The organism is Acrocarpospora sp. B8E8 (genome assembly GCF_039871605.1).
Taxonomy (GTDB): Bacteria; Actinomycetota; Actinomycetes; order Streptosporangiales; family Streptosporangiaceae; genus Acrocarpospora; species Acrocarpospora macrocephala.
In genome coordinates this window covers 114471-170497 of sequence record NZ_JBDPLV010000008.1, presented here as the reverse complement: position 1 = coordinate 170497, position 56027 = coordinate 114471, and the positions used below count along the sequence as shown (strand labels likewise).

Annotated in this window: 56 protein-coding genes and 2 pseudogenes (2 of these 58 cut by a window edge); 21 read left to right on the top strand and 37 right to left on the bottom strand. The window is 68.9% G+C overall.

Annotated features, from left to right (window positions below; all coding sequences use genetic code 11):
• The 3 genes from ABGB08_RS10280 to nucS form a co-directional block, all read right to left on the bottom strand.
• Nucleotides 1-514, bottom strand: the 5' portion of a protein-coding gene (locus ABGB08_RS10280) for a CHAP domain-containing protein (protein WP_347588774.1). The gene continues 206 nt to the left of window position 1, outside the view; 514 of the gene's 720 nt are visible here — the first part of the coding sequence; its start codon is at nt 512-514; its stop codon lies off the left edge, out of view.
• A complete protein-coding gene (locus ABGB08_RS10275) occupies nt 511-678 on the bottom strand; it encodes a hypothetical protein (RefSeq protein ID WP_347588772.1) in 168 nt (55 codons plus the stop codon). Before ABGB08_RS10275 ends, ABGB08_RS10280 begins: the two co-directional genes overlap by 4 nt.
• Nucleotides 679-1196: 518 nt before the next feature.
• Nucleotides 1197-1859 (bottom strand): endonuclease NucS, encoded by a 663-nt coding sequence (nucS, locus tag ABGB08_RS10270; protein WP_347588770.1) that lies wholly within the window; start codon nt 1857-1859, stop codon nt 1197-1199.
• Nucleotides 1860-1939: 80 nt separating this feature from the next.
• On the opposite strand from nucS, the gene ABGB08_RS10265 reads away from it, so the two are divergent.
• The 10 genes from ABGB08_RS10265 (at nt 1940) to ABGB08_RS10220 (ending at nt 11189) form a co-directional block, all read left to right on the top strand.
• On the top strand, nt 1940-3406 hold the full coding sequence (locus ABGB08_RS10265; RefSeq protein ID WP_347588768.1) for a 3-hydroxyacyl-CoA dehydrogenase NAD-binding domain-containing protein: 1467 nt from the start codon (nt 1940-1942) through the stop codon (nt 3404-3406).
• 34 nt (nt 3407-3440) lie between these two features.
• Entirely contained in the window at nt 3441-3731 is a 291-nt protein-coding gene (locus tag ABGB08_RS10260; protein ID WP_347588766.1) for an ATP/GTP-binding protein, read from the top strand.
• A 9-nt stretch (nt 3732-3740) separates the two neighbouring features.
• Nucleotides 3741-4442, top strand: a complete 702-nt coding sequence (locus tag ABGB08_RS10255; RefSeq protein ID WP_347588764.1) for an alpha/beta hydrolase — start codon at nt 3741-3743, stop codon at nt 4440-4442.
• Nucleotides 4443-5198, top strand: a complete 756-nt coding sequence (locus tag ABGB08_RS10250) for an SDR family NAD(P)-dependent oxidoreductase (protein WP_347588762.1) — start codon at nt 4443-4445, stop codon at nt 5196-5198. It abuts the gene before it with no gap.
• Nucleotides 5199-5275: 77 nt separating this feature from the next.
• Nucleotides 5276-6106: an ABC transporter ATP-binding protein gene (locus tag ABGB08_RS10245; RefSeq protein ID WP_347588760.1), complete on the top strand. Its 831-nt coding sequence runs from the start codon at nt 5276-5278 to the stop codon at nt 6104-6106.
• Entirely contained in the window at nt 6103-6942 is an 840-nt protein-coding gene (locus ABGB08_RS10240) for an ABC transporter permease (protein ID WP_347588758.1), read from the top strand. Before ABGB08_RS10245 ends, ABGB08_RS10240 begins: the two co-directional genes overlap by 4 nt.
• A complete protein-coding gene (locus ABGB08_RS10235; protein WP_347588756.1) occupies nt 6900-8141 on the top strand; it encodes a sensor histidine kinase in 1242 nt (413 codons plus the stop codon). Before ABGB08_RS10240 ends, ABGB08_RS10235 begins: the two co-directional genes overlap by 43 nt.
• Complete coding sequence (locus ABGB08_RS10230; RefSeq protein WP_347588754.1) at nt 8141-8752, top strand: response regulator transcription factor; 612 nt, start codon at nt 8141-8143, stop codon at nt 8750-8752. The genes ABGB08_RS10235 and ABGB08_RS10230 overlap by 1 nt, the downstream gene beginning before the upstream one ends.
• 269 nt (nt 8753-9021) lie before the next feature.
• Nucleotides 9022-10503 carry an aldehyde dehydrogenase family protein gene (locus tag ABGB08_RS10225; RefSeq protein WP_347588752.1) on the top strand — a complete coding sequence of 494 codons (1482 nt, stop codon included), beginning with the start codon at nt 9022-9024 and terminating at the stop codon, nt 10501-10503.
• Nucleotides 10504-10607: 104 nt separating this feature from the next.
• The gene (locus ABGB08_RS10220; protein ID WP_347588750.1) at nt 10608-11189 is read left to right on the top strand and encodes a TetR/AcrR family transcriptional regulator; all 582 of its coding nucleotides are present in this window, start codon (nt 10608-10610) and stop codon (nt 11187-11189) included.
• Between the two features lie 224 nt (nt 11190-11413).
• Here ABGB08_RS10220 and ABGB08_RS10215 read toward each other — a convergent pair whose 3' ends face one another.
• The 4 genes from ABGB08_RS10215 to ABGB08_RS10200 are packed head-to-tail and all read right to left on the bottom strand — an operon-like array spanning nt 11414 to nt 15174.
• Nucleotides 11414-12007 carry a response regulator transcription factor gene (locus ABGB08_RS10215; RefSeq protein WP_155355456.1) on the bottom strand — a complete coding sequence of 198 codons (594 nt, stop codon included), beginning with the start codon at nt 12005-12007 and terminating at the stop codon, nt 11414-11416.
• On the bottom strand, nt 12004-13128 hold the full coding sequence (locus ABGB08_RS10210) for a histidine kinase (protein ID WP_347588748.1): 1125 nt from the start codon (nt 13126-13128) through the stop codon (nt 12004-12006). The genes ABGB08_RS10215 and ABGB08_RS10210 overlap by 4 nt, the downstream gene beginning before the upstream one ends.
• A 55-nt stretch (nt 13129-13183) precedes the next feature.
• On the bottom strand, nt 13184-14302 hold the full coding sequence (locus ABGB08_RS10205) for an ABC transporter permease (RefSeq protein ID WP_347588746.1): 1119 nt from the start codon (nt 14300-14302) through the stop codon (nt 13184-13186).
• Complete coding sequence (locus ABGB08_RS10200) at nt 14299-15174, bottom strand: ATP-binding cassette domain-containing protein (RefSeq protein WP_347588743.1); 876 nt, start codon at nt 15172-15174, stop codon at nt 14299-14301. Before ABGB08_RS10200 ends, ABGB08_RS10205 begins: the two co-directional genes overlap by 4 nt.
• Before the next feature lie 113 nt (nt 15175-15287).
• On the opposite strand from ABGB08_RS10200, the gene ABGB08_RS10195 reads away from it, so the two are divergent.
• Nucleotides 15288-15950, top strand: coding sequence for a cob(I)yrinic acid a,c-diamide adenosyltransferase (locus ABGB08_RS10195; RefSeq protein ID WP_347588741.1), 663 nt, complete (start codon nt 15288-15290; stop codon nt 15948-15950).
• Between the two features lie 64 nt (nt 15951-16014).
• Here the strand turns inward: ABGB08_RS10195 and ABGB08_RS10190 are convergent, their stop codons facing one another.
• The 23 genes and pseudogenes from ABGB08_RS10190 to rpmE form a co-directional block, all read right to left on the bottom strand.
• Nucleotides 16015-16392 carry a DUF2550 domain-containing protein gene (locus ABGB08_RS10190; RefSeq protein WP_347588739.1) on the bottom strand — a complete coding sequence of 126 codons (378 nt, stop codon included), beginning with the start codon at nt 16390-16392 and terminating at the stop codon, nt 16015-16017.
• A gap of 24 nt (nt 16393-16416) precedes the next feature.
• Nucleotides 16417-16818: a F0F1 ATP synthase subunit epsilon gene (locus tag ABGB08_RS10185; RefSeq protein ID WP_155347325.1), complete on the bottom strand. Its 402-nt coding sequence runs from the start codon at nt 16816-16818 to the stop codon at nt 16417-16419.
• A gap of 148 nt (nt 16819-16966) precedes the next feature.
• Nucleotides 16967-18406 (bottom strand): F0F1 ATP synthase subunit beta, encoded by a 1440-nt coding sequence (gene atpD / locus ABGB08_RS10180; protein WP_155355462.1) that lies wholly within the window; start codon nt 18404-18406, stop codon nt 16967-16969.
• A 1-nt stretch (nt 18407) separates the two neighbouring features.
• The gene (locus ABGB08_RS10175) at nt 18408-19307 is read right to left on the bottom strand and encodes a F0F1 ATP synthase subunit gamma (protein WP_347588736.1); all 900 of its coding nucleotides are present in this window, start codon (nt 19305-19307) and stop codon (nt 18408-18410) included.
• A gap of 3 nt (nt 19308-19310) precedes the next feature.
• Nucleotides 19311-20960: a F0F1 ATP synthase subunit alpha gene (gene atpA, locus ABGB08_RS10170; RefSeq protein ID WP_347588734.1), complete on the bottom strand. Its 1650-nt coding sequence runs from the start codon at nt 20958-20960 to the stop codon at nt 19311-19313.
• A 23-nt stretch (nt 20961-20983) separates the two neighbouring features.
• Nucleotides 20984-21787 carry a F0F1 ATP synthase subunit delta gene (locus tag ABGB08_RS10165; RefSeq protein ID WP_347588732.1) on the bottom strand — a complete coding sequence of 268 codons (804 nt, stop codon included), beginning with the start codon at nt 21785-21787 and terminating at the stop codon, nt 20984-20986.
• Entirely contained in the window at nt 21787-22332 is a 546-nt protein-coding gene (locus ABGB08_RS10160; protein ID WP_347588730.1) for a F0F1 ATP synthase subunit B, read from the bottom strand. The genes ABGB08_RS10165 and ABGB08_RS10160 overlap by 1 nt, the downstream gene beginning before the upstream one ends.
• A gap of 30 nt (nt 22333-22362) precedes the next feature.
• Nucleotides 22363-22590, bottom strand: coding sequence for an ATP synthase F0 subunit C (gene atpE, locus ABGB08_RS10155; RefSeq protein ID WP_155347320.1), 228 nt, complete (start codon nt 22588-22590; stop codon nt 22363-22365).
• 76 nt (nt 22591-22666) lie between these two features.
• On the bottom strand, nt 22667-23476 hold the full coding sequence (gene atpB, locus ABGB08_RS10150; RefSeq protein ID WP_155347319.1) for a F0F1 ATP synthase subunit A: 810 nt from the start codon (nt 23474-23476) through the stop codon (nt 22667-22669).
• Nucleotides 23477-23540: 64 nt separating this feature from the next.
• Entirely contained in the window at nt 23541-23756 is a 216-nt protein-coding gene (locus ABGB08_RS10145) for an AtpZ/AtpI family protein (RefSeq protein WP_347588727.1), read from the bottom strand.
• Between the two features lie 50 nt (nt 23757-23806).
• On the bottom strand, nt 23807-24229 hold the full coding sequence (locus ABGB08_RS10140) for a hypothetical protein (RefSeq protein WP_347588725.1): 423 nt from the start codon (nt 24227-24229) through the stop codon (nt 23807-23809).
• A gap of 122 nt (nt 24230-24351) precedes the next feature.
• On the bottom strand, nt 24352-25578 hold the full coding sequence (locus tag ABGB08_RS10135; protein WP_347588723.1) for an MraY family glycosyltransferase: 1227 nt from the start codon (nt 25576-25578) through the stop codon (nt 24352-24354).
• A gap of 155 nt (nt 25579-25733) precedes the next feature.
• Nucleotides 25734-26378: an RNA-guided endonuclease TnpB family protein gene (locus ABGB08_RS10130; RefSeq protein ID WP_347588852.1), complete on the bottom strand. Its 645-nt coding sequence runs from the start codon at nt 26376-26378 to the stop codon at nt 25734-25736.
• Between the two features lie 113 nt (nt 26379-26491).
• Nucleotides 26492-27058 (bottom strand): annotated as a pseudogene (locus tag ABGB08_RS10125) (IS607 family element RNA-guided endonuclease TnpB); the annotation flags it as partial.
• Between the two features lie 363 nt (nt 27059-27421).
• Entirely contained in the window at nt 27422-27808 is a 387-nt protein-coding gene (locus tag ABGB08_RS10120) for a hypothetical protein (protein WP_155355468.1), read from the bottom strand.
• A 21-nt stretch (nt 27809-27829) separates the two neighbouring features.
• On the bottom strand, nt 27830-29986 hold the full coding sequence (locus ABGB08_RS10115) for a hypothetical protein (protein WP_347588721.1): 2157 nt from the start codon (nt 29984-29986) through the stop codon (nt 27830-27832).
• A 175-nt stretch (nt 29987-30161) separates the two neighbouring features.
• Nucleotides 30162-30269 (bottom strand): zinc ribbon domain-containing protein, encoded by a 108-nt coding sequence (locus tag ABGB08_RS10110; protein WP_347588719.1) that lies wholly within the window; start codon nt 30267-30269, stop codon nt 30162-30164.
• A gap of 98 nt (nt 30270-30367) precedes the next feature.
• Nucleotides 30368-31189 (bottom strand): annotated as a pseudogene (locus ABGB08_RS10105) (transposase); the annotation flags it as partial.
• On the bottom strand, nt 31186-31341 hold the full coding sequence (locus ABGB08_RS10100; RefSeq protein ID WP_347588717.1) for a helix-turn-helix domain-containing protein: 156 nt from the start codon (nt 31339-31341) through the stop codon (nt 31186-31188). The gene ABGB08_RS10100 and the pseudogene ABGB08_RS10105, both read right to left, overlap by 4 nt.
• A gap of 289 nt (nt 31342-31630) precedes the next feature.
• A complete protein-coding gene (locus tag ABGB08_RS10095) occupies nt 31631-32275 on the bottom strand; it encodes an L-threonylcarbamoyladenylate synthase (protein ID WP_347588715.1) in 645 nt (214 codons plus the stop codon).
• Nucleotides 32276-32283: 8 nt separating this feature from the next.
• Nucleotides 32284-33138, bottom strand: a complete 855-nt coding sequence (gene prmC, locus ABGB08_RS10090; protein WP_155347312.1) for a peptide chain release factor N(5)-glutamine methyltransferase — start codon at nt 33136-33138, stop codon at nt 32284-32286.
• 26 nt (nt 33139-33164) lie between these two features.
• On the bottom strand, nt 33165-34211 hold the full coding sequence (gene prfA / locus ABGB08_RS10085; RefSeq protein WP_347588712.1) for a peptide chain release factor 1: 1047 nt from the start codon (nt 34209-34211) through the stop codon (nt 33165-33167).
• Nucleotides 34212-34321: 110 nt separating this feature from the next.
• Entirely contained in the window at nt 34322-34540 is a 219-nt protein-coding gene (rpmE, locus tag ABGB08_RS10080) for a 50S ribosomal protein L31 (RefSeq protein ID WP_347588710.1), read from the bottom strand.
• 260 nt (nt 34541-34800) lie between these two features.
• On the opposite strand from rpmE, the gene ABGB08_RS10075 reads away from it, so the two are divergent.
• The 5 genes from ABGB08_RS10075 to ABGB08_RS10055 all read left to right on the top strand — a co-directional run bounded on the left by ABGB08_RS10075 (nt 34801) and on the right by ABGB08_RS10055 (nt 40377).
• Nucleotides 34801-35910: a hypothetical protein gene (locus ABGB08_RS10075; RefSeq protein ID WP_347588708.1), complete on the top strand. Its 1110-nt coding sequence runs from the start codon at nt 34801-34803 to the stop codon at nt 35908-35910.
• A 156-nt stretch (nt 35911-36066) separates the two neighbouring features.
• Nucleotides 36067-37224: a hypothetical protein gene (locus ABGB08_RS10070; RefSeq protein WP_347588706.1), complete on the top strand. Its 1158-nt coding sequence runs from the start codon at nt 36067-36069 to the stop codon at nt 37222-37224.
• 120 nt (nt 37225-37344) lie between these two features.
• Nucleotides 37345-37746 (top strand): LuxR C-terminal-related transcriptional regulator, encoded by a 402-nt coding sequence (locus ABGB08_RS10065; protein ID WP_347588704.1) that lies wholly within the window; start codon nt 37345-37347, stop codon nt 37744-37746.
• Between the two features lie 155 nt (nt 37747-37901).
• Entirely contained in the window at nt 37902-38051 is a 150-nt protein-coding gene (locus ABGB08_RS10060) for a hypothetical protein (protein WP_347588702.1), read from the top strand.
• Nucleotides 38052-38946: 895 nt separating this feature from the next.
• Nucleotides 38947-40377: a DUF222 domain-containing protein gene (locus tag ABGB08_RS10055; RefSeq protein ID WP_347588699.1), complete on the top strand. Its 1431-nt coding sequence runs from the start codon at nt 38947-38949 to the stop codon at nt 40375-40377.
• Nucleotides 40378-40766: 389 nt separating this feature from the next.
• Here the strand turns inward: ABGB08_RS10055 and ABGB08_RS10050 are convergent, their stop codons facing one another.
• The 6 genes from ABGB08_RS10050 to thrC all read right to left on the bottom strand — a co-directional run bounded on the left by ABGB08_RS10050 (nt 40767) and on the right by thrC (nt 47812).
• Entirely contained in the window at nt 40767-40910 is a 144-nt protein-coding gene (locus ABGB08_RS10050; protein WP_347588697.1) for a hypothetical protein, read from the bottom strand.
• Nucleotides 40911-41005: 95 nt separating this feature from the next.
• Nucleotides 41006-41644 carry a response regulator transcription factor gene (locus ABGB08_RS10045; RefSeq protein ID WP_347588850.1) on the bottom strand — a complete coding sequence of 213 codons (639 nt, stop codon included), beginning with the start codon at nt 41642-41644 and terminating at the stop codon, nt 41006-41008.
• 17 nt (nt 41645-41661) lie between these two features.
• On the bottom strand, nt 41662-43053 hold the full coding sequence (locus tag ABGB08_RS10040; protein ID WP_347588695.1) for a sensor histidine kinase: 1392 nt from the start codon (nt 43051-43053) through the stop codon (nt 41662-41664).
• Nucleotides 43054-43413: 360 nt separating this feature from the next.
• The gene (rho, locus tag ABGB08_RS10035) at nt 43414-45444 is read right to left on the bottom strand and encodes a transcription termination factor Rho (protein WP_347588693.1); all 2031 of its coding nucleotides are present in this window, start codon (nt 45442-45444) and stop codon (nt 43414-43416) included.
• Between the two features lie 398 nt (nt 45445-45842).
• Entirely contained in the window at nt 45843-46736 is an 894-nt protein-coding gene (gene thrB / locus ABGB08_RS10030) for a homoserine kinase (RefSeq protein WP_347588690.1), read from the bottom strand.
• A 17-nt stretch (nt 46737-46753) separates the two neighbouring features.
• A complete protein-coding gene (gene thrC / locus ABGB08_RS10025; protein ID WP_347588688.1) occupies nt 46754-47812 on the bottom strand; it encodes a threonine synthase in 1059 nt (352 codons plus the stop codon).
• A 200-nt stretch (nt 47813-48012) separates the two neighbouring features.
• On the opposite strand from thrC, the gene ABGB08_RS10020 reads away from it, so the two are divergent.
• The 5 genes from ABGB08_RS10020 to ABGB08_RS10000 all read left to right on the top strand — a co-directional run bounded on the left by ABGB08_RS10020 (nt 48013) and on the right by ABGB08_RS10000 (nt 55238).
• Nucleotides 48013-49509, top strand: coding sequence for a glycosyltransferase (locus ABGB08_RS10020; protein ID WP_347588686.1), 1497 nt, complete (start codon nt 48013-48015; stop codon nt 49507-49509).
• 107 nt (nt 49510-49616) lie between these two features.
• A complete protein-coding gene (locus tag ABGB08_RS10015; RefSeq protein ID WP_347588684.1) occupies nt 49617-50096 on the top strand; it encodes a hypothetical protein in 480 nt (159 codons plus the stop codon).
• Nucleotides 50093-51988, top strand: coding sequence for a glycosyltransferase family 2 protein (locus ABGB08_RS10010; RefSeq protein WP_347588682.1), 1896 nt, complete (start codon nt 50093-50095; stop codon nt 51986-51988). Before ABGB08_RS10015 ends, ABGB08_RS10010 begins: the two co-directional genes overlap by 4 nt.
• Nucleotides 51985-53661, top strand: coding sequence for a glycosyltransferase (locus tag ABGB08_RS10005; RefSeq protein WP_347588680.1), 1677 nt, complete (start codon nt 51985-51987; stop codon nt 53659-53661). Before ABGB08_RS10010 ends, ABGB08_RS10005 begins: the two co-directional genes overlap by 4 nt.
• Complete coding sequence (locus tag ABGB08_RS10000) at nt 53658-55238, top strand: hypothetical protein (RefSeq protein WP_347588678.1); 1581 nt, start codon at nt 53658-53660, stop codon at nt 55236-55238. The genes ABGB08_RS10005 and ABGB08_RS10000 overlap by 4 nt, the downstream gene beginning before the upstream one ends.
• Here the strand turns inward: ABGB08_RS10000 and ABGB08_RS09995 are convergent.
• Nucleotides 55139-56027, bottom strand: partial view of a DUF6395 domain-containing protein gene (locus ABGB08_RS09995; RefSeq protein ID WP_347588676.1) — the 3' portion only. The gene runs 383 nt beyond the window's last position; the window shows 889 of its 1272 coding nt (coding positions 384-1272); its start codon lies off the right edge, out of view — the gene reads right to left on this strand; the stop codon is at nt 55139-55141. The two genes, ABGB08_RS10000 and ABGB08_RS09995, sit on opposite strands and share 100 nt — an antisense overlap.

Sequence of the window (56027 nt, the reverse complement as noted above, 5' to 3'; positions counted from 1 at the left end):
GTATCGGGAGCTCTCTCACGATGGCCTCCGTCCAGCTCTCGTTCTTCTCGTAGTCGGGGTTCCAGAACCCGGCGATCACTGACGCGTCACGTATGCGCCGTTTGCAGGCGTCATCGGTGTTGCCCTCGATCGTCTGCAGCCTGCCGTCGCCGAGATTCTTCTCGACCACGCCGATGTGGTCGATCCGACCGATGGAGTTGGTGCCGCCCCAGTCGAAGAACACCAGCGAACCGGGCCGCGCGTACTGCTTGATGTTGGCCACGGTCCCCGGATGCCAGCGGCCGAGTCCGTCGCCGTCCTGGGCGTGCCACACCGTGTAGGCGCGATCCCCGTTCGGCAGGACCGCGGCGGCGTTGTCGGAGTGCCGTGCCCAGTACGTGATGGCCATGTTGCACCACGGCTCTCGCAGGAACTCCGACCCGTTCCGTGCGGCATACCAGCGAGTGATGACGTTCGGCCGGCCCGACAGGCCGAGGTCGTCACTCGCCCGCGCTACCATCTTCTCGGCGGTCATGACGGCGTCCTCCTTCCGTTCGGCTCCTGCTCGTACACGCCGGTCTCCGGGTTGAGGACGTAGCCCAGAGAGACCAGGACCTGCTCCTCGTCCGGCTCGGTGGGACCCCAAGGGTGGGTGTCCACGCCTTCTGCCACGAGTTCTGCTTCCGGTCTCTTGCTCATAATCAGCCTTCCTGGTCGGGACGCGACGCCCCTGACGTCAGGCATGAGTGACGATCGGTGAACGTCACCCAAGGACGTCCTGAACGCCAGGACTTGATCGGCATGGAAAAGGCCGGCCAGTTTCGACACCGGCTCCAGCAGCCAGGCCATTCGCACAAGCGACACGCCGCGAAACAGCCCCGGCACGGATACGTGCCTTAATTTACGCCTGCCCCCCACCAGCCAGACATATCCCCTCGGGACGACCAAGTCATCATCAAATGGGCTTATTGGGACATATGACTGCCGGAGGGGCGCCAAACATCGCGTGGAGTGAGCCGGCCAGGTTCGTATGAATCGCCATAGACCGCGGCAGGTCGCACCCTCGCCACCGAGGCTGCAATGGCCCCAACCGAGCGCAGGCGGGCAGTACTGGAGGGCGATCGGCCAGCAAGCCCGGCAGCATGTGGGGTCGCAGTCCACACTGGGGTTGCATTGCCAATGAGTGGGAGGCCGAGAGCTAACCGAGCGTGCGGCGATCAGAACAGTGTGGGGTTCTCGGGTTCGATGCCGCGGAGGGCTGCGTAGTCGAGGGTGACGCAGTCGATGCCGCGGTCGGTGGCCAGGACGCGGGCCTGGGGTTTGATTTCCTGGGCGGCGAAGATGCCGCGGACCGGGGCCAGTAATGGGTCGCGGTTGAGGAGTTCCAGGTAGCGGGTGAGTTGTTCGACGCCGTCTATTTCGCCGCGGCGTTTGATTTCGATGGCGACGGCGGCGCCGGTGTGGTCGCGGCAGAGGATGTCGACCGGGCCGATGGCGGTCATGTACTCGCGGCGGACCAGGGTCCAGCCGGCGCCCAGGGTGGTGATGTGCTCGGCGAGTAATTCCTGCAGGTGGGCTTCGACGCCGTCTTTCTGGAGGCCGGGGTCGACGCCGAGTTCGTGGCTGGAGTCGTGCAGAATCTCGTCGATGGTGAGGATGAGTTTCTCGCCGGTCTTGCCCTGGGTGACCGTCCACTGGCCCTCTTCCTCGCGGACCTTGCAGGGCGGGTTCATCCAGTTCAGGGGCTTGAAGGCGCGGTCGTCGCAGTGGATCGACACGGAGCCGTCCGCCTTCATGAGGATCAGCCGGGGCGCCATCGGGAGATGGGCCGTCAGTCTTCCCGCGTAATCCACGCTGCATCGCGCGATGACCAGCCGCATGACCCGCAACCCTACCCGCGCGCGTGGCCGTACCAGGACACTCTGGGAGACTACTGAGGAGTAACCGAGGAGGGCGCGCGGTGGAGACTGTCGGGGTTGTCGGGCTGGGGATCATGGGCGCGGGGATCGCGGAAGTGTTCGCCCGGGCGGGGTTGCGGGTTATCGGTGTGGATATCGACGAGGGTGCGGTGAGCCGAGGGCGCGGGCATCTTGAATCGTCCACAGGAAAGGCGGTCGAGCGGGGGCGGCTCGGCGCTGAGGAGCGGGCGGCCATTCTGGGGCGGATCACGCTCACCGATAAGAGGGACGAGCTGGCGGACGCGGATCTGGTGATCGAGGCGGTTCCTGAGGTGATGGAGCTGAAGCGGGCGCTGTTCGCGGATCTGGATCGCATCTGCAAGCCGTCGGCCGTGCTGGCGACCAACACCTCGTCTCTGTCCGTGACGACGATCGCGGCGAACACCTCCCGGCCTGGGCGCGTCGTCGGGATGCACTTCTTCAATCCCGCGCCGGTCATGAAGCTGGTCGAAGTGGTCACTACTGTGCTGACCGAGGACGGGCTGGGCGGAGAGATCGCCGAGCTGGCCACCCGGCTGGGGAAGACACCGATCGTCGTCGGGGATCGGGCCGGGTTCGTGGCCAACCGGCTGCTGCTCGGTTATCTCAACCAGGCCTGCCGGATGCTGGAGGAGGGTGTCGCGTCCCGGGACGGCATCGACACCGCGATGCGGGTGGGCGCGGGGCTGCCGATGGGGCCGTTCCAGCTGCTCGACCTCATCGGTCTGGACACCTCGTACGAGATCTGCGAGGTGCTCTTCTACGAGACCAAGGATCGCCGCCACGCACCGTCCCCGCTCTTGCGGGAACTGGTCACCGCTGGAATGCACGGCCGCAAATCCGGTCAGGGCTTCCATCCCCGTACGGCCAAGCCGACCGCTCCTCCGTCCTCCGGGCCGAAAGTGACCGTGACCACGATCGGGGTCGTCGGTGACGGGGTGGACGCGGAGCTGCTCCGGGAGCGGCTGGACACGGCGGGCTTCAAGACCCTCGACGGGCACCGGGACGCCGACATAGTGCTCGCGGTGACCGCCCCGCCGGTGGTGGATGTCGCAGTACGGCTGCCGAATCCGGAACGTGTGGTGGGCATTCACCTGGTGGGAGCGGAGGTGGCCGAGGTGGTCCACACGGTGCTGACCGCGCCGGAGATCGCCACGGTCGCGCAGGATCTGGCCCGGGTGATGGGGCGAACCCCGGTGGCGTGCGCGGATCGGGCGGGGCTCGTGGTGAACGCGCTGCTCTTCCCGTACCTGAACGACGCCGTTCGGATGGTCGAGTCGGGTTACGCGTCCTTCGCGGACGTGGACACTGCGATGAAGCTGGGCTGTGGCTATCCGCAGGGGCCGTTCGAGATGCTCGAGGCGTTCGGGCTGGAGACCGTACGGGATGGGTTGCGTGCGCTTTATGCCGAATACCGGGAGCCGTCGTTCGCGCCCGCGCCACTGCTGGAGCGGCTGGTCGCGGCGGGGATGAAAGACGTTAAAGGGTGAAAAAAGGGAATACGCTCGATGATGTGGAGGAGACATGAGCCCGCGCCGGGCCAAACGGCGGGATCAGGATCTCGGATTCGCCGGGCGGTTCGGCATCGGCGAGGTCGAGGAGTGGCCGGACGGTGAGTGGCAGGTGCGGCGGATCGTCGGCGGCGCGGCCGATAAGGTCTACCGGTGCCCGGGCTGCGATCAGGAGATCCGGGTAGGTATGGCGCATCTGGTCAGCTGGCCCAACTGGTCCGGCGGCGAGGGCGAGCGGCGGCACTGGCACACGGCCTGCTGGCGAAACCGGATCAAACGAGGACCGGGCCGCAGCAGGTACTGAAAGGAACTCATGGAGATCAGGGCGTCCACGGTGCTTCCGGCGAAACGGGAGAACATCGAGCTGCAGACGGGCGACGGCCTGACTCTGGTGGGCGAGCTGGCGCTCCCCCACAACGACCCGGTCGCCACGCTGGTCTGCCTGCATCCGCTGCCCACGCACGGCGGCATGATGGACAGTCACGTCATGCGCAAGGCCTCCTACCGCCTGCCCGCGCTGGCCGACCTGGCCGTGCTCCGCTTCAACACCCGGGGCACGACCTCGGAGCGCGGCACCTCCGACGGCGTGTTCGAGGACGGCGTCGGCGAGCGCCTGGACGTGGCCGCCGCCCTGGAATATGCCGAATTTCATGATCTGCCGCATCCGTGGCTGCTGGGCTGGTCGTTCGGGACCGAACTGGCGCTCAGATGGGGCCGCGACCCCCTCGTCGAAGGCGCGATCCTGCTCTCTCCCCCGCTGAAGCGCGCCACCGACGAGGACCTGGACGCCTGGGCCACCTTCGGCCGCCCGCTGACCGCGCTGGTCCCCGAATTCGACGACTACCTGCGGCCGGATGAGGCCATCAAACGTTTCGCCCGGGTTCCCCAGGCCGAGGTTGTCGGCGTTGAGGGCGCGAAGCACCTGTGGGTCGGCGAGCCGTATGTCCGCATTGTGCTCACCGAGATCGTCAAGCGCGTCAATCCCGAAGCCCTTCCCCTTCCCACAGAGGTATAAATGACGGCATTTGATCTTTCCGGGCAAAAGGCGTTCGTCACCGGAGCCTCGCGCGGCATCGGGCGGGCCATCGCGCTCGCGTACGCGGAGGCGGGGGCCGACGTGGCGCTCGTCTCGCGCTCCGCGGAGACGCTCAGCGAGGTCGCCAAGGAGGTCGAGGCGTTCGGACGCCAGGCCGCGGTCATCCCGTGCGACGTCATGGACCGGGATTCCATCCCCGCCGCCGTACAAGCGGGCATCGACGCGCTCGGCCACCTCGACATCGTGGTCAACAACGCCGGGGGATCCAACTTCCTGGTCGAGTTCAAGGATCTGCGGCTGTCCGGCTGGGACAAGCTCATGCGGCTCAACCTCGACTCCGCCATGGCGGTCAGCCACGCGGTCGCCGGGCACCTGCTGGAGCGCGGCAGCGGCACGCTCATCAACGTCGCCTCGGTCGCCGCCAAGGGCGCGCCCTTCCTCGCCGCGTACGCCGCCGCCAAGGCCGGCGTGGTCGCGCTGACCAAGTCACTCGCCCTGGAATGGGCGTCTCGTGGCGTACGGGTGAACTGCCTGTGTCCCGGCTGGACGGCCACCGACCTCAACCGCACCCTCTGGCAGAACCCGAACGACACCACGACGGCGTCGGTTCCGATGGGCCGCTGGGGCACCCCCGAAGAGATCGCCGCCCCGGCGGTGTTCCTGGCGAGCCCCGCCGCCGTGTACATGACCGGCCAGGTCCTCTACGTGGACGGCGGCCTCACGACCACGGCTTAGGTGTCCTCCGGAAGGAGGACAATCGGGTCGGTCGGCCGATGGTGCCGCGGGAGGCGTACAGACCCGACGCTGGAGCCATGACAACAGCGATACATGTACGGGGGCTCACCAAACGCTACGGCGACGTGCAAGCCGTCGGAGGGCTGGACCTGGAGATCAAGAAGGGCGAGGTCTTCGCCATCCTCGGGCCGAACGGGGCCGGCAAGTCGACCACCGTCGAGATCTTGGAGGGCTACCGCAAGCGGGACTCGGGCGAGGTCCGCGTGCTCGGGATCGATCCGCAGAAGCCGACCCGGGAGTGGCGGGCCAAGCTCGGCATCGTCCTGCAGACCGCCAACGACGCGGCCGAGCTGACGGTACGCGAGACGATCCGCCACTTCGCGGCCTACTACCCGATGGCGCGCGACCCGGAGGAGGTCATCGCCAAGGTCGGGCTGACCGAGAAGGCCGACGTCCGGATCAGGAAGCTCTCCGGCGGCCAGCGGCGCCGGGTGGACGTGGCGCTCGGCGTGATCGGCAACCCGGAGCTGCTCTTCCTGGACGAGCCGACGACCGGCTTCGACCCGGAGGCGCGCCGCCAGTTCTGGGACCTGATCAAGGGCCTGGCCGCCGAGGGCACCACGATCGTGCTCACCACCCACTACCTGGACGAGGCCGAGGCGCTGGCCAAGCGGGTGGCCGTGATCGCGCGGGGGCGGATCGTGGCCGCGGGCGACCCGGCCACGCTCGGCGGCCGGGCCACCGCGAAGGCCAAGGTGACCTGGGCCGACGGACTGGTCGAGACCGACACGCCGACCCGGACGGTGCTGGAGCTGTCCCGCCGCTACGACGGCGAGGTCCCCGGCCTGGCCATCACCCGCCCCACCCTTGAGGACATCTACCTGACGCTGATCGAGGCCCCCGAATGACGACGACCGCCGCCGAGAAGGCGACCCACACCGCTCCCCTGCCCTCCGCGCTCGCCCTCGGCTTATCCCGGGCGGCGGTGGAGACTCGGATGTTCTTCCGCGAGAAGGACGCCGTCATCTTCACGTTCTCGTTCCCGATCATCCTGCTGGTGCTGTTCGGATCGATCTTCTCCGACCAGTTCAAAGGCACCGGCATCACCGTCTCCCAGGTCTACACGGCCGGTCTGATCGGCGCGGGCGTGATGGGCGCGGCCTTCCAGAACCTCGGCATCGGCATCGCCATCGACCGGGAGGACGGCACCCTCAAACGCCTGGCGGGCACGCCCATTCCGCGCAGCGCGTACTTCGTCGGCAAGATGCTCAGCTCGCTGGTGATCGCCCTGCTGGAAGTGCTGATCCTGCTGGCCATCGGCGTCTTCATGTACGAGCTGGAGCTCCCCACCGAAGTCTCCGCCTGGGTCACCCTGACCTGGGTGCTCGTGCTCGGCCTGGCCGGGGCGGCGCTGCTCGGCATCGCGGCCAGCAGCATCCCCCGCTCGGCCAAGAGCGCGGCGGCCGTGATCTCGATGCCGTTCGTGGTGCTGCAGTTCATCTCCGGCGTCTACATCCCGTTCACCGAGCTGCCACCGTGGCTGATCAACATCTCCTCGGTGTTCCCGCTCAAGTGGATGTGCCAGGGCCTGCGCTCGGTCTTCCTGGGCGAGGAGGGCGCGCGGCTGGAGCTGACCGGTTCGTACGAGCTAGGCAGGGTTGCCCTGGTTCTGGGAGCCTGGGTCATCGGAGGCTTGGTGCTGTGCCTGATGACGTTCAGATGGAAGGGCCGCAGGGACGGATGACCGCCTTCCGCGGCCGGAACCAGCTCCCCCGGGTCGCGCCTGCCGAGGGCAACGCGTGGGATTCCTTCCAGGGCTGGGAGATCCTGTTCACGCTGGGCTGGACGGTCTCCATGATCTTCGTCCTGCTGGCCGACGACTCCCCGGCCGCCGCCCGGGCGGCCACGATCGGGCTGATGTTGCTGTGCGCGGCCGGGTACCTGCTCCTCGGCCGCCCGGCGATCATGGAAGACGAGGACAACAGCCGCCGCGCGGTCGGCTACGTGGTGCTGATCTCGGTCGCCTTCCTGCCCGCCTCGCTGCTGGTCTCCGAAGCCACCTTCGGCCTGTTCGCGCTCTGCCCGCAGATCTTCATGCTGCTCAGCGGCTGGCGTGCGGTGTGCGCGGTGCTCTTCCTCAATGTGTCCCCGGCCGCGCGGTTCCTCACTCTGCCCGGGACCGACCCCGGCGACCTGGTGCTCTTCTTCGGGGTGACGCTGATCACGGTCACCTTCGCGCTGGTCTTCGGGCCGTGGATCGCCGCGATCATCCACCAGAGCCAGGACCGCGCCAACCTCATCGCCGAGCTGGAGGCCAGCCGCGCCGAGGTGGCCCGGCTGTCGGCCGAGAGCGGCGCGCTGGCCGAGCGGGAACGGCTGGCCGGGGAGATCCACGACACCCTGGCGCAGGGGTTCACCAGCATCATCATGCTCATCCAGGCCGCCCAGTCGCGGCCGGATCCGGCCCGGCACCTGGAGCTGGCCGTACAGACCGCGCGGGAGAACCTGGCCGAGGCGCGCGGGCTGATCGCGGCGCTCGCCCCCGCACAGCTGGACGGCTCCACCCTGGACGACGCGCTGCGCCGCCTGACCGAACGGCTCGGCGAGGAGACCGGCCTCACCGTCGCCTGCACGGTGGAGGGCGAGTCCCGCCCGCTCCCGCCCAGCACCGAGGTGGTCCTGCTCAGAACCGCCCAGGAGGGCCTGGCCAACGTGCGCAGGCACGCGGCCGCCTCCGCCGCCCGCCTCTCCCTGCGGTACGCCCCTGACCAGGTGGCCCTCACGATCGAGGACGACGGCACCGGCTTCGATCCCGCCGCCTCCACCGGGTACGGCTTGCGCGGCATGCGCACCCGGATCGAGCAGCAGGGCGGCACCCTCACCGTGACCAGCGCCCCCGGCGCGGGCACCAGCCTGCGCATCACCCACCCAGGGAAGATCTGATGATTCGCGTGATGATCGTGGACGATCACCCGGTGGTCCGGGAGGGTTTGCGTGGCATGCTCGATTCCGAGGTGTCGGTGATCGGGGAGGCGGGGTCCGGTGACGAGGCCGTGGTCCGCGCCCGCGATCTGCGGCCCGATGTGATCCTGATGGATCTGCGCATGCCTGGCGGGGACGGCGTCGGCGCGATCACCCGCATCCTCGCCGACCGCCCGGAGTCGCGGGTGATCGTGCTGACCACCTACGAGAGCGACCAGGACATCGTTCGCGCCGTGGAAGCGGGCGCCGCCGGCTACCTCCTCAAGGACACCTCTCGCGCCGACCTCCTCAACGCCATCGCCGCCGCCGCCCGCGGCGAAACCGTCCTGTCCCCGTCGGTCGCCACCAAGCTGGTGACCCGCCTGCGCGCGCCAGTGGCGGACTCGTTGTCCCCTCGCGAAACCGAAGTCCTCTCCCTGGTGGCCAGGGGCCTGACCAACGCCGAGATCGGCCGCGAGCTGTTCATCAGCGAGACCACGGTCAAGACGCACCTGCTCCGCGTCTTCGGCAAACTCGGCGTCTCGGACCGCACCGCCGCCGTCACCACGGCGCTGGGGCGAGGCCTGTTGTGAGTTCGGTCAGACGGCCGGGGGGTGCCCAAGACCGTCGGCGCGGCGGTTTCAGCCCTGCCAGAATCGGCCAACCCGGGCCTCCCCGTTGAGGTTCGCTGGAACGATCGTAGAAGGCTTTGAATGGTCGCCTTGCACCGAGGCGACAGAGGGCATTTCGCGCACGAAATACGCCCGCTGCACGCCCTTGCCGTCACCGGTTCGGCCGATGGTCGGTGCTGTTGTAAGTGCGGGATTACGCGCGTTATCGTGCCCGCAGGAGGAATACCGACATGTCGCTCACTGAGCTGGAAACCTTCGAGTCGTTCGATCCGGTGAACGGCGAGGTGCTCGCCTCGTATCCGCGGCACGACGCGGCGGCCGTACACGCCGCTGTAGAGCGCGCTACGGAGGCGGCGCGGTGGTGGGCAGAGTTGGGTTTCCAGGAACGGAAGCGGCGGCTGCTGGACTACAAGGCCGTCCTGACGCGGAATCTGCCGCGGGTGGTCGCCATGGTGTCCCAGGAGACCGGCAAGCCGGAGGGCGACGCCATCCTGGAGACGGCGCTGGCGATCACGCATCTGGACTGGGCCGCCAGGAAGGCCGCCAAGGTGCTCGGGCGGCGGCGGGTGGCGAGCGGGCTGGTGGCGATGAACATGGCCGCCACGCTGGAGTATCTGCCGCTGGGCGTGATCGGGGTGATCGGGCCGTGGAACTACCCGGTGTTCACGCCGATGGGCTCGATCGGGTACGCGCTGGCGGCCGGGAACGCCGTGATGTTCAAGCCCAGCGAATACACCCCCGGCGTCGGCGTGCTGCTGGCCGAACTGTTCGCCGAGGCGGTGCCGGAGCAGCCGGTGTTCCAGGTCGTGACCGGGCTAGGCGAGACCGGCGCGGCGCTGGCGACGGATCCGGGGGTCAAGAAGATCGCGTTCACCGGGTCAGCGGCGACCGCGCGCAAGGTGATGGCGGCCTGCGCGCAGAACCTCACCCCGATGGTGGCCGAGTGCGGTGGCAAGGACGCGTTCATCGTGGACGCGGGCGCGGACCTGGGCGCCGCCGCCGACGCCGCCCTCTGGGGGGCGATGTCCAACTCCGGGCAGACCTGCGTGGGCGTGGAGCGGGTGTACGCGGTGGACTCGGTGTACGACGAGTTCCTGCGCGAGCTCACCGAACGGGCACAACGGGTGAAAGCCGGAGAGCACTACGGGCCGATCACCATGCCCGGGCAGCTGGACATCATCCGGCGGCACATCGACGACGCCACCGGAAGCGGGAAGGCGGTCGTGGGCGGCCCCGAGTCGGTACGGGCGCCGTTCGTGGACCCGGTGATCGTGACGGACGTGCCGGAGGACTCGCGCGCGGTCCGGGAGGAGACGTTCGGCCCCACGGTAACCGTCAAACGGGTCGCCGACGTGGCGGAGGCGCTGGAGAAGGCCAACGCCTCCGCGTACGGGCTGGCGGGGACGATCTTCTCCGGGGACCGGAAGCGCGCGCTGGAACTGGCGCGGCGGATGCTCACCGGAATGACCGCCATCAACTCGATCATCTCGTTCGCCGGGGTGCCCGCGTTGCCGTTCGGCGGGGTGGGCGAGTCGGGGTTCGGGCGGATCCACGGCGCGGACGGCTTGCGCGAGTTCACCAGGCCGAAAGCGGTGTCGCGGCAGCGCTTCGCCATGCCCGGCATGAACCTGACCTCGTTCGCGCGAACACCAGCCGAACTTGACCGGCTTGTCAAGCTCGTGACCTTACTTCATGGTCGTAGAAGAGGCTAATTTCCCGATACTTCCACAAAAAAGATCTTGCGTCCATAATGGTGGCTTCTGGGGGGCCATGACGGCGTGAGGTGAAAATTTTGGCGGGACGGGACTATCGGGGGATGACGGCTGAGGAACGGTTGGCCGATCGGCGAGAACGGCTGATCCTGGCTGCGTACGCACTGTTCGCGAGTCCAGGGTTTCACGCGACGACGATCGAGCGGCTCTGCGCGACCGCGCGGATCTCCAACCGGGCCTTCTATGAGTGCTTCTCGGGGAGGGAGGCACTCATGCGCGCGGTCTACGACCGCTGCGTGGAGGAGACGCTGCAATCGATCACCAAGGCGATCGATCAGGCACCGCCTAATTTGGACGCCCGAATAGTGGCGGGGATCACGGAGTATGTCAGATTTGTGACCGCAGACGAGCGGCGTGCGCGGATCATGCACCTGGAGGTGCGCCGGGCCGGTGACGTGTTGAGCGGCGCCCGCCAGCGCGCGGTCATGGAGTTCACCAAGATCATCGAAACCTCGGTGGGCGATCTGCCCGTGCAGTTACCCTCCGAGCTGCACCTGCTGGCCATAGCCTTGATCGGTGCGATCACCGAGCTCCTGATCGAGTGGGTGGTGTCGGAGGATCCGCCGTCCACCGAGGTGATCATCAAGTCCGCTGTGCACGTGTTCCGCCGGTCCTTCACGCGCTAAGTTCTTGGCCCGCCTTCGGAAGAAGGCGGGCCGCTATATATGCAGGCCCGAAACCTAGGCCCGGGCTCAGATCCCGCAAGGACGGCAACACACGCGAAAAGCGCGCAACTGCCTGATGGCATGCGTCCCTTCAGCGAAGCCTGCTATCACGCTCCGTAATCGCACAATGGCACACGAGAGGGCCGGGCCGGGCCCCTCCGCCAACGTGGCGCGCCAAGATCTCGCTAGATCCAGCCCATGTCCTGGGCGGCGCGGATGGCGGTGATGCGGTTGCCCGCGCCGAGTTTGGTGATGGCGTTGGAGAGATAGTTTCGGACCGTGCCCTCGGTGAGGTGCAGGGCGGTGGCGATCTCGCTGACGGCGGCGCCCCGGGCGGCCAGGGCGAGGGCGTCGCGCTCGCGGTCGGTCAGCGGGCTCTCGCCGGCCATCATGGCGGAGGCGGCCATCTCGGGGTCCAGGTAGCGGCCACCGGCGTGCACCCTGCGGATGGCGGCGGCGAGCTCGTCGGCGGAGGCGTCCTTGGGGATGAAGCCGCGCACCCCGGCGGCCAGGGCGCGGCGGAGGTAGCCGGGGCGGCCGAAGCTGGTGAGGATGAGCATGGCCTGGCCGGGGAGGGACTCGGCCACGGTGAGGCCATCCATGCCGGGCATTTCCACATCCAGGATGACGACGTCGGGGCGGTGCTCCGTGACGGCGGGCTTGACCTGGTCGCCGCGCCCGACCTGGGCGACGACCTCGATGTCGCCTTCCAGGCCGAGGAGGGTGGCGATGGCCTGCCGTACTAGATGTTCGTCGTCGGCGAGGAGCACGCGGATCATGCGGGGACCCTGGCCAGGATGGGGGCGACGGCGCGCAGGGTGAACTGGCCGGAGCCGTTTGGATGGGCGGTGAGGGTGCCGCCGACGGCGTCGAGGCGTTCGGTCAGGCCGGTCAGGCCGCTGCCCAGGTCCTCGACCGGTTTGCGGGTGACGCCGTCGTTGCGTACTTCGAGAACGGCTTCCTCGTCGTTGAACCGGACCGTGATGTCGCAGACCGAGGCGGTGCTGTGGCGGAGCACGTTGGTGACGGCCTCCCTGATCACCCAGGCGAAGACCGGGGCCACCTCGGCCGGCACATCCCGGTGCGGCAAGTGCAGGCGGCAGTCCACCCCGGCCGCCTCCAGGACGGCGCGCACGCTGCCCAGCTCGGCCACCAGGTCGAGTTCCCGATAGCCGCGCACGGCCTCGCGGAGCTCCCGCAGCGCCTTCCTGGCCAGGGCTCTGACCTCGGCCATCTCGGCCGCGGCCGCGTCGGGATCGGCCACCAGGCGAACCGCCAGCTCGCTCTTGACCGCGATCGCGGAGAGCTGGTGGCCGACCAGGTCGTGCAGGTCGCGGGCGAAGCGCAGGCGCTCCTCGGCGACGGCCAGGCGGGACTGGGCCTCCTTGCCGGCGTTCGCCTGCTCGGCGAGCTGCCAGATCCAGACCCAGAGCCGGTTGGCCCACGGCAGGGCCGCCGCCATCAACAGGTTGTACAACAGCACCCCGACGACGGCCCCGGCAGCCGAGCCCTCCTCCGGATCCTGGCCGCTGAGTATGCCCACGCTCACGATGAGCGAGGTCACCAGGGCGGTCCCCGCGCTGAGCAGGACCGCGTTCCGGCGGCTCAGCCCGACCGCCGCCACCGAGAGCCAGCCCAGCGGGACGAAGCCCCAGCCGGTCGGGCTCCCGCCGCCGAGAACGGCGAGAGCGAAGGCCAGGATCCCGGCCAGCACGATCTCGCGGGTCGGGTACGAGCGGTTCAGGAGCGCGCGGGTGATGCGCAGGAACAGCCAGCTGAACACCACCAGGCCGAGCAGCGCGGGGATCATCCGCGCCAGGGAGAGGGTCCCCAGTCCGACTCCGACCACGGTGGTGACCAGGACCACGAACCACACGACCGCGAGCGTCATGTTCAGCATCCACCGAACGATGCGCCGCGCCCGAGTGATTCCCTTATCTCCCATTGCAGGCATTTTACGGCTTGTTGCCCGTGACGACCTCGGCCAGCCGGACCCGGCCGCCGGTCCGCAGCACGGCCCGCTGGTAGATCCTGGCCCCCAGCGCCAGCATCCCGGCCACCGCCGCCACCATCAGCGCCCCGGAGAGGGCGACCTCCCAGAGCGGAACCTCGGCGGCGGCCGTACGCACCGGCATGACCATCGAGGAGAACGGCGGGATCAGCGAGAGCACGGACGCGATCGGCGCGGTCGGGTCGGCGGAGGCGTAGAAGGAGAGGCCGTAGCTGACCATGAGCAGCAGGGTCATCGGCTGGAGCACGTTGCCGACCTCCTCCTGCCGGGAGACCAGCGAGGCCAGCGCCCCGGCGAAAGCGGCGAAGAACGCATAACCCAGGATGAACCAGACAAGCGCGCCGATCACGATGCCGGTCATGCCGGGCGGGAAGTCGGCGGCCACGCCGGACACCAGCGCCCCGCCCAGACCGGCGACCACGATCGCGGCCATGTTGATCAGGCCGACCACGCCGAGCCCGAGGATCTTGCCGCCGAGCAGCTGCCAGGGCCGGATCGAGGTGAGCAGGATCTCCACGATCCGGCTGCCCTTCTCCTCGACCACGCCCATGGCCACCATCATCACCGAGCCGATGATCATGAAGAACAGCACCAGCACGAGCACCGTCGCGACCCCGCGGCGGGCGCCCTCGTAGCGGGTGTCCGCGCCGACCGACTCCATCGCGAGCGGCGTGATCGTCACCCCGGACGCCCCGATCTGTGCCTCCCGGTTGGCGCTCTGCAGCAGCAGCCCGAGCTCGTTGTCGATCTCCCCGTCGGTGAGCACCCGATTCCCCGCGACCAGGGCCGCGTCCAGGTCACCGTCCAGCACGGCGGCCTTGGCGGCCGCCTCGTCCGGGAACTGTCGCCACTCGACCTCTATATCCGGCGCGAAGGTGGTCAGCTGCAGCTCCGGCACCTGCGCCCGCCCCAGCGTGTACGAATCCGGCCCGCCCAGCAGCTTCGGCGCGAACGCGATACCCCCCACGATCAACACCGAGACGATCAGACCGATCACGAAAGCCTTGGTCCGCACCTGGGCCCGGATCTCCCGCCCAGCAACCAGAAAAAGGTGATTTTTCATGACACGGCCTCCTTGAAGATCTCGGTGATGCTGGGCCGCTCGGCCCCGAAGTGCTCAACCCGCCCCGCCTGTACGGCCGCGCGCAGGATCTTCTGATCGTCGCCCCCCGTCACGACCAGGGTCTCCCGATCCCCCGCCACGGTCAGCGTGCCGGGCAGGTCGTCGGCCCAGCCGGGCTTGGCGTCCCGCACCACGACCCGCAGCCGCTGCCCTTCGGCCGAACGCAGCCCGTCCACGGTCCCGCTGGCCACCATGCGCCCCGCCGAGATGATCCCGATCGAGTCACACAGCCGCTCGACCAGCTCCAGCTGGTGGCTGGAGAAGATCACCGGCACCCCGCCCCTGGCCCGCTCCTGCAGCACCTCGGCCAGCGCCTCCACCGCCAGCGGGTCGAGCCCGGAGAACGGCTCGTCCAGCACCAGCACCTCCGGGTCGTGCACCAGCGCCACGGCCAGCTGCACCCGCTGCTGGTTGCCCAGCGAGAGCGCCTCGACGGCGTCGCCGCGCCGCTCGGTCAGCCCCAGCCGCTCCAGCAGCTCCGCCGTCGCCTTCGCGGCCTCGGCCGGGGACAGCCCGTGCAGCCGCCCGAAGTAGTCGACCTGCTCGCCGACCTTCATCTTCTGGTAGAGCCCGCGCTCCTCCGGCATGTAGCCGAACCGCCGCCGCTCGGCGAACCCGAGGGTGCGGCCCTGCCAGGACACCTGACCGGCGTCCGGGCTGAGCACCCCCATCACGATCCGCATGGTGGTCGTCTTCCCGGCGCCGTTCGCCCCGACGAACCCGAACATCTCCCCGGGCCGTACGGCGAAGCTCACCCCGTCGAGAGCGACCTTGTCCTGAAAGGTCTTGCGCAATCCAGTGATGTCCAACATGTCATCGATCATTTCTTGGTTGGGTTCTTGTGCGGTAGACGCGGATATCAAGGCGTTGAGATGGCTTTCACCCGTCCGCGAGGTGACAGATGTCATCTCGTACGCTGAGCGGCATGACACGTGGGGACAACGACCAGCCGGTAGTGCTTTCCAAGATCTACACGCGGACCGGGGACGACGGCACGACCGGGCTCGGGGACATGAGCCGGACCAGGAAGACCGATCCGCGCCTGGCCGCGTACGCGGACGTGGAGGAGGCGAACGCGGCCGTCGGGATGGCCCTGGCCACCGGCGGGCTGCCGGTCGAGATCGCCGAGACGCTCACGCTCATCCAGAACGAGCTGTTCGACGTGGGCGCCGACCTCTGCACCCCAGTCACGAAAAATCCGGAATTTCCGCCGTTGCGGGTGACGCAGGCGTACATCGACCGGCTGGAGGCGCAGTGCGACCGGTTCAACGCCGACCTCAAGCCACTGCGCAGCTTCATCCTCCCCGGCGGCGACCAGGCCACCGCGCAGCTGCACGTCGCCCGCACGGTCGTCCGACGCGCCGAACGCACCACCTGGTCGGCCCTGGAGGCCCACGACGACGTGAACCCGCTGACCGCGACCTACCTCAACCGGCTCAGCGACCTGATGTTCATCCTCTGCCGGGTCTCCTCGGCGGGCGCCGAAATCCTCTGGAAGCCGGGCGCGACCCGCTTGGCCGCGCCTGCGTCTGGACTGAGGAACGCAGGTCGCGAAGCGGCCGGAGAGACGAGGGAAGACGCAGGCTGAAGGCGGCCAAGCCCGCCGTGCCGGAGGCGCGGCCATAAACACTGAGGATCGGCCATAAACACAGCTAGGCGGGATCGAGGTGGGCGCTCGGGGGTGCCGACTCCAGCCAAGCGAGGAAGCCGGTCAGCGCGTCCTCGCTCATGGCCAGCGCGATCGGACCCGCCTCCACCATCCAGTAGCCCTCCGGGCCCTCGCCCTCGTCCAGCGGGCGGCGCCGGGAAACGATGAGGCCGCGCCTCGCGATCGCGTGGCGCGGCCTCAGTCGCAGTCCTAGAAAGGGCACCCAGTGGAGCTCTCCGCCGGCATACCGGGCAACTCCCGATTGCCAGCCCCGCTCCCCTGTCCGTACGCTGCAGGCGACCGTGCCCCGGCGTACGTGCAGGGCCACGGCCCTGATACAGAACAGGGCGGCGAGCACCGCGATCCCCGCGATAATCTCCATCGCCGCCCCTCCTGAACCTGTTGGCTATACGTCTTCCCCGGCCGCGCGCAGCCGGGCCCGGTTGCGCTGGGCCTCGACCCGGGCGTCCGCGTCGTCCTGGTTCGCCTCGATGGACGCCTGCGCCCGCTCCAGCGCGTCCTTCGCCTTCGCCACGTCGACCTCGGAGCCGAGCTCCGCCGCCTCCGCGAGAATCGACACGTCGTTGTCGGCGACCGAGATGAACCCGCCGTGCACCGCGGCCACCAGGTCACTCTGGGAGTCGCGCTTGACGCGCAGCACGCCGCCCTCGACCAGGACGCCGAGAACAGGGGCGTGACTCGGCATAATACCGATCTCGCCGTCCACGGTCTTGGCAATCACCATGTCGGCCTCGCCGGACCAGATCTCACGCTCCGGCGAGACCACGCCTACTCGAAGCTTTGCCACCACATACCTCCCGACTGCGTTGATGGCCGATCCTTCGGATCGGCGGGCTTGGCCGCCTTCAGCCTGTGTCTTCCCTCGTCACTCCGGCCGCTTCGCGACCTGCGTTCCTCAGTCCAGACACAGGCGCGGCCAAGCCGCCGATTCACGATTAGCGAGCCAGTTCCTTGGCCTTGGCGATGGCCTGCTCGATGCCGCCGACCATGAAGAACGCCTGCTCGGGCAGGTGGTCGTACTCACCCGCGCAGAGGCCCTTGAAGGAGGCGATGGTCTCGTCCAGCGACACGAACTCGCCCGGCTGCCCGGTGAACGCCTCGGCGGCGTACATCGGGTGGGAGAGGAAACGCTCGATCCGGCGCGCCCGCTGGACGGTGACCTTGTCGTCCTCGGAGAGCTCGTCGATGCCCAGGATGGCGATGATGTCCTGCAGTTCCTTGTACTTCTGCAGGATGCGCTTGGTCTCCTGGGCGACGCCGTAGTGCTCCTCGCCGATGACCTGGGGGTCCAGGATCCGGGAGGAGGAGTCCAGCGGGTCCACCGCCGGGTAGATGCCCTTCTCCGAGATCGGCCGGGAGAGCACCGTCTGCGCGTCCAGGTGCGCGAACGCGTTGTGCGGCGCCGGGTCGGTGATGTCGTCGGCCGGCACGTAGATCGCCTGCATGGAGGTGATCGAGTGACCGCGGGTGGAGGTGATGCGCTCCTGCAGCACGCCCATCTCGTCGGCCAGCGTCGGCTGGTAACCCACCGCGGACGGCATGCGCCCGAGCAGCGTCGACACCTCCGAACCCGCCTGGGTGAACCGGAAGATGTTGTCGATGAACAGCAGCACGTCCTGCTTCTGCACGTCGCGGAAGTACTCCGCCATGGTGAGCGCGGAGAGCGCGACGCGAAGCCGGGTGCCCGGCGGCTCGTCCATCTGGCCGAAGACGAGCGCGGTGTCCTTGAGAACCCCGGCTTCCTCCATCTCCAGCCAGAGGTCGTTGCCCTCACGGGTGCGCTCGCCGACGCCCGCGAAGCACGAGGTGCCGGAGAACTTCAGCGCGACCCGGCGGATCATCTCCTGGATCAGCACGGTCTTGCCCACGCCCGCGCCGCCGAACAGGCCGATCTTCCCGCCCTTCACGTACGGCGTGAGCAGGTCGATGACCTTGATGCCGGTGGGCAGCATCTCGGTCCGCGACTCCAGCTGGTCGAACGCCGGGGACGGGCGGTGGATCCCCCAGGTCTCGGTGATCTTCAGGGAGGCGGTGGGCACGTCCAGGGACTCGCCCAGGGCGTTCCACACGTGCCCCTTGACCACGTCGCCGACCGGCACCGAGATCGGCTTACCCGAGTCGGACACCGCCGCGCCGCGGACCAGGCCGTCGGTGGGCTGCATGGAGATCGCCCGGACCAGGTTGTCGCCCAAGTGCTGGGCCACCTCCAGGGTCAGGGTCTTGGTCACGTCCTGGCCCTCGGTGTTGAGGGTGACGTCGACGTTCAGGGCGTTGTAGATGTCCGGCATCGCCTCGACGGGGAACTCCACGTCGACGACGGGACCGGTGACACGGGCGACGCGGCCCACGCCGGTCTCAACAGTCTGTGCGGTCATTTCACTCTTTCCCCGCGGCGGCGTCGGCCAGCGCGTTCGCGCCACCGACGATCTCGCTGATTTCCTGGGTGATCTCGGCCTGGCGAGCCTGGTTCATCTGCATGGTGAACACGCGGATGAGCTCGTTGGCGTTGTCGGTCGCCGACTTCATCGCGCGCCGCCTGGCGGCCTCCTCCGAGGCCGCCGACTGGAGCAGCGCGGTGAAGATGCGCGACTCGATGTAGCGCGGCAGGAGCGAGTCCAGCACGGCGCTCGCGGTCGGCTCGAACTCGAAGTACGGCAGCGGCACCGGCGGCGGCTCGGTCGTCTCCTCGACCACCAGCGGCAGGATCCGCTTGACCACGACCTCCTGCGTCAGCATCGACACGAACTCGGTCGAGACGATGTGGATCTCGTCGATCCCGTCCTCGGCCGTGAAAGCCTCGATCAGCGTGTCCGCGATGGCCTTGGCGTCGGCGTAGGCCGGCCGCCGGGAGAACCCGGTCCACTGCCCGCCCATCTCCCGATGCCGGAAGGTGTGCCAGGTGACACCCTTCCGGCCGGTCACGAACGGCGTCGGCTCGATGCCCTTGCCGCGCAGCAACCCGGCCAGCGCCTCGGCCTCACGCAGGATGTTGGCGTTGAAGCCGCCGCAGAACCCGCTGTCGCTGGTGACGATGAGCACCCCGGCACGCCGCGGCTGCTGTCTCGCCACCGTCAGCGGGTGGCTGACGGTGCTGGTGTTGCTGACGACCGCGGAGACGGCGCGGGTGATCTCCCGCTCGTACGGCACCGCCGCCTGCATCCGCAGCTGCGCCTTCACGATGCGCGAGGAGGCGATGAGCTCCTGCGCGCGGGTGATCTTCGCGGTGGACTTGACCGACTTGATCCGCCGCCGCAGCAGTCTGAGCTGGGCGCCCATCGGTCAGCGCTCCTCGGTCTTGCGTACGTGCTTGACGATCTTCTCCTGGCCGACCTCGCTGTCCTCCAGCGGGGCCACCGGCTCGTCCTTGACCAGCTGCTCGCCGGAGGAGGTGATGAAGCTCTTCTTGAACTCGGTGATCGCGCTCTTCAGCGTGGTCAGCGCGTCGTCGCCGAGGTCCTTGGACTCCCGGATGCCGTCGAAGACGCCCTTGTGGCCGCTCGACAGGTATTCCAGGAACGACGCCTCGAACCGGCGGATGTCCTCCAGCGGGACGTCGTCGAGCTCGCCGGTGGTGCCGGCCCAGACCGAGACGACCTGCTTCTCGACCGGGAACGGCGAGTACTGCGACTGCTTGAGCAGCTCCACCAGGCGGGAGCCGCGCTCCAGCTGGGCCCGCGAGGTCGCGTCCAGGTCGGACGCGAAGGACGCGAACGCCTCCAGGTCACGGAACTGGGAGAGCGAGAGGCGGAGCGTGCCCGCCACCTTCTTCATGGCCTTGATCTGGGCCGAGCCGCCGACTCGGGAGACCGAGACACCGACGTTGATGGCCGGGCGCACGCCCGAGTTGAACAGGTCGGTCTCCAGGAAGCACTGACCGTCGGTGATGGAGATGACGTTGGTCGGGATGAACGCCGACACGTCGTTGCCCTTGGTCTCGATGATCGGCAGGCCGGTCATCGAGCCGGAGCCCATGTCCTCCGACAGCTTCGCGCAGCGCTCCAGGAGCCGCGAGTGCAAGTAGAACACGTCGCCGGGGAACGCCTCGCGGCCCGGCGGGCGGCGCAGCAGCAGCGAGACCGCGCGGTAGGCGTCGGCCTGCTTGGTCAGGTCATCGAAGATGATCAGCACGTGCTTGCCCTGGTACATCCAGTGCTGCCCGATGGCGGAACCGGTGTAAGGGGCGAGGTACTTGAATCCCGCAGGGTCGGACGCCGGAGCGGCCACGATGGTCGTGTACTCCAGCGCGCCCGCCTCCTCCAGGCGGCCCTTGACCTGCGCGATCGTCGAACCCTTCTGGCCGACGGCGACGTAGACGCAGCGCACCTGCTTCGCCGGGTCGCCGGACAGCCAGTTGTCCTTCTGGTTGAGGATCGTGTCCACCGCGATGGCCGTCTTGCCGGTGCCACGGTCGCCGATGATCAGCTGGCGCTGGCCGCGGCCGATCGGCGTCATGGCGTCGATCGCCTTGAGGCCGGTCTGCAGCGGCTCCTTCACCGGCTGCCGCTGGACCACCGAAGGCGCCTGGGTCTCCAGGGCACGACGGCCCTCGGCCTCGATCGCGCCCTTGCCGTCCAGCGGGTTGCCCAGCGGGTCGACCACACGACCGAGGAAGTTGTCGCCGATCGGCACGGACAGGACGTTGCCCGTCCGCCGCACCTGCTGGCCCTCCTCGATCTTGCTGAAGTCGCCCAGGACGACCACACCGATCTCCCGGACGTCCAGGTTCAGCGCCAGGCCACGCGTGCCGTCCTCGAACTCCAGCAGCTCGTTCGCCATCGTCGAGGGTAGGCCGGAGACATGGGCGATGCCGTCGCCGCAGTCCACGACGGTCCCGATCTCCTCGCGCGCCGCGCCTTCCGGCTCGTACGCCTGGACGAAGCGCTCAAGCGCGTCCCGAATCTCGTCCGGCCGGATCGTCAGCTCCGCCATCTCTTCCTGTCTCCCTATTTCGCCTAGCCGGCCAACCGGCGGCGGACTTCTTCAATTCGTCCAGCGATGGTGGTATCGATGATCTCGTCCCCGATTTTGATCGAGAACCCACCGAGCACCTTGGGGTCCACCTCCACGTTCAGGTGGACGTCACGGCCGTAGGTCGCCCGCAGCCAGGCGGCGAGCCGCTCCTTCTGCTGATCCGAGAGCGGTACGGCACTGCTGACCACGGCCACCAGGCGCTGCCGCTGCAACGCGACCAGCCGGCCGTACTCGTCCAGGCCCGACTCCAGGCTACGCCCGCGCGGGTGCACCGCGAGATGCGTGAGCAGGCGAAGCGTGGCCGGGGCGACCTTGCCGTCGAGCAGTTCGGCGAGCAGCCGCTCCTTGCCGGGCTTGGCCGGGTCGGCGAGCACGCGCCGCAGCTCCGGGTTGGCGGCCAGGATCCGGCCGAACCGGAACAGCTCGTCCTCGACGTCGTCCAGCTGCTCGCGGCTTTCCGCCTCGGTCGCGGCGGCGATCACGCCGAGCCGCTCGACGGCGTCGGCCAGGTCACCCGACGACGACCACTTGGACTCGACCACGGCCACCGTGGCCTCCAGCGCGGCCGTGCTCACCTTGCCGTCCAGCAGGGCGCGGATCGCGCCCGCCTTCGCGGGCGCCGGCCGGGACGGGTCGGAGAGCGTGCGGCGCAGACCGTGCTCGCGGTCGAACAGGTCGGCCACCGCGAAGAGCTCGTCGGCCAGCTCGCCCAGGTCGGCCGAACCGGCGACGCTGTTGAACCGCTCCTCGACCTCGGCCAGGGACGTCCTGCTCAGACCGCGCATTACCGAACCGCCGCGTTGGTGTTCTCGAGCTCCTCGAGGAACCGGTCGACGATGCGGCGCTGGCGGGCCTCGTCCTCCAGCGACTCGCCGACGATGCGTCCGGCCAGGTCGGTGGAGAGACGGCCGATCTCGGCGCGCAGCTGGGTGAGGGCCTGCTGCTTGTCCGCCTCGATCTGGGCGTGCGCGGCCGCGATGATGCGCTGCGCCTCGACCCTGGCCTCCTCCTGGAGTTCGGCCTTGATCTGGGCGCCCTGCTCGCGGGCCTCGTCCCGAAGCCGGGCGGCCTCCTGGCGGGCCTCCTGGAGCCGGTCGTGGTACTGCTTGAGCACCGACTGGGCCTCGGCCTGCGCGTCCTCGGCCTTCTTGATCCCGCCCTCGATCGCCTCGGTCCGGTCAGCCAGAGCCTTCTGGATGCGCGGGGTGAGGATACGACCGACGACGATCACGACGACCGCGAACGAGAAGACGCCGACGACCAGTTCGTACGTGTGCGGGAGTAGGGGGTTGGTGCCCTCCGCGGCCAGGAGCGTAGCTGCCAATTTCATGGGTGCAGCCTTCCGTCAATAAGTCGTTCGTTACTGACCGAACATGAACGGCGCGACCAGGCCGATCAGGGCGAGGGCCTCGGTAAGCACGAAGCCGAGCAGCATGTTCTGGCGGATCAGGCCGTACGCCTCGGGCTGGCGCGCGATGGCCTGGACACCCTGACCGAAGATGATGCCGACGCCGATGCCGGGGCCGATGGCGGCGAGGCCGTAACCGATGGAACCGAGGGAGCCGGTGACCTCAGCGAGGACGCTCATTTTCTCTTCCTTTACTGGGTGGGCCGATGGGAAGGAATCCCCACCGGTCTGGGCAAACTTGGTGTTGCTGAAGCTTTTAGTGGTCGGCGTGCAGCGAGTTGCCGATGTACATGGCGGCCAGCATCGCGAACAGGAACGCCTGCAGGAACTGGATGAACATCTCAAACCCGGTCATCGCGATCGTCATGACGACGCCGACGACCCCGAGGCCCGCGCCCAGCGGGGTGAGCTTCTCGAACACGAACCAGAACCCGACCAGGCTGAAGAAGGCCAGGATGATGTGGCCCGCGAACATGTTCGCGAACAGTCGGACCGCGTGCGTGAAGGGCGCGATGATCAGGTTCGACAGGAACTCGATGGGGGCCAGCAGGAAGTAGATCGGCTTGGGCAGGCCCGGGGGGAACATCATGTTCTTGAAGTAGCCGATCGGCCCCTGGTGCTTGATGCCCAGGTAAATCTTGAGCACGTAGATGGTGGCGGCCAGCACGATGGGGAAGGCGATGTGCGAGGCGACCGGGAACTGCAGGAGGGGGATCACGCCCATCAGGTTCCAGATCCACACCAGGAAGAAGATGCTGAGCAGCAGGCCCATCCACCGGTCGGCGTCCTTGCCCAGGAAGGGCCGGGCGACCTGGTCGCGGACGAACATGTAGCCCATCTCGCCCACGTTCTGGATGCCGCGCGGCACCAGCTTGGGTTTGGCGAAGGCGGACCAGCAGAAGACCACCACGATCAGCGTGCTGAGGATGGCGAGCAGGACCGGCTTGGTGAGCCAGGTGACTCCGGCGATCAGCGGCGGAGCGTCGAAGAGCTCCAGGCCCGGAGGGGTGAACACATCCTCGGAAGCCCCGGAAGCCCCGGAAGCGAGGACCGTCAGCGTATTCACGCGGCGTTCCCTTCAGCGTGATAGTGGATCGTCAAAGAGGCTTCGTCGGCCGGACGGCCGGGGGCTAGCTGCCGTATTTCCGGTAGACCAGGTAGACGGCGAGGGCTACGCCGAGGATCAGACCGATGGGCGTGAACGCGACCACACCGGTCCAACGGCTCAGCAACCAGCCTGCCCCGCCATACAAGATCATCCCGCTGAGCAGATAGCTGGGGACCGACCAGGCGGCGCTGGCGAAGTCGCGGCCGTCGTCCTCGGGCCGAAGTTTCCTGTCGCTCATCGCGGGGCCGACGATAGCAGTCTAGGGGGTGACTAGTCATATCGGGCTGCTCACGCGCCATCGGAACCCGGGACTTTGGTATCGGGGTCTGCATAGAGCAGCTTCAACTTCATGAATCCGCGCATCTCACCCACCGTCCAGGCCACGGTGCCGACGATGGCCGCCCAGCCGAAGGCGCGCGGCTCGAAAACCGTGGCCGTTTCGAAGGTCTTCAGCAGGACCATCAGGACGATGACCTTGACCAGGTAACTGAGCACGGCCGCGGTCATCATCATCATCGGCGAGATCCGGCTCGCGTAGGCGACCACGACCAGGCCGACGGTAAAGAAGACGACGACCACCACCAGGCCGATCACGGCGCCGAGCGCGCCGGGGAATCCCGCCAGGACGGCCGCCATGGCGATGACGACCAGTCCCACCAGCACTGTAGGCACGGCGGCGCCCTTGAGTACGCGCACGTCGTTGGCCTGCATCACGACTCCCAAAGCCTGTTGTCAACAACCGAGCGTTTGCTTCCCCTTACTTAGGGGACCCTGCTAGTGAAAGCTATCACAAGCTCTGCGGGGAACGCCTTTACCTGCTTTTTCAGGGCATTTCACCCGGTTGTTGCCGTGGCTCTGGGGGTGGCGGTGGCGGCAGCCGTACCCGACTGGGTGTCGGAGGAGTCGGCCGGCGGGGGCATTCTATTGGCGGCGTGCGCGCCGCCGCGCCCGTTCCTGCCGGTGGTCCGCCAGCGCTGGCGGGACAGCAGCACCAGGATGGCGAGGGCGACCGCGATGATCGGCGGGAACACCGCGACGGGGACGCCCTCGACCGAGAGCGCGACCAGGGCGAACGCGAACAGGAACGTCCAGGCGTACATGATCAGGACGCTGCGGCGGTGGGAGTGGCCGATGTCCAGGAGGCGGTGGTGCAGGTGGCCGCGGTCGGGGGCGAACGGGGACAGGCCCGCCGAGGTGCGCCGGACCACCGCCATGATCAGGTCGGCCAGCGGGAGCACCATGACGGCGACCGGGAGCAGCACCGGCAGCAGCAGCGGGAACCGGTTGACCTGCAGCGCCGCGCTCGGCACCGAGGAGATGATGGTGACCAGCGAGGTGGCCAGGATCAGGCCGATCAGCATGGCGCCGGTGTCGCCCATGAAGATCTTGGCCGGGTTGAAGTTGTGCGGCAGGAAGCCCAGGCACATGCCGATCAGGAGCGAGGCCACCACGGCGGTCAGGTTGATACGGGTGGCCTGCAGGTTCTGCGACAGGACCATCGAGTAGACCAGGGTGGCCAGCGCGGCGATGCCGACGATGCCGGCCGCCAGGCCGTCCAGGCCGTCCACGAAGTTCACCGCGTTGATGGTGACGACCACGATCATGATGGTGATGACGACCTGGAGGTTGGTGTCCAGGCTCAGCTCGCCGCCCATGTTGGAGGGCAGCGGCAGGTAGCGCAGGGTCACCCCGTAGTAGACCAGCAGGCCGCCGGCGGCGATCTGGCCGCCCAGCTTGACCAGCGCGTCCATGCCGAGCCAGTCGTCCAGGAAGCCGGTCACCACGATCAGGCCGCCCGCCGAGAGCAGCGCCATCGCGGTCTGGCCGGACTGCTGGTCCAGCGCGCCACCCACCCAGGGCAGGTTGGTCGCCACTAACAGGCCCGCGGCCATGCCGCCGAACATGGCGAGACCGCCCAGGCGTGGGGTCGGCACCTTGTGCACATCGCGTTCCCTGACCTCGGGCGCCGCGCCGATGCGCAGCGCGAAGGCCCGGACCGGAGGCACCAGCAGATAGGTGACAACGGCGGTGACGAGGGCAACAAGGAAGTATTCCCGCACGGACTTAGTTTCCCGGATTGAAGGACCAGTTGTGACGGTAAATCGGCACAGAATCCGACGAACATTCGCTCGGGTGGGCGATCTGGACGACGGCCGGCGCGTCTACCGGTCTCCCGACGCTAGCGCACCCCCTTGGGGCACTTGAACCTTGCCGTTCACTGAGTTTCAGTGTTTCTCAGTGATCCGTCCATTGCTGGGCGGAGGTCCCCGTCTGACCCGGGCGGTGCCCGGTGCGGGGTAGACGTTTCCCAGCCACCGGCCCCGGCAGGCGGGGTCTTACGGTCGGCTCCACGTCCGTTTGGCGTCTCCGGGCCACTCCCGGCGACGGTCTGCTTCACCAGGGAAGCCAGATTGAGCGCGGCGTTGAGGTCGCGATCGACGATCAGGCCGCAGGCGGTGCAGGTGTAGGTGCGTTCGGAGAGGGCGAGTTTGGCTTTCACCGCGCCGCATCCGGAACAGGTTTTGCTGGAGGCGAACCAGCGGCCGGCCACCACCAGTCGGCCGCCCTTCCATTCGGTCTTGTAGGCGAGCTGGCGGCGGATCTCGCCGAACCCGGCGTCGGAGATCGCGCGGGCCAGCCGCCGGTTCTTCACCATCCCGGCGATGTGGAGATCTTCGACCACCAGCGTGCCGTACTCCCCCGCCAGCGTCGTGGTGAGCTTGTGGACGGCATCGCGGCGCAGCGCGGCCACCCGGTGATGGACCCGGGTCCGGGCGGCATTGGCCCTTTGCCACCGGCCGGACGGCTGCTGCCCGCTGCGCCGGTCCGGGCCCTGCTTGCGGGAGACCGCGCGGGACAGGCGGCGCAGTTTTCGGGAGGCGGCGGCCAGGTGCCGCGGGTTGGCGGTGGGCGGGCGGCGTCGGAGTAGACGGCCAGGGTTCTGATCCCGAGGTCCACCCCGACCACCGCCTCTGGTCGCGCGGGGGTCGCCTCGGCGCGGTCGATCTGCACGGAGAACGAGACGAGCCAGCGCCCGGCTTCGAGGCGGACTGTGGCCGAGCGGATCTGTGCGGTGCCCGCCTCGATCCGGCGGGCCAGCTTACGCGTGGACTCGTGCGTTTTGACGCGGCCCAGCACCGGCAGTACTACATGAGTGCGGCCGTGCAGGCGGATCGCCCCGGTGGTGAACCGCACCGACATGGCCTTCCGGCGTTTGGACCGGAATCGGGGGAAGCCCACCTTGGGGCCCTTGCGGGTGCCATGCCTGGACTCGCTCCAGTTCGTCAGCGCGGTGGCGAGGCGGTCCAGGCCGCAGGCGTAGGCCTCTTTGGAGTTCTCCGCCCACCACGGCGCCACCTCCTGTTTGGCCCCATTCCACGACTTGCGCAGCGAGTACATCGACCACGACAACGGCGGCGTCAACTGAGGGTCGAGGATGCCGTAGGAACGTTCGGCCTCCCGCTGGGCCAGATTGGCCTTCACCCGCGCCAGACCCCAGTTGAACGCGAGGCGGGCGGCGCCGCAGTGGGAACGGAGCATGCGTTCCTGGCGTGGGGTGGGGTCCAGGGCGTATCGGTAGGCGTGGACGACTTGCATCAATCCTCCCCGGCCATGGCAAACCTATGCATACCCATGGTGAACGAGTGACTACAGTTTACCAGAGTGGTGGTGATTGACGGCCATCTGAGCAGGGACAGGCGGACGCCTGTCTGGGATCACCTGACGCGTCCTCGGCAACCGGTCCAAACGATCTGAGGGGTTCCGCAATCCATCAGGGTTGGCCCAGCCCTGCTGCGGCCCGCCGACCGACTCGACGCCTGGAGAGCCGGTCACCCCCGCCAGACCCAGGAAACCGAAAACGGACTGATAAACGCTGACGAACCGCGCAGCAGTTCGTTGCCCTCAGGAGTACGCGTGCGGGGCGCCCGCTTTGCTGGGCACCCAGCGCGGCGTGTCGGCCGCCTCGTCGCTGATCGCGGTCAGCACGGCCTGGCGATACAGGCCGAGGCGGTTGCGCCACTCGCCGATATCCTCGACGTAGCGTTTCGCCACGGGAGCGTCCCAGACGTCGGTGCTTCTCGCCATCTGGTACGGCTTGTCGAGCGACGTGGTGAGCTGTTCCATCAGCGGGAGGACCTGGAACCAGAGGTCCACGAGGCGCTGGTACTCCGGGTTGAAGACCCAGGTGGTGGCCTGGCCGCCCGGGGCCAGCAGGTCGGCGCTGGACGGCGCGGGCGGGGTCTCGCCCGGCTGGAGCGGGCGCGGCGCGGGGGGATCGACGTAACTCAAGCTCTCTCCTGCGGCTGGGTCTTACGCGCCGGGGGCGGGGATCGGCTGGTCTGGGTCGTTGGGGCCGACACTGCCGGCCGGGCCGTCGGGTTCGATCGTCATGGGCGCCCATTCGCCGGTGCCCCACTCCCCCGCGGGGACGGAGACGCTGGGCGTGTCCATGGGTTCGATCTCGCCGTGGAGCTGGATGAGGGCGCGGAGCGCGTCGTCGGTCGGCGGGTTGGCCGGGGCGGACAGCACGTCGCCCGGCTGCTGGGCGGCGAGCGCGCGCGGGTCGATCTCCTCGGCGGAGCCGATCAGGAGGGTGGGTTCGGGGTTGAGCGAGCCCGCCCATTCGTTGTCGGACATGCTGGGCATGTCCATCGGGCCGATGTTCTCGTGCAGGGCGATCAGGGCGCGGAGCGCGTCGTCGTCCAGCTGACCGGCGGGGACCGAGAGCACGTCGCCCGGCTGCTGCGCGGCGAGCGTACGCGGATCGATCACGGATCCCGACCCGTTCGAGGCGGCTCCGTAGTTTCCTGACGCCGCGTTCTCCGAGGTTCCCGGGCTTTCCGAGGTTCCCGGGCTCGGGCAGTCGTCGCCATCGCGCGCCGGAGGGTTCTGGGCGGAGGGCGAATCCTGATCGCGCGGGGAGTCCTGGGCGGGCGGCTGATCTTGACCGCGCGGCGAATCCTGCGCAGGCGGCTGGTCCTGCCCACCTGGCGAATCCTGCGCAGGCGGCTGATCTTGACCGCGCGGGTAATCCTGCGTGGGTGGCTGGTCCTGGCCGCGTGAGTCCTGTACGGGCGGCTGATCTTGGCCGCGCGGCGGGTCCTGGGTGGGGGTGTCCTGGCTGGGTCCAGGGTTCTGGGCGGGCAGGTCGCCGCCTGCTCCGATGGCTGACGGCTCACCCTGGCCGAGTGGGGCGGTGGGGCCGATGATGTCCGGGGAACCGGACGGCTCCTCCGTGAGGTTGCCCGCGGTGCCGGAGGAGTTGTCGGATCCGGACGGGGGTTCCTCGGTGAGGTTGTCGGCCGGGGTGCCGATGTAGTCACCCATCGGGTCGCCGGGGGCGAGGCCCGGGTTGGTGAGTCCGGCCGGGTTGGTACCGGAGGAGTTGTCGGGTCCGGACGGGGAGTATGGGGGTTCCTCGGTGAGGTTGTCGGCCGGGGTGCCGATGTACTCGCCCATCGGATCGCCGGGGGCCAGCCCTGGCTGGGGCGGGTCGAAGGGAATGCTCGGTTCCATCGGCTGCACCAGACCGGCCGGACCGACAGGTTGCGGTCCGTCGCCGTTGGTGATGTAGACACCGTCCAGCGTGCCGGGCGTGTCGATGGGGTCGATCTCCTGCATGTGCTCGCTCAACCAGGCCAGATACTCATCCGACGGCTGGTTGAGCGGAGTGGAGACGACCTTCACCCCATCCACAATGATCACCTGACGCCCACCGGTCTGATCGATGTCGTCCCGATGATCCTTACGCGGCGTGTCCACCTGGGTGTCATCGTCACAAGGCTGCTTCGGCTCGACAGGCCGCTCATCTTCACCCTTGGACGGCGGAGGCTGCTCGGTCTCACCCTTGGACGGCGGAGGCTGCTCGGTCTCACCCTTCGAGGGCGGAGGCTGCTCGGACTCACCCTTCGAAGGTGGCGGCTGCTCGCTCTCGCCCTTGGACGGCGGAGGCTGCTCGGACTCACCCTTCGAGGGCGGAGGCTGCTCGGACTCACCCTTCGAAGGTGGCGGCTCCTCAGACTCACCCTTGGACGGTGGCGGCTGCTCCGACTCGCCCTTTGTGGGTGGTTTCTCGGATTCGCCCTTGGGGTCGGGCTTTTCTGGGGGGCCGTCGGAGGCGGGTTTGCTGGGTTTGGGGTCTTCGGCGGGCTTGGTGGTGTCGTTGTTGGTGTCGGTGGAGGGGCCACCGGAGGGGTTGGGGGGTTTCTCGTCGGTGGCGGGACGAGGTGGGGGGTCCTGCTTCTCGCGCTTTTCGAGGAGGGCGAGGCGGGCCGAGACGTCCTTGACCATGGTGGCGCCCGCGTCGGCGACCAGGGAGGGACGGTGGGTGGGGCGGATGGGGACGCCGGCGGTTCTGGTGAACTGGGCCACCTTCGCCTCGACGAGGTCCATCTGCTCGCCCGCACGAGTGATCTGTGCCAGGAGTTCCCGGACCAGCTTGGGGTCCATCCCGTCCAGCTTCGCCATGAGCACGCTCCGCAAGAAGTCAGCGTCAATGGTCGCGCTGGCTGCGGGCGCAGCGGCCGGGCGCGTTTCCTTGATTCACGGTAGCTTCGGCGGACGCCGTACACGGAGGGCGATAGCCAGACGGCATGAATCGGCCCTAGTGACTCCTCCGCTCCCTGAAGGGAGCGGCTTCTCGCTAAGCCGCTTCAGCAGCGTCGCGAAGGGCAAGCCCTGCCCTCAAGATGTTGATCGCCGCGTTGACGTCGGCGTGCGCGGTGTGCCCGCACGCCGTACATCGGAACACGGCCTGGGTGGCGCGATTCCCTTTCGCACAATGCCCCGCATTCGGCGCACATGGGAGGTGTTGGCAGGGTTCACCGCGATCAGCTCTCGACCGGCGCTTTCAGCCTTGTGCGACAGGATCGTCAGGAACACCCCCCAACCCGCATCCAAGATCGAACGGTTCAGCCCGGACTTCGCGGCGGCGCCGTTGGGCAGGTAGCCGCCGTTGCCGTCCGGTTTGGGTACTGCCCGCTTGGTCATGTTGGTTACCTTGAGTGCTTCGTGCACGATCACGTCGTGACCGCGGACCAGCGTGAGCGCAGCCTTGTGTACACCGTCGAGGCGTTGCCGCCGCACCTTCGCGTGCAAAGCAGCGACACGGGCGACGGCCTTACGCCGCCGCTTACTGCCCCGTTTCTTCCGGGCAAGGTCACGCTGTGCTGCCGCGAGACGGCCAGCGGTCACGGCGAGGTGGCGCGGGTTGGCCAGATGTTCGCCATCACTGGTCGTCACCAGTGACGCGACTCCCATGTCGATCCCGGCGACCGAGCCCGTCGCGGGCAGCGTCTCGGCGGGCACGTCGTCACACGACAGCACGACGAACCAGCGGGCGCCTTCCCGCTTCACGCTGATCGTCTTGACGGCGCCCAGCACACGCCGGTGCTGGTGGACCCGCACATGCCCGACGCCCCGCAACCGCATGTAGGTCGCGGTCGGGTGGTGGGGCTGGGAGTCCCATCGGCACCCGTCGCCGTCCTTGGGCCACTCAACCGTGTCGAACCAGCCCCGCCCCTTGAAACGCGGGAACCCTGGCGTGCGGCCTGCTTTGACGCGGTCGAAGAACGCGCGGAACGCCTTGTCCAGCCTGCGGAGCGTGGCCTGCTGGGAGGAAAACGACCACCGGCCCTGACCGTCGGGGTCGTCGGCGCGGATGTGCTTCAACTCCGCCGACTGGTCGCCCGGCTTTGCGGTAGGGCCGTACGGCGGTGTTCGAGAGCGGCGTTGTACAGCTCCCGGTGGTCTTCCAGGCACTGCGTGAGCGTGGCGGCCTGCTTGCTGGTGGGGCGCAGCAGGAACTTGAACGACCTGCGCACGCCCACCTCCCACGTTCGGTAACGAAAACACCACGGTATCGGCTGGCACCGACAAAACCCGGAAGGAAATCTGTGATGCGCAGACCTGACAGGTCAGGGCACGCTCGGGCATTGGCCGCCCTCCTGCTCCCGACTCTGATGGATCAACCGGAGGTTGGCCAGGCCGAATACCGGGGACAAGACAGGGATTACCCCGGAGCCTGAGCTGGAGCAGGGCCGCCACGATGAGTCCTTCGCCCTGTGGTCGTCATTCTCCGGTCAGAATGACGCTGCCACTCTTGGCGGTGGCTCAGTCGGTCGCCAGATAGCCCACGATGGCCTTGATCTTGTCGGCCGGGATCGCCCCCTGGCGGAGCACGCGCGGGACCGCTGTGGTGAGATCCAGGATCGTGGAGGGCACACTGTCGTCACACGGTCCGCCGTCCAGATAGACGGCGACGGACTCGCCGAGCTGCTCCTCGGCCTGGACCGCGGTGGTCGCGGGCGCCGCGCCGGAACGGTTGGCGCTGGAGACGGCCATCGGACCGGTCTCCTTGAGCAGGTCGAGGGCGACCCCGTGCAGCGGCATCCGCAACGCCACCGTGCCCTTGGTCTCCCCCAGATCCCAAGTCAGCGACCGGTTCACCCGGCAGACCAGGGTCAGCGGCCCCGGCCAGAACGAGTCCACCAGATCCTGCCCGTACGTCCCGAGCCCCTCCACCAGCGCATTCGCCGCGCGCACGGTCCCGACCAGCACCGGCACCGGCATGTCCCGCCCCCGGCCCTTGGCCTCGAGCAGCGCGGTGACCGCGGTCGGGGTGAACGCGTCCGCGCCGATGCCGTACACGGTGTCGGTCGGCAGCACGACGAGTTCGCCGCTGCGCACCGCCGAGACCGCGTCGATCAGCCCGGACGCCCGCTCACCGGGGTTCGCACACACATACCGACGACTCATGACATCCCTCACTCTTGACCGAACTTGGCCGTGACAAAACGATCCCGCCCGGTCAGATCCTGCCGCAGCCGCGCGTCCCGCCACCCGTTGTCCTCGGAGAACAGCCAGTAAACGGCGTTGCCCTGCTCGTCCGCGTGCTCCACCGCGACCAGACCGCCGGGCCGCAACAGCCGCCTGGCCGTGCGCTCCACCGCTCTGACCTCGTCCAGGCCATCCTCGCCCGAGCCGTACAGCGCGCGGCTGGGATCGTAGTCGCGGACCTCGGGGTCGCGCGGCACCGCCCCCGGCGGAATGTACGGCGGGTTGGAGATGACCAGGTCCACCTGCCCGTCCAGCTCCGGCAGGCAGTCGGCGAGATCCTCCGGATGCAGCGAGGTGCGCCCCTGCCCGTGCTCGAGGATGTTCCGCTTCGCCCAGCCGTACGCCACCGGGTCGATCTCCACCGCGTGCACCTGGGCCAGCGCGACCTCCTGGGCGATCGACAGCGCGATCGCGCCGGAGCCCGTACCCAGATCGACCACCACCGGGGACGCCACGTCCATCTCGCTCAGCCGGTCGATGGCCCAGCCCGCGACCACCTCGGTCTCCGGGCGCGGCACGAAGACGCCGGGGCCGACCTCCAGCGAAAGGTAACGGAAGTATGCCCTTCCGGTTATGTGCTGGAGTGGCTCCCGGGATTCGCGGCGGGCGACACCCTCCCAGAACAGGGCGTCGAAGTCGGAGTCCTTGACGGAGTGCAGCCGCCCCCGGCTGACCCCGTGGACGAACGCGGCGATCTCCTCGGCGTCGGTGCGCGGCGAGGGCACACCGGCCTCGGCGAGCCGGGCGGTGGCGAGGGCGATCTCGTCCAGGAGGAAGGTCATGTTTTCACTGGGTTCATTTACAGGGTTCAGGAGTGGGCGGCCAGTTTCTCCGCCAGCTCGGCGTCGAGGAGTGCTTGGATGACGGCGTCCAGATCGCCGTCGAGGACCTGGTCCAGGTTGTAGGCCTTGAAGCCGACCCGGTGGTCGGAGATGCGGTTCTCCGGGAAGTTGTAGGTCCGCACCCGTTCCGACCGGTCCACGGTGCGGATCTGCGACTTGCGCTCGGCCATCGCGGCGGCGTTGGCCTCCTCCTCGGCCAGCGCCTGCAGCCGGGCCCGCAGCACGCGCATCGCCGACTCCTTGTTCTGCAGCTGGCTCTTCTCGTTCTGGCAGGAGACGACGACGCCGGTCGGCAGGTGGGTGATCCGCACCGCCGAGTCGGTGGTGTTCACGCTCTGCCCGCCGGGACCGCCGGAGCGGTAGACGTCGATGCGCAGGTCGTTCGGGTCGATCTGGACGTCGACCTCCTCGGCCTCGGGGTAGACCAGCACCCCGGCGGCGGAGGTGTGGATGCGCCCCTGCGACTCGGTGGCCGGAACGCGCTGCACCCGGTGCACGCCGCCCTCGAACTTGAGCCGCCCCCAGGCGCCGTTCTTGGCCTTGATCGCGACCGTGACGTCCTTGTATCCGCCCAGGTCGGAGTACTGCGCGTCGATGACCTCGGTACGGAAACCCACCCGTTCCGCATATCGCTGATACATCCGCAGGAGGTCGCCCGCGAACAGGGCCGACTCCTGGCCGCCCTCGCCCGCCTTGATCTCCATGATGATGTCTTTGTCGTCGTTGGGGTCGCGCGGCACGAGCAGGTGCTTGAGCCGTTCCTCCAGCGCCGGAATCCGCAACTCCAGCTCGTCCGCCTCGGCGGCGAACGAGGCGTCCTCGCCGGCCAGCTCCCTGGCGGCCTTGATGTCCTCGCGGACGCCGTCCAGCTCGCGGTAGGTGGCCACGATGGGCGTCAGCGCCGCATACCTCTTGCCGTACGCCTTCGCCTTGGCCTGGTCGGCGTGCACGGCCGGATCGGCGAGCTTTTGCTCAAGATCCGTGTACTCGCCGATGAGTTCGTCGAGATTCACCGCGCGTCCTTTCTTGGAAGAAGCCCTGCGACAGCCCAATCACCAAGAACGCCGACCCGGGTCCGCCCCCGACGAAAGGGGACGATTCCGAGTCGGCGTCTGGAAAGGAGCTACTTGCCCGCGGCCTTCTTGCCGAAGCGGGCTTCGAAGCGGGCCACCCGGCCACCGGTGTCGAGGATCTTCTGCTTGCCCGTGTAGAACGGGTGGCAGGCCGAGCAGACGTCGGCGTGGATCGAACCGCTGGTGGCGGTGCTCCGCGTAGTGAACGTGTTCCCACACGTGCATGTCACATTGGTGACGACATACGCGGGGTGGATGTCGGGCTTCATACCATTTTCCTCTCCGAGGGGCGGTCGCCGGGTCGCCTCTGCCAGCCTGGGGGCGGGAACCGGAACCGCTGCGGTTCGGCTACCAGTGTGCCAGATGCTGGAACCCTCCCAGGCCAATCCGCATTCCCGGGGCTAGATCGGGAGCCTGGGAACTCCGTGAGAACCCACACGATCAGGTGGACCGCGCCCCACCAGCCCCAGTAGGCTCACGTGCTCAAACCCGAACTTTTCCCTCAAAATTACCTAAGTTAGGGGAATCCATGAGGAAAGGCCTGCGGCATCTCATTGCAGGCGTGAGCGGGGCGGCGTTGATCGCCAGCGGTGTGGCCATCACCGCAACCCCCGCCAGTGCGGACGCAGGGTTCCACACGGACGCAGTCCAGTTCGTGGATGCCTTCCTTCCGCCCAGTGGCTCCAGCAACATTGACTTCTCAGTCAAGGTGACCGGCGCCTACACGGCCACCGGTCAGCCGGACAAGAAGATCTGGGTGCACTTCACCAAGGACGATGGTGCCAACCCGATTGTCTGGACTAACGGAACCGTTACCCAGCCCGCTGCGGTGACGAGCACGACCATACCCACCGGGAACGAGGTTGTGGTCAAGGGAGCGATCCCCGTCTCGGTCAGCGACACCGCCAGTGACAAGTGGAAGCTGGAGCTTGCACTGACCAACACTGACGTCACTACCGCACCGACCTCTGGCTGGACCAAGCCCACCGAATTCGTTGTCGCGGCCGCCACCAAGGTGACCAACTTCGACATCGACCCGGACAACGTCACGCTGAAGTCCGGCTCTGCTGTCGACGTTGGGATTCGCGCAGTCGTCGAGACGCCCGGAGGCGAGGTCTTCAAGGACGCGCGCGTCGAGAGCGACGAGACCTCCGACTACTACTCGCTGCACACCGGCTTCGAGGCGGACGGAAAGACCTACTACGACTACGTCTCGATGGACTCCTCCACCGCGACCGGTCGCTGGCAGGCCAAGCTCACCTTCACCCGTGGCACCAAGACGTACGAGTTCGTCAAGAGCTTCAACGTCAGCAAGGGCACCACGTCCAAGGCCAAGTCGAAGATCACCTTCAAGGTGAGCCCGACGAAGGTCAAGAAGGGCAAGTCCGTCAAGATGTACGGGATCGTCTACCGCGGCTACACCAAGTGGGGCCCCTGGAAGAAGAAGATCCTCAAGCTCTACTTCAAGAAGAAGGGCACCAAGACCTGGAAGTTCGCGGGCTACATCGGCGCGAACAACTCCGGCAAGTTCACCAAGACCGTGAAGCCGAAGTACGACGGCTACTGGCGCGTGGGCGCCTTCGCCACCTCACTCACGCTCGGTAAGTGGTCGTCCTACAAGTACGTAGACGTTCGCTAGCTCAATCACCGAAAGCTCGCACAGAAGTCCGTTTCTGTGCGAGCTTTCGCATTTTCAGGTACCTTATGCCCTTTGGCTGGACGAGTCCCACCAGCCCCACTAGGCTCACAAGCCCGACTTTTCCCTCCAATTGACTGATGTAAGGGGCCATCCAACATGAGGAAGACCCTGCGGCTGGTATTGGCAGCCGTAACGGGGGCAGCGGTTATCGGCAGCGGTGCGGCCATCACCGCGATCTCCCCCGCCAGCGCCTCTGCCCTCCGCGCGCCAGGCGCCGTTTCCGACCTCGTCATCGGTGGTGACCGATTCATACCGCCCTCTGGCAGCGACAAGATCACTTTTAGCTTCAATCTGGACGCACCCTACGCCACCGAAGCCAGCGGCAACATCGCGAAGGGTGACGTGCTGCATAAGGTGTGGGCTCGCTTCACCGCCGATCACACGCCCACCACGGGTTCGGTCGTTTGGGAGACTGCGGACGTCACCGCCCTGTCGAAGACCACCGCGGACCCGGTGCCCACCACCGCTGTCAAGATCAACGGATCCATCCCCGTCAAGTCCACCCACAAGCCCAGCGCCCGCTGGCGGGTGCAGCTCAACGTGACTAGCGCTTCCGCCAGCCAACCTGCGGAAGCCGATTCCGGCTGGGTCACGAAGGATGACTTCGAGGTCAAGCAAGCGACCCGGGTGACCAGCGCGAACGTCGACCCCGACACGGTCAAGCTCAAGTCCGGCGCGGACATCGACGTCTTCGCGGCGTTCAAGCTGGAGCGCGGCGGCGCGGCCGGAGACGAGAAGGTCACCGATGTCCGGCTGGAGAGCAAGGACAGCGACGACTACTACTCGCTGAACACCGGTCTTGAGTCGGACGACTCCTACCACGACTCGACCTCGATGGACTACGACACCGAGACCGGTTCGTGGCAGCTCAAGGTGAGCGTCACCCGGGGCTCCAAGACCTACGCGTTCGTCAAGGGCTTCTCGGTCACCAAGGGCGCCGGCAAGGCCAAGTCGAAAATCACGCTGGTCGCTTCGCCGTCCAAGGTGAAGAAGGGCAAGGCGACCAAGCTCTACGGCAAGGTCTACCGCGGCTACACCTCGTGGGGCGCCTGGAAGAAGAAGATCCTCAAGCTCTACTTCAAGAAGAAGGGCACCAAGACCTGGAAGTTCGTCGGCTACGTCGGCTCGAACTCCTCCGGCAAGTACAGCAAGACCGTCAAGCCCAAGTACGACGGCTACTGGCGCCTGGGGGCAACCGCCTCCAGCTTGACCAACAAGGCCTGGTCCCCGGCGAAGTTCGTCGACGTCAGGTAACTCGCCGTTGAAATACTCGCCCCCGTGTCCGGGCCTGGACACGGGGGCGTTTTCCTGCCCAGACCATGGCTGACAGCTGCGGCGCGACGCCTCTGGTCGGCCAGGCGTCGGATGAGTTGCGTGTGGCCGGGTTTCCGCCGTCGGCGGCACCGCCCGGCCGGTGTGGCGGCGCTGACTCCCAGCGAGCTGCGGGTCACCGCGATCGCCGCCACCTCCACCTCCACCGGCACCTCCAACTCCAACTCCACCTCCACCGGCACCTCCAACTCCAACTCCAACTCCAACTCCAACTCCAACTCCAACTCCAACTCCAACTGTGAGATCGCGCAGGCGCTGTTCGTCACTGTCAAGACCGTCGAGGTCTATCTGACCAGCGCTTATCACAAGCTCGGCGTGACCCGCCGCACGAGCTCGGCTCCCACCTCCGCTGATCCTTGGGGTTGTGGTTTGGGGTTACGAACTGCTGAGCGCTTCGTCAGCGTCTATCAGTCCGTTTTCGGTTTCCCGACTCTGGCGGGGTGACCGGCTCGCCTGGAGTGGAGGTGGCCAGCGGACCAGAGCAGGGCGGGGGCACCTTGACGGGTACGCCACGAGGTCCCCGGTCCCGGATACCGAGACCCTGAGGAAGCTCCCCGCGCGCGGACCGTCCGGCGCGCCGAGGCCTCGGAGGAACCGGAATGCTCCGCTACCGCTCGATCAAGCGTCTGCCGTACGCCCTGCTGTCGATGATGATCACCGTGTTGCTGGTGGTGACCTCGACACCGGCGCAGGCGATTCCGCTGTTGCCTGTGCCACTCGATCCACCAGCCGAGACGGTGTCGGACTAGCCACCGGACCTCCCGGCGCGCAAGTCGTCGCCGACGCCGAGCGCGACGGTGTTCCGGCACGTCAGGCGTGGCCTATCTGCCGGGCAGCGGATCGGTTTCGCCGTCGGGCGCCTATTCCTATGTGATCCCGCTGGACGCGGGGGACGCGCCGACATGCGGCCGAAATTGTGCCAGAGCCTGAATCTGGAGCACGCGCGACGCGTGAAGATGGACCCACTTTGTTGATCTTTTGGGTCTTCGGATTCGTGGTCGCGATGCCACGGTGGACAGCAGTGGTGGAGGCGCATGGTAGAGGCCGCTCTCTCCGGACCCAAGGGTGCTGCGCATCGCTGCCGCGACGGCTGCGGCCGCCCTTGACCTCGGAGCTCCACGGCGATCAGCAGGTCGCCGATTCAGCGGCCTCTACTTCGGCGAACGTGAGGGCGGGCCAGTCTGCCTTACCGGAATCAAATAAATCTTCGAAATCTTCAAAGATATGCCCCATTTGCTCCTAATGTCGTTCGTACATTCGCTCAAGATGAGCGAAAATTGAGACGGCTGTTACCGGAGGGAGGAGAACCAAATGACCACTACCCTACCCCTCTCCGCCCTACCCCACCCCGAACCCCTAATCGACCCCAAGCCCCCGGCTCGCCCTGAGTCTCTGGCCCACCCCGAACCGATCGTCCCCCTATTCGGCCTTGCCCGTCCCCGTCTTCCCCTACCGGGCTGGCCTGGCATCCCGCCCACGTTCTCCGCCCCGCGCCCCGACTCCGCAGCCACGCCTGGCATGGAACCGGACGAGGCATGCATGCCCCGTCCAGGTTTCGGACCCGAGGAGCCCGAGAGACAGGAGAAGTCCGAAACACAGGAGAGATCCGAGGGGAATCAAGGACACGCAGCGGGATCAGCCGAGATGCCGATCACGGTGCTGATCGAGCAGATCGTGTCCGCAGCTCAGGCGCTGGCGGCGGCCGAGATCCCCGACGATGCCGACATTTGCGTGGCGCAGGCCAAAGAGTTGCTGGCTGCCCGGGACCGGGTCACGGCGGCGATCGCGGCACGGGTGAGCCAGGTCCACGCGACCGGACGGGTCAAGACCCATGGGCATGCCTCGACGCGGATGTGGCTGCGTTCAGCGGGTGGGATGGCCGCACCTGCCGCCAGCCGGTTGCTCGAGCTGGCCACTCAGTTGGACCGACTGGATGTCGTCCGCGAGCGGTTCACCGTGGGCACTATGACGGAGGGAACGGCGTCCACCATCTGCGCCGCAGTGGCCGACCTGACCGATGAGCAGGCGAGGCTGGCCGAGCCGATCTTGGTGGAGTTGGCCGATCAGGCGACCCCGGCTGAGGTTGCCCGGGCAGGCCGCTATCTGCGGGAAATTCTCAATCCGGGCACCGTGGACAGGGAGACCCGTGAGCTGGACACGGACCGGTTCTTGTTGGTCAGTGAGAGTGCCGGTGGTGGGTTGCAGGGTCGGTTCTTGTTGCCGCGTGAGGCCGGCGCCCGGCTGCGCGCGTGGCTGGACGCCTACGCCCGTCCCCGCGCCGAGGGCGATGACCGTCCGTTGCGGGTGCGCAACGCTGATGCGTTGGATGCGTTGTTGACCTGCAAGGTCACCACTGAGCTGCTGGTGCTGGTCCGGGCCGAATCCCTCCCCGACGACCCACCCGCATCCACGCCCACATCCACCCCCGCTGCCACGCCCAAGAGCGCCCCCTCGCCGAGCAACCGCCCCGATGACCCATCCCCAACATCCAGTACGACCGACACCGAAACGACCGACACAGCCCAAACCGATCCGACTCGCACCGGTACGACCGGGCAGGATCCGCGCGGGCAGGATCCGCGCCGGTCGGACCCGGCTGAGCTGGGTGCGGCCAGGATGCGGGCGGCAGGCCTGGCGGGCGCTGGGCTGGGTGCGCCAGGGCGGATGTTGCCGGGGTTGTTGCTGGCTACCGGGCATCTGTTGCCGGTCGGCGATATTCATCGGTTGGCTCGCACCTCGAAAATGGTGCGGATGGTGTTGAGCGCCGAGGGACAGGTGCTGGACGTGGGGCGGGCGGTCCGGCTGGCCACCCCGGCCCAGCGGCGTGCGCTGTTCAGCACGTACGCGACATGTATCGCGCAGGGCTGCCCGATCCCCGCGCGCCTGTGTCAGATCGACCACATCGATCCGTGGGTCGTCGGCGGTCAGACCAACCTGGATCGGCTGGCGCCTTGTTGCGGCTTTCACAATCGCGACCGGGCCATCCATCCCGAACGCTACGAACTGCGCAAGGTCGGCCCCAACCAGTGGGCCCTGACCTACCTCGGCGTCCAGCCACGCCCCATGCGCCGGTAGCTCGGTCCGACGGGCCGGAATCAGACACCCGCGGGCACACAGATACCCCCGCCGGGTCGACACGCATGCCCGCTGAGGCTACAGATTGTAGTCGCGCAGGACCCGCCCAACACGATGCTGCTGCCGATCGGGACCCTCGATCCGCACCTCTCCGATCGTCATGGTCCGCCCGTGGATCAGGTGGACGGGGAGCGACAACCACCACCAAGCGGCCGGGTACGCAACACGCGCCAGGCGGGCACCGGTGCTGGTAATCGTGGCGGGCGATCTGGACGTGCGTGAGCTTCCCCCATGTTCCGGCAGCCGCCAGTCCTCCGATCGTGGATAGGCGAGGAAGCAAGCCGGGCTGATGAACCGCCGTGATCGTGGCACATGAGGATGTGGTCATGTCAGCTCTGGAGGACCGAACCGTGCGAGGCAGCCGGTCTTGACCAGCCGCTGGTGTCGTCGGCCACGTCGTCGGGGACGGACTGGGAGACGGCGAATCCGAGCGCGGCATAGTCGATGACTCGTTGGGCGTCGCCGACGAGCATATCGATGACCAGACGCTTGTCACCGATCGACGCTCGATGCTCGATGCTCCACCCATTGCCCCGCCTCGCCGGGGCGTCCAACCCGATGCCCCGTCTCAATGCCCCAGATAGGCGAGCACGGCGAGCACCCTGCGGTGATCGTCCGGGGCGGGATCCAGTTCGAGCTTGAGGAAGATGCTGGAGATGTGCTTCTCGACCGCCCCCTCGGAGATGACCAGCCGGGCGGCGATGGCGCTGTTGGAGCGCCCTTCCGCCATCAGTCCCAGCACCTCGTTCTCCCGGCCGCTCAGCCGTTCCCTCGGCAGGCGGCGACGGCTCAGCAGCTGCACGACCACGTCGGGATCGATGACCGTCCCGCCCCCGGCCACCCGCCGTACCGCGTCGAAGAACTCCGCGACGTCGGAGATGCGCTCCTTGAGCAGGTATCCGACGGCGGCGGCGCCGCCACCGATCAGCTCGGTCGCGTACCGCTCCTCGACATACTGCGACAGCACCAGGATCGGGAAGCCCGGCCGCCGCGCCCGCACCTCCAGCGCGGCGCGCAACCCCTCGTCGGTGTGCGAGGGCGGCATGCGCACGTCGACCACCGCCAGGTCGGGCAGGTGCTCCTCAACCGCCGCCACCAGCGCGGGCCCGTCCCCGACGGCCGCCACCGTATCCACCCCGCCATCGGCGAGCAGCCGCGTGAGCCCTTCCCGCAGCAGTACGGAATCCTCCGCGATCACGACCCGCATGCCGTCCAGCCTAGGGCTCACCACGTGCAGGGCAGCTCCGCCCGGACCAGGGTGGGCCCGCCGGGCGGGCTGTCCACCATGACGATCCCGTCGATGGTCGCGGCCCGATCGGCCAGCCCCGCCAGCCCACCCCCCGGTACGGTGACCGCCCCGCCGACCCCGTTGTCGGCCACCTCCACCACCACCCGCAGATCCTGCCTGCTGACGTGCACCCGCGCCTCGGTCGCCGCCGCGTGTTTGGCCATGTTGGTCAGCGACTCGGCCACGATGAAGTAGGCGATGCTCTCCACGGCCGGCGGCGGCCGCTCGGTGATCTCCACCGACACGTCCACCCGGACCGGGGCCCGCCCGGCCAGCGACGACAGCGCCGCGTCGAGCCCCCGATCCGTGAGGATCGCCGGATAGATCCCCCGCGCCAGATCCCGTAGCTCGGCGATCGCCGCCTTGGTGCCCGCGTGCGCGCTGGCCAGCAGCTCCCGGACGGCTTCCGGATCGGCGTCCATCTTGGCCTGCGCGCGACCGAGATCCAGCGCCACCGCCAGCAGCCGCTGCTGGGCGCCGTCGTGCAGGTCCCGCTCGATCCGGCGGCGCTCGGTCTCGGCCGCGTCCACGCCCCTGGCCCTGCTGGCCCGCAACCGGTCGGCCCTGGCCGCGAGCACCTTGGTCTCGTCGGCCCCCAGCAGCAGCCGGGCCAGGGCGCCGTGGAGCCAGGCCAGGCCGCGTATCGCGTACAGACCGGCGAAGACCAGCGCGAATCCGAGGATCGTCACCGGAACGGCCTCGGCGACCGTGTCCACCTCGAACTCGCCGATCGACAGCCATTCGTCGCCGAGCACGATCGGAATCGGACCGACGATCAGCCCGAGCGAGACACTCCAGAACACCATCGAGGCGACGAACTCCACCATCCCCACCGGGAACAGCAGCAGCAGGTATCCCAGGTCCTTCCAGGTGGCCGGATCCCCGAACAGCCACCCGACATGGTTCCAGAACCCACGCTCCGGCCGGGCCCGGTAGGGATCCTCCAGTTTCACCCCGAACGACCACCGCACCAGCCGCCGCTCCAACATGGCCGCCCACCGCCACAGGAACATGGTGAGCACCAGCATCGGCACCCCCACCCAGACCACTATGAACGCCACCGACACCGGAATCGCGAAAACCAGCCCGACAAAGTAGCACCCCCCGAGCACGATGCTCCCCAGCAGGTACGGCACCGCCCGCCAGGTCGCCGGATCGACCGCCACCCCCAGCGGCCCCCACCGCCCGAACGGCACCCGATCCCGGAGCGGCCCCCGCTCCACCACGCCCGTGGCGGCCGAACCTCCGCTCCGATGGTGCCCCGCACCCGAGTCCCCACCAATGGCCCCGAACGCGCCTGCGGAACTCTCCTGATCGGCCGTCCTCATCTCGCCTCCCGCAAACCGGACATATACAGCTTGTGCAGCATGGCAAGCACTCCTGGCGCGGCGGAATGGAGCGAGCGGGCGTCTCCACCCTGGAGCTGTCCCCAGGGTCCACCCATGACAATCACGTCCGAGAGCTCGGACATGGCCGGGCATTGCCAGGCTGGTCGGCACACCAATGACAATCACGCCTGGGACCCCAAGGGCTGGCTCCTAAGTCACATCCGGGCGGATCGGAGGGGTGGACCCGCGAAAGCCCGAATGGTGACACCGGGGGCGTCTTCGGGAGTGAGGCGGACGGAGGGCCGTACCCACGAAAAAAGCCCCGGGTGGCGAGCACCCGGGGCGTCTCTCGGAGTGAAACTAGTCGCGGTCGTTGCTGACGGTGGTCTTCTGGACCTGCATCAGGAACTCGGCGTTGGACTTGGTCTCCTTCATCTTCTCCAGCAGGAGTTCCAGCGCCTGCTGCATGTCGAGCGCGTGCAGCACCCGGCGCAGCTTCCAGACGACCTGGAGCTCCTCCTTGCCGAGCAGGATCTCTTCCTTACGCGTGCTGGAGGAGTCCACGTCCACGGCCGGGAAGATGCGCTTGTCGGCGAGCGAGCGGCTGAGCTTGAGCTCCATGTTGCCGGTGCCCTTGAACTCCTCGAAGATGACCTCGTCCATCTTGGAGCCGGTCTCCACCAGCGCCGTGGCCAGGATCGTCAGCGAGCCGCCGTTCTCGATGTTGCGCGCGGCGCCGAAGAACCGCTTCGGCGGGTAGAGCGCGGTCGAGTCGACACCACCGGACAGGATGCGCCCGGACGCCGGGGCGGCCAGGTTGTAGGCCCGGCCCAGACGGGTGATCGAGTCGAGCAGCACGACCACGTCGTGGCCCAGTTCGACCAGGCGCTTGGCACGCTCGATGGCCAGCTCGGCGACCGTGGTGTGGTCCTCGGCCGGACGGTCGAAGGTGGAGTGGATGACCTCGCCCTTCACCGACCGCTGCATGTCGGTGACCTCTTCAGGACGCTCGTCCACCAGGACGACCATCAGGTGGCACTCGGGGCTGTTGCGGGTGATCGCGTTGGCGATGGCCTGCAGCACCATGGTCTTGCCCGCCTTGGGCGGGGAGACGATCAGACCACGCTGGCCCTTGCCGATCGGCGAGACCATGTCGATGATCCGCGTCGTCATGATGTTGGGCTCGGTCTCCAGGCGGAGCCGCTCCTGCGGATACAGCGGGGTGAGCTTGTTGAAGTCGGGCCGCTGCCTGGCCTGGTCGGGCTCCATGCCGTTGACCGTGTCGAGGCGGACCAGCGCGTTGAACTTCTCCCGGCGCTCGCCCTCGCGGGGCTGGCGGACCGCCCCGGTGATGACGTCGCCCTTGCGCAGGCCGTTGCGGCGGATCTGGGCGAGCGAGACGTAGACGTCGTTGGAGCCGGGCAGGTAGCCGCTGGTCCGGACGAAGGCGTAGTTGTCCAGGATGTCGAGGATGCCGGCGATCGGGATGAGGACGTCGTCCTCGCTCACCACGGGCTCGTTGCTGTCGCCGAAACGGTCCCGGCCACGGCGGTTGCGCTCCCGGAACCTGCCCCGACGGCCGCGCGGGTCGTCGTCCTGCCCAGGCCCGCCCTGGCGGTCCTGGCGGCTGTCCTGCCGGGTGTCCTGACGGTCGCGGCCCCGGTTGTCGCCGCTGTCGGCCGCGCGCGTGTCGATCCGCTCGGTGCGATCGGCCCGGTCGGTGCGGTCGTTACGGTCCGTGCGCTCGGTGCGGTCCGCACGGTCGGTGCGGTCGCCCCGGTCCCCGCGGTCACGGCGGTCGCCGCGCTCCCCGCGGTCGTTGCGTCCCCGGCGCTCGCGGCGGTCGTTCATCCGCTCGCCCCGGCTGTCGCGGGAGTCACCGTGCGTGACCTCGGTCTGCGCGGCCTGAGCCGGAGCGGCCTGAGCGGCCTGCGGCTCGGGCGCGGACTGCACGACGGGCTGGGCCGCAGACTGTACGGCGGACTGGACGGCGGGTTGGGCCGCCGGAGCGCTGTCCACGCGCTCCAGAGCGACGGGTTCCGGCTCCGGGCGGGGCTCGGCGACAGGCAGCGTGGCCTGCTCGGGAGCGGCGGTGGCCCGGGAACGTTCCCGGCGGGCACGGGTGGGGCGCTCAGCCGGCGCCGCTTCCGCAGGCTTCGCCTCCGCGGGTGCCGCGGCCCCCCCCTGCTTCTCCTGGATGGCCGCGATGAGCTGGCTCTTGCGCATCCGTCCGGTGCCGCTGATGCCGAGGCTGGTGGCCATGGCCTGCAGCTCGGGCAGCACCATGGCGGACAGGCCGGTGCCGGAGCGACGACGCGGCGAGCGCGCCGCGGCGGCGGTGGGGGCGTCGCCGGCGGGTGCGTCGGCGAGGAGTTCGGTGGTGTCGCTCAACTAATGGTCCTTCCCAGGGGTCGGGCGCCGGGCTTGTTCGTCCAGGCGTCCCGGTGGTGCGACCCGGCGGGACAGACCGGGTCGGGCTTCGCGAACCTCATGCATGGATCCCTCTGGGTACCGAGATTCACGAGCGGTAGAGGCCCGGGGGAATCCCCCCGGATTGCCACCACCGACCAGATGTCGAGGTGGTTCGAACGCGCATGTCTCCGAATACACCGCCCCTGACCGCGTGAGCGACTGGAGGAGGCAGATTCCGGGAAATCCCCACTGCTTCGGCGAAGCGAAGTGCGGAGATGTGCGAATGACAAGCACGCACCCAACACGGGGGCACCTGGTGCGGCTATCAGCCTAACATCACCAGCGCACACAGCTATTCCCTGAAGGTCGAAGAGGCATCAGCGTGTCTCAGGAAACTGAACGAACGCACCCACCGGGTCGATGTTCAGCGGCTGGATGTGCCAGTCATTACCCACTTCTGGCGCGATCAAATCCTGCGCAGACCCGGTGGAAAACGCAAGAATCGTGGGCCCCGCTCCTGAGACTACCGCGGGGACCCCGGCAGAGCGCAGACGTTCTACCAGGTCAGCGGTGCGCGGCATGGCAGGCGCGCGATATTTCTGATGAAGATGGTCTTGCGTGGCGGTCAGCAGGAGATCCGGCCGCCGGGTCAGCGCGTGCACCAGCAGCGCGGCGCTGGCGGCGTTGGCGGCGGCCTCGGCGTGCGGCACGGTGGCGGGCAGCAGGCCCCGGGCCTCCTCGGTGGACAGCCGAAAATCGGGAATCAGGACCACCGGCCGCACGTCCTCGTGCACGGGCAGGGTGACCGCCTTCGGCGTGCCCTGGGCGGTGTAGGCGATGGTGAAGCCGCCGTACAGGCAGGGTGCGACGTTGTCGGGGTGGCCTTCGATCCGGGCGGCGAGTTCGAGCGCGCACGCGTCGTCGAACCCGGGGGCGTCGGCGAACGCGCGGGCGGCGAGCACGCCCGCCACGATCGCGGCCGAGGACGAGCCGAGGCCGCGGGCGTGCGGGATGCGGTTGCGGCAGCGCAGCCGGATGCCCTTGGGCTGGTCGACGCCGAGCGTGTCGAAGGTCGCCCGCATGGTGGAGATGATCAGGTGGCCTTCGCCGGGGTCCACCTCCCCCGCCCCGTGGCCGTCGATCTCGATCTCGACGTCGTCTCCCGCGAGCTCGACCTCGACCTCGTCGTGCAGATCGAGTGCGAGTCCCAGGCTGTCGAATCCGGGTCCCAGATTGGCGCTGGTCGCGGGCACCCGGACCAGAACGCTCATTGGCATGCGTCTCCCCGTCAGGCAAGTTCCAGTGCGGCCGCCGCCGCGTACACGTCGATCGGGATGGTGACCGGGGTGGGCGCGCCCGAGATGGCCCAGTCCGGGTCCTTGAGTCCGTTGCCGGTGACCGTGCAGACGATCCGCTCGCCGGGGTTGATCAGCCCGCGCTCGTGCGCCTGCAGCAGCCCCGCCACGCTGGCCGCCGAGGCCAGCTCGACGAACACGCCCTCCCCCTGGGCGAGCAGCTTGTAGGCCGCCGCGATCTGCCGGTCGGTGACGGCCTGGATGTCGCCGCCCGACTCGTCCCTAGCCGCTTCGGCGAGCCGCCAGGAGGCGGGGTTGCCGATCCGGATCGCGGTGGCGATCGTGTGCGGGTGGGTCACCGGCGCCCCGTTGACGATCGGCGCCGCCCCGCTCGCCTGGAACCCCAACATTCTGGGCCGCTTGCTGGCGAGGCCGTCCGCCGCGTATTCCCGGTATCCCATCCAATATGCCGAGATATTGCCCGCGTTCCCCACCGGGATGCAGTGCACGTCGGGCGCGTCGCCCAGCGCGTCCACGATCTCGAACGCGGCTGTCTTCTGCCCCTGCAACCGGTACGGATTGACCGAGTTGACCAGCGCGATCGGGTAGTTCTCGGCCAGCTTCTTGGTCATCTCCAGGCAGTCGTCGAAGGACCCCTCGACCTGCAGCAGCTTGGCGCCGTGCACGAGCGCCTGGGCCAGCTTGCCCATCGCGATCTTCCCGCGCGGGACCAGCACGGCACAGGTCAGCCCGGCCCTGGTCGCGTACGCCGCCGCGGACGCGCTGGTGTTGCCGGTGGAGGCGCAGATGACCGCCTGAGCGCCCTCCTCCACGGCCTTGCTGATGGCCATGGTCATGCCCCGGTCCTTGAAGCTCCCGGTCGGGTTGAGGCCCTCGACCTTGAGGTGGACCTCGCAGCCGACCAGCTCGGAGACCCGGCGCGCCGGAACCAGCGGCGTGCCGCCCTCCAGCAGCGTCACCACGGGCGTCGCCGAACTCACCGGAAGCCGGTCACGGTACTCCTCGATGAGGCCACGCCAAGCCCTGGACATGATCGCTCCTCCTGCGCGGCATCGCACGCGCGTGCTACCTGCGGTATTGGGAAAAGAGTCTAGGCCCAACGGGCCGGGCGGCGGAGAGCGTTGTCCACCTGATGGGACGTGCGGACCGCCGGGAAGCGCTCTTAGAGAACTCCAAGGATTCTTGACTAGTCTTGATCGATGACCGCCTGCTGACTGAGGGAGTTTCAATTGTGACGGGCAACGTAGCCCGGCCGAGGATCCGCCACAACGACTACTCCCCGCTAGTCCCTCCCGAGCTCGGCCATTGGACTCCGACGCTGCCGGTCAGCGTTGTCATACCCGCGCATAGCGGGCAGCACCGTCTAGATCTGACACTCGCCGCTTTGTCCTCACAAAGCTATCCGGACTCTTTGCTTGACGTCATCGTCGTGGACGACGCGAGCGACCCGCCCCTCCGCCTGCCCGAGATCCGGCCGGGGAACACCAGGCTGATCCGGTCGGCGCCGGACGGCTGGGGCCCCGCCCACGCGCTGAACACGGGCGTGGCGGTGGCGGAGGGCGCGGTGATCCAGCGCCTGGACTCCGACATGATCATCCACCGCGAGCATCTGGAAGCGCTGCTGCGCTGGCACCATCTCACCGACTACGTGGTGACGATCGGCGCCAAGCAGTTCATCGAGGAGCCCGACGTCTCGCCGGCGGAGGTGCGCGACGCGGTCGCGGCCGATCGGCTGGAAACGCTGCTGGACCTGTCACGAGCGGTGCCGAGCTCGACCGAACGGACCATCGTCCGGTTGGACGGCCTCCGCCGGAGCCGCAATCCCTATCACGTGTGCACCGGGCCCACGCTGTCGCTGCCCCGAACGCTGTTCCAGGACGTGGGCGGGCTCAACGGCGCCGTCCAGCGCGGGGAGGACACCGAGTTCGCCTACCGGCTGGCACAGGCGGGTGCGGTCTTCGTCCCCGACATGGAGGCGCGGGCGGAGCATCTGGGCCTGCCCTCGCAGCGGCGCAACCGGGCCACCTCGGTCCGCGCGGTCGAGCCCTTCCTGGCCAACCTGGTCCCGCTCCGCCGGGACCTGCGCAAGGACCGCGGCCGGATCTGGCGGGTTCCGTACGTGGAGGTGGTGATGGAAGTGGCCGGAGTCGCGGAGCGGGTGGTACGGCAAGCGGTGAGCGCGGCCCTCACCGGCACCGTCCACGACGTCCGGGTCACGCTGGTCGCGCCCTGGTCGGCGGTGGCCCCCGGACGCATGCCCGAGCACGGCGGGTGGGCGCTGGAGTTGCGCCTGCTGCTGGAGAGCCTGAGCGACGACCCGAGGGTCGCGCTGGTGGAGACCCTGGTCCCGAACGCGGCACCGGTGCCCTTCCGCCTTCGCTGTACGGCGGACACGCCACTGGCGCCCACCACGCTCGATCGGATGACCCGAGCGATGATCGACGGGCAGCTGGGCATGCTGCTGGTCAACTTCTCCGATGGGCGGCATGCCGTACTGGAGCGGACCGAAGCGGTGAATCGGGCGCGGCTGCTGATGGAGCGGGGAGAGACGATCGCCGCCGTCGTGCACGAGACCCACGGGGTACGGCAGAGCCCGTCGTCCTCGTTCTGGCCCGCGCCGGAAGCCGAGGCGGAAGAATCCGCTCTTCCGCTTGAGCCGGGAACGCCCCAGCGAAGGCCGATCAGAGAGAGACTGAACCCGTTTCTCCGGCAAGAACCGGACTTCTAGCTGCCTCGTGTGAGTTCCGCTGACCTCGCAAAGAAACGACCCCAGCACCCGATCCGCACATTATTGTTAGGAACCGTCCCATTTACCCCAGCATGAAGGCCCTATCGATGCTTTCCTGGACTCGCCCGGCCCTTCTCGGACTCGGTGTCGTCGTGTTCGCCGGCCTGCTGACGCTGGTCATCGCGGGAAAGATCGATCTGCTGCGCGCGGTGGAGCTCGCGGTGCTGCTGGGAGTGGCCGCGATGGGGCTGCTCGCCCTGTGGATGATCCGCCGGGCCGACGGCAAGGTGCTTCGGCTGGATCGTAAGACGGTCAAGCTCCTCGATCCGCTGGACAAGCGGATCGACGGGCTGCGCGCCGAGCTGAGCCGGGTCACGGCGTCGGTGGAGTCGCTGGAGCGGGCGTTCCGGCTTGCCGAGGAGCGGCGGGCGGCCGAGGCGACCAGCGTGCTTGCGGCGCTGGGCGAGGACCGGGTCGAGGCGATGAGCCGCAGCGAGCTGCATGCGAATCTGCTGATCGAGATCGGCGCCGAGCTGCGCGAGCGCCTCGCGCCCGCCGTGGACGCCATGGCGAGGGCGCCGCGATGACCGATCGGCTGGTGAAGCACCTCGAGCTCACCACAGGGCCGGACACCGTCGTGTGCACGATCGGCGTGGAAGACGCGCTGGCCGTGCAGGCGGTGGATCTGGACGCCATTCCGGTGGACACGGTGATCAGCGAGACCTCGCCGACCTGGTTGGTGATCATTGCACGGACGGTGACCGATCTACGCCGTGCGGTGACCATGCACGCCATGCTGCCCAAGGCGACACGGGTCACGGTGGCCGTCGCGCACCTGCCGCAACTGCGGCACGCGCCGCTCGCCCCGGCCTCCGAACATCCGGACTGGCGCAACCTGCTGGACTGGCGGGTGCATCGCACGCCGGGGCACGCCTGGGTGATCGAGGGGCGGTTCAGCGGGCCGGCCCACTCGGGTGAGGTGCTGTTGAGCGCGGCCCGCGCGTTCGGCGGGCAGCGGTTCGAGACGCTGCCGCAGCCGGTGGTGGCGCTGGCCGGTCCTGCCGCCGCGCACTGGCGGCCGGGCGACCCGAACGCCACCCTGTCGCCCGTGGCCGGCCCGGTGCCCGAGCGGTCCGCCGCCCGGGGCGCCGACCTGGCCCTGCGGACGACCGGCCCGAACGGCGGTGACGAGTGGGCGGATCCCGCCGTCTCCGTCGTGACCAGGCCAGAACCGGCGAGCGTGGAATGGGCCCGGATCGGCGCACCCGGCGGGCACCGGATCGGCGCGGCGGTGGATCTGTCCACGCCGCTGTCGCTACCGCCGGTGGACGAGCGGTCGGTGAACCCGGTCGGGTTCGTCTCACGGGCCGAACTGGGGACGGTACGGCTCGCTCAGGACAACGGCCGCTGGGCCGTGCTGGCCGAGGACGGAGCGCTGGTCAGGTTCGCCGGTTCCGGCTGCGTGACCGACGCGGACCTGGCCCGGTTGCGGCGCGTGCGCGACGTCCGGGTGGACTGGCGGCGGGCGCACACAGGGCCGGTGTCGGCGGCCCGCGTGATCACCGGGCTGGCCGCGGGCGGGGTGCCGATGACCGGGGAGCGCGTGCCCACCTGGGGGCAGGGCCTGCTCGGCCCGGAACTGGTCCGGCTGCTGGAGAGCACGGTCGACTTCGACGACCCGATCGAGCGGGAGGCGCACAGTGTCCGGCTGCGCCGTACCGCCCTGGAGGAGCACGGAACCCGGGCGCGGTGGCGGCAGTTCGCGGCCGGAGCCGGGGTGCCGGTGCCCAAGCCGCCGACGGTGTCGGTCCTGCTGACCACCAACAGGCCGGACATGGTGGAGTTCGGGCTCGCCCAGATCGCCCGGCAGCGTGACGTGGACGTCGAGGTGATCCTCAACCTGCACGGGATTCCCGCCCCCGACGTCGCCGGCTTCCCGTTCCCGCTGACCGTCGTCCAGGCGGATCCGGCCGCGACGCTCGGCACCATTCTGAACGAGGCCGCCGCGCGCGCCTCGGGCAGCTTCCTGGCCAAGATGGACGACGACGACTGGTACGGGCCCCGGCACCTCGCCGACCTGCACCTCACGCACCTGTACACCGGCTGCGATCTGACCGGCAGCCCCGCCGAGTTCATCTACCTCAAGCAGATCGACACCACGGTGCAGCGCTACTGGCACACCGAGACCTGGCAGCCGTTCGTGGCCGGCGGAACGATCTTCCTGCCCAGGAGCGTCCTGCACGAGGTCGGCGGCTTCCGCCCGCTCGGCCTCACCGAGGACGGGCAGCTCCTGGAGGCGGTACGGCGCGCGGGCGGCCGGATCTACCAGGCCCACGGCCTGAACTACCTGCTGCGCCGCGAGCCGTCGGCCCGGCACACCTGGCGGGAGCCGATCAACACCTTCCTCAACGACCGCACCGCCCGGCAGTGGCGGGGCTTCCGGCCCAACCCGCTGATGGAGCTGGACGGGACGCCATGAAGGCCGGCCAGCCGCGGGTGCGGTTCAACGACTACGGGATCATCACGCCGCCGGCGCTGGGGCGGTGGCGGCCGAGCCGTACCGTCAGCGTGGTCATCCCCGCCTGGCGGTGCCAGGAGAAGCTGGACCTGACGCTGGCCGCGCTGGCCGGGCAGAGCTATCCGGCGGAGCTGATGGAGGTCGTCGTCGTGGACGACGGCAACACCCCGCCGCTGCGGCTGCCCGAGATCGTCCCGGCCAGGACCCGGCTGATCCAGAGCCGGCCGGGCGGCTGGGGCCGGGCCTGGGCCTGCCAGAGCGGCGCGGACGCCGCCGACGGCGAGATCGTCCACTGGCTGGACGCCGACATGATCCCGTTCAGGGAGCACGTCGAGGCGCAGCTGCGCTGGCACCACCTGGCCGACTACCTGGTGGTCATGGGCGCGCTCCGGTTCGCGCCCGAGCGGCTGCCGACCGCCCAGGAGGTGCACGCGGCGGTATCGGGCGGGTACGCGGACAAGCTCTTCGAGTGGGACCTGACCCAGCGCAACGACTGGTTCGAAGACTTCATCGAACGCACCGACGGGCTGCGCGACTGCCCGGTCGACGCCTACAACGTGCACGTCGGCGCGACCGCCACGGTCTCCGCCGAGCTGCTGCGGGCGGCGGGCGGGATGGACACGTCGCTGGTGCTGGGCGAGGACACCGACCTCGGCTGGCGGCTCTCCCAGCAGGGCGCCGTGTTCATCCCCGACGCGGCGGCGCGGAGCTGGCACCTCGGGCCCGACACGGTGGCCCGGCGGGAGAAGGAGGTGAAGCGCTACAACTGGCCGCACCTGGCCGAGCGCATCCCCGAACTCCGCTGGCTGCGCACCCATCCCCGGCGGACCCGGCTGGTCCCGTACGTCGACGTCGTGGTGGACGTGGCCGGCCTGCCGTTCGAGGACGTGCGCGCCACGGTCGACGGCGTGCTCGCGGGCGTGCCGCACGACGTGACGGTCACCCTGGTCGGCCCGTGGCGCGAGCTCACACCCGATCGCCGTTCGCCGCTGGACGACCCGCTGCTGGACCTCCGGCTGGCCCGGGCGAGCTACGAGAACGAGAGCCGGGTGCGGTTCACCGAGGTCGCCGCCGAGGTGTCGGCGCCCGCGATGTTCCGCCTCCGCCTGCCGGGCGGCTGGGTCCCCGCGCCCGACACCCTGCAACGGCTCACCGCGCACGCCGACACCGACTTCGCCGGCGTGCTGAACGTGGTGCTCAGCGGCCACGCCGACCTGGTCTTCGCCCGCCTGGAGCGGACCGCGGCGATCAGCCGCGGCCTCCGGCTGGTCGGCCGGGACGAGGACCTCGACGACGTCGTGCACGCCACCTTCGGCGTCCGCTGGACCGACGGCGCGATGTGGGGTTTCGTGCCCGCCGCCGAAGCCGCGCCGCCGCGCGCGAACGCCGACGCCGCCAAGTGGGAGCGGGAGGCCGCCAAGTGGCGCGCCGAGGCGGTCAAGTGGAAGGCGACCGCGGCGGCGCAGAAGCAGGAATCGGCCAAGTGGAAGGCGGAGTCGAACGAGTGGCGGCGCAGCGCCGTGCAGTTCCGCCGCGAGCTGGGCCGCCTTCGGTTGCGAGAACGACGCTGGCGGCGGGCGATGCTGGCGCGGGCGCCGTTCCTCCGGGCGGTCAAGCGGGCCCTGCTGCCATGATCTCCGAGATCCGCGCCACCCTGGACGAGGTGCTGGTCGAGCGCGACCTGGCCGTCGCGGTGGTCGCCTGCGCCGGTTTCGACGAACCCGCCCAGCTGGTCGGCGGGCTCAGGGACAGCACCGTGCTGGTGAACCTGGACGGGCCGGTACCCGAACTCCCCGCGGTGGCCGACGGGGTCGCCGTCGTCGTCCGTACCCCCGCCGACCTGTTCCGGATCGCCGGCGGAACGCTCACGCTGCCTTCGTCGCGGCGGCAGGTCGTGCATCTCGTCGAGGCGCCGGCCTGGTGGCGTCCGCCGCTGCCGTTCGCGGCCGCGGGCTTCGCGACCCGGGCGCTGGCCTCGCTGCGGATCGGCCGGCACGGCGACTCCGGCTGGGTCGTCGAGGCGCACTTCTCCGCCGCCGTCCCCGCCGGGTGGCTGCTGCGCTCGCTCACCGCCTCCCCCTCGGCGTACCGGGAAGAGCCGCTGGTGGACCTGCGGTCGGTCAACCCGATCGGGTTCCTGGCCGAGCCAGAACTGGGCCCGGTACGGCTGACCGTGCGCGACGGCGCGATCCTGGACGGGGCGACGCGGGTGCTGGCCCTCCCCCGGTCCGGCCGTCTCGGCGAGAGCGACATCGAACGGCTCCGCCCGTTCCACTCGGTCACGGTGGACTGGCAGGACGCCGAGCCGCTGGCCGCCGCCCGCCTGGTGGCCGGCCTGGCCGCCGCCGGGGTGCCGCTGCACGCCCCCGACGTGCCCGCCGAGCAGCGCGCCCTGCTGGGCGCGGCGCTCTGCGAGCTGATCGGAACAGTGCCGCGGGACCCGCTCGAGCGGGAGGAGCACAGCATCAGGCTCCGCCGGACCGCGATGCTCGCGCACGCGGGCATCACCCGTCTCCCGAGCGTGTCGGTGCTGCTCGCGACCCGCCGCCCCGACCTGGTCGGCTTCGCGCTGGCCCAGATCGGCGACCAGCGCGGCGTCGACGTGGAGATCGTCGTCGCCGGCCACGGCTTCGACCCCGCCCCGCTGGCCGGCGCTCGGGTCACGACGCTGGAATGCGCCGGGAACGTGCCCCTGGGCGCGATGCTCAACCTGGCCGCCGAGCGAGCCTCCGGCGAGGTGCTGACCAAATGGGACGACGACGACTGGTACAGCCCCGACCACCTGCTCGACCTGAGCCTCGCGGCCCGCTACTCCGGCGCGGAACTCACCGGCGCCCCCGCCGAACTGATCTACCTCGAAGGCCCCGACGTCACCGTCCGGCACCGCTGGCGGACCGAGAGCCGGCAGGACTTCGTGGCCGGCGGCACCTTGTTCCTCCCCCGTACGGTCTTCGACGCCGTCGGCGGCTTCCGCCCGATCCCCAAGACCGTCGACGGCGAACTGCTCCGCGCGGTACGGCAGGCCGGCGGCCAGATCTACCAGGCGCACGGCCTCGGTTACGTCCTCCGCCGGGGGCGGCCCGAGCTCCACACCTGGCAGGAGAACGACGACTACTTCCTGGACCGGGCGGTGTCCCGCTGGGCCGGCCTGCGCTCGGCGTCCCACGCCTCTACCTGGGCCTCGTCCGCGCTGGACATCGCCTCGACCTGATCGGCCAGCCGCGCCCGCACGCCGGCGGCCCAGCGCTCGGGCAGCTCGTCCAGGGCGGGGCGGTAGCAGCGTTCCAGCCAGGCCGTACCGGCCTCGGTCGGGCGCAACCGCTTCGCCACGTTGCCGAAGACGGTGGCGTCGGCGCCGGGCAGCCGGGCGACGCCGTACTCGATGACGGCCTGCGATGGGTACGGCGGCTCGCCCTGGAAGGCCTCGCCCGCCTCGCTCGCCTGGGCGGTGATCCTCGGATCGAGCGGCCGGCGGTCCAGGGCGCTGAGGATGAGCTGCTTGCGCAGGCACTTGTCGCAGCGCCAGCATGGCCCCGCCGGGCCGCCGAGCAGGCACCAGCGGGCCAGATCCCACAGCGGGGAGCGGCGGGCCAGCATCATGGTGGCGATCTCGGAGAGCCCGCCGACCGGCTGCATCATCGGCAGCCCGGCCCCCTCGAACGCCCGCCCCCACGGGCCGGCCGCGCTCCACTGGCGCTCGTCGGGCGTGTACCGGGTGGCGTCGATCCGGTAGCGCCCGCCGAGGGTCGTGCCGAACGCGACCGCGCCGAGATCGTACGCGCCGGCCAGCAGGATGGCGCCGACGGCGACCGCGTGGTGCTCGGGGAACATCGGCCAGGGCCGGGTCAGGAACTCCAGGTCGGAGCGGACCACCAGCACGTCGCGCCCGCGCTCGGCCGCCTGCCGGGAGAGCTGCTCCAGGACGTCGGACTGCACGTGTTTGGCCCGGTTCGGCACCGCGCCGTGCGGAACCCGCCGGAAGTGGATCAACGGGGCGTCG

Excerpts from the sequence above, each read along its gene's own strand:
- ABGB08_RS10195 (WP_347588741.1), top strand. The coding sequence starts at position 15,288 with ATGACACGTGGGGACAACGACCAGCCGGTAGTGCTTTCCAAGATCTAC.
- ABGB08_RS10145 (WP_347588727.1), bottom strand. The coding sequence starts at position 23,756 with ATGAGCGACAGGAAACTTCGGCCCGAGGACGACGGCCGCGACTTCGCC.
- ABGB08_RS10205 (WP_347588746.1), bottom strand. The coding sequence starts at position 14,302 with ATGAAAAATCACCTTTTTCTGGTTGCTGGGCGGGAGATCCGGGCCCAG.
- ABGB08_RS10010 (WP_347588682.1), top strand. The coding sequence starts at position 50,093 with ATGACCGATCGGCTGGTGAAGCACCTCGAGCTCACCACAGGGCCGGAC.
- ABGB08_RS10220 (WP_347588750.1), top strand. The coding sequence starts at position 10,608 with ATGACGGCTGAGGAACGGTTGGCCGATCGGCGAGAACGGCTGATCCTG.
- ABGB08_RS10040 (WP_347588695.1), bottom strand. The coding sequence starts at position 43,053 with ATGAGGACGGCCGATCAGGAGAGTTCCGCAGGCGCGTTCGGGGCCATT.
- thrC (WP_347588688.1), bottom strand. The coding sequence starts at position 47,812 with ATGTCCAGGGCTTGGCGTGGCCTCATCGAGGAGTACCGTGACCGGCTT.
- ABGB08_RS10115 (WP_347588721.1), bottom strand. The coding sequence starts at position 29,986 with ATGGCGAAGCTGGACGGGATGGACCCCAAGCTGGTCCGGGAACTCCTG.
- ABGB08_RS10005 (WP_347588680.1), top strand. The coding sequence starts at position 51,985 with ATGAAGGCCGGCCAGCCGCGGGTGCGGTTCAACGACTACGGGATCATC.
- atpE (WP_155347320.1), bottom strand. The coding sequence starts at position 22,590 with ATGAGCGTCCTCGCTGAGGTCACCGGCTCCCTCGGTTCCATCGGTTAC.
- ABGB08_RS10275 (WP_347588772.1), bottom strand. The coding sequence starts at position 678 with ATGAGCAAGAGACCGGAAGCAGAACTCGTGGCAGAAGGCGTGGACACC.
- ABGB08_RS10165 (WP_347588732.1), bottom strand. The coding sequence starts at position 21,787 with ATGCGCGGTCTGAGCAGGACGTCCCTGGCCGAGGTCGAGGAGCGGTTC.
- ABGB08_RS10245 (WP_347588760.1), top strand. The coding sequence starts at position 5,276 with ATGACAACAGCGATACATGTACGGGGGCTCACCAAACGCTACGGCGAC.
- ABGB08_RS10015 (WP_347588684.1), top strand. The coding sequence starts at position 49,617 with ATGCTTTCCTGGACTCGCCCGGCCCTTCTCGGACTCGGTGTCGTCGTG.
- thrB (WP_347588690.1), bottom strand. The coding sequence starts at position 46,736 with ATGAGCGTTCTGGTCCGGGTGCCCGCGACCAGCGCCAATCTGGGACCC.
- ABGB08_RS10060 (WP_347588702.1), top strand. The coding sequence starts at position 37,902 with ATGCTCCGCTACCGCTCGATCAAGCGTCTGCCGTACGCCCTGCTGTCG.
- ABGB08_RS10055 (WP_347588699.1), top strand. The coding sequence starts at position 38,947 with ATGCCGATCACGGTGCTGATCGAGCAGATCGTGTCCGCAGCTCAGGCG.
- ABGB08_RS10255 (WP_347588764.1), top strand. The coding sequence starts at position 3,741 with ATGGAGATCAGGGCGTCCACGGTGCTTCCGGCGAAACGGGAGAACATC.
- ABGB08_RS10230 (WP_347588754.1), top strand. The coding sequence starts at position 8,141 with ATGATTCGCGTGATGATCGTGGACGATCACCCGGTGGTCCGGGAGGGT.
- ABGB08_RS10050 (WP_347588697.1), bottom strand. The coding sequence starts at position 40,910 with ATGCTCGTCGGCGACGCCCAACGAGTCATCGACTATGCCGCGCTCGGA.
- rpmE (WP_347588710.1), bottom strand. The coding sequence starts at position 34,540 with ATGAAGCCCGACATCCACCCCGCGTATGTCGTCACCAATGTGACATGC.
- nucS (WP_347588770.1), bottom strand. The coding sequence starts at position 1,859 with ATGCGGCTGGTCATCGCGCGATGCAGCGTGGATTACGCGGGAAGACTG.
- ABGB08_RS10000 (WP_347588678.1), top strand. The coding sequence starts at position 53,658 with ATGATCTCCGAGATCCGCGCCACCCTGGACGAGGTGCTGGTCGAGCGC.
- prmC (WP_155347312.1), bottom strand. The coding sequence starts at position 33,138 with ATGACCTTCCTCCTGGACGAGATCGCCCTCGCCACCGCCCGGCTCGCC.
- atpA (WP_347588734.1), bottom strand. The coding sequence starts at position 20,960 with ATGGCGGAGCTGACGATCCGGCCGGACGAGATTCGGGACGCGCTTGAG.
- ABGB08_RS10095 (WP_347588715.1), bottom strand. The coding sequence starts at position 32,275 with ATGAGTCGTCGGTATGTGTGTGCGAACCCCGGTGAGCGGGCGTCCGGG.
- ABGB08_RS10140 (WP_347588725.1), bottom strand. The coding sequence starts at position 24,229 with ATGCAGGCCAACGACGTGCGCGTACTCAAGGGCGCCGCCGTGCCTACA.
- ABGB08_RS10190 (WP_347588739.1), bottom strand. The coding sequence starts at position 16,392 with ATGGAGATTATCGCGGGGATCGCGGTGCTCGCCGCCCTGTTCTGTATC.
- ABGB08_RS10045 (WP_347588850.1), bottom strand. The coding sequence starts at position 41,644 with ATGCGGGTCGTGATCGCGGAGGATTCCGTACTGCTGCGGGAAGGGCTC.
- ABGB08_RS10175 (WP_347588736.1), bottom strand. The coding sequence starts at position 19,307 with ATGGGCGCCCAGCTCAGACTGCTGCGGCGGCGGATCAAGTCGGTCAAG.
- ABGB08_RS10200 (WP_347588743.1), bottom strand. The coding sequence starts at position 15,174 with ATGTTGGACATCACTGGATTGCGCAAGACCTTTCAGGACAAGGTCGCT.
- ABGB08_RS10210 (WP_347588748.1), bottom strand. The coding sequence starts at position 13,128 with ATGCTGAACATGACGCTCGCGGTCGTGTGGTTCGTGGTCCTGGTCACC.
- ABGB08_RS10070 (WP_347588706.1), top strand. The coding sequence starts at position 36,067 with ATGAGGAAGACCCTGCGGCTGGTATTGGCAGCCGTAACGGGGGCAGCG.
- ABGB08_RS10260 (WP_347588766.1), top strand. The coding sequence starts at position 3,441 with ATGAGCCCGCGCCGGGCCAAACGGCGGGATCAGGATCTCGGATTCGCC.
- ABGB08_RS10240 (WP_347588758.1), top strand. The coding sequence starts at position 6,103 with ATGACGACGACCGCCGCCGAGAAGGCGACCCACACCGCTCCCCTGCCC.
- ABGB08_RS10075 (WP_347588708.1), top strand. The coding sequence starts at position 34,801 with ATGAGGAAAGGCCTGCGGCATCTCATTGCAGGCGTGAGCGGGGCGGCG.
- ABGB08_RS10215 (WP_155355456.1), bottom strand. The coding sequence starts at position 12,007 with ATGATCCGCGTGCTCCTCGCCGACGACGAACATCTAGTACGGCAGGCC.
- atpD (WP_155355462.1), bottom strand. The coding sequence starts at position 18,406 with ATGACCGCACAGACTGTTGAGACCGGCGTGGGCCGCGTCGCCCGTGTC.
- ABGB08_RS10160 (WP_347588730.1), bottom strand. The coding sequence starts at position 22,332 with ATGAAATTGGCAGCTACGCTCCTGGCCGCGGAGGGCACCAACCCCCTA.
- ABGB08_RS10225 (WP_347588752.1), top strand. The coding sequence starts at position 9,022 with ATGTCGCTCACTGAGCTGGAAACCTTCGAGTCGTTCGATCCGGTGAAC.
- ABGB08_RS10250 (WP_347588762.1), top strand. The coding sequence starts at position 4,443 with ATGACGGCATTTGATCTTTCCGGGCAAAAGGCGTTCGTCACCGGAGCC.